At 67.7% G+C, this 57051-nt stretch carries 53 protein-coding genes (2 of these 53 running past the window's edge); 33 read left to right on the forward strand and 20 right to left on the reverse strand.

What is annotated here, in order from left to right; all coding sequences use genetic code 11:
• Positions 1-513: the 5' end (the start) of a murein transglycosylase A gene (mltA, locus tag ACP7A3_RS02930; protein WP_426254904.1), read on the reverse strand. 840 nt of this gene lie to the left of the window's left edge; the window shows 513 of its 1353 coding nt (coding positions 1-513); the start codon lies at positions 511-513; its stop codon lies beyond the left edge, outside the window.
• 139 nt (positions 514-652) lie between these two features.
• Positions 653-1306, reverse strand: coding sequence for a Tim44/TimA family putative adaptor protein (locus ACP7A3_RS02935; protein ID WP_426254905.1), 654 nt, complete (start codon positions 1304-1306; stop codon positions 653-655).
• A 209-nt stretch (positions 1307-1515) separates the two neighbouring features.
• On the opposite strand from ACP7A3_RS02935, the gene secB reads away from it, so the two are divergent.
• From secB to ACP7A3_RS02955, 4 genes are all read left to right on the forward strand, one after another.
• Positions 1516-2025, forward strand: coding sequence for a protein-export chaperone SecB (gene secB, locus ACP7A3_RS02940; RefSeq protein WP_426254906.1), 510 nt, complete (start codon positions 1516-1518; stop codon positions 2023-2025).
• A gap of 25 nt (positions 2026-2050) precedes the next feature.
• Positions 2051-3628: a murein biosynthesis integral membrane protein MurJ gene (gene murJ, locus ACP7A3_RS02945; protein WP_426254907.1), complete on the forward strand. Its 1578-nt coding sequence runs from the start codon at positions 2051-2053 to the stop codon at positions 3626-3628.
• A gap of 9 nt (positions 3629-3637) precedes the next feature.
• A complete protein-coding gene (gene trpS / locus ACP7A3_RS02950) occupies positions 3638-4669 on the forward strand; it encodes a tryptophan--tRNA ligase (protein WP_029720888.1) in 1032 nt (343 codons plus the stop codon).
• Between the two features lie 76 nt (positions 4670-4745).
• Positions 4746-5129, forward strand: a complete 384-nt coding sequence (locus ACP7A3_RS02955; protein WP_426254908.1) for an endonuclease domain-containing protein — start codon at positions 4746-4748, stop codon at positions 5127-5129.
• Here ACP7A3_RS02955 and dnaA read toward each other — a convergent pair.
• The 3 genes from dnaA to mutM form a co-directional block, all read right to left on the reverse strand.
• Complete coding sequence (gene dnaA / locus ACP7A3_RS02960; protein ID WP_426254909.1) at positions 5126-6550, reverse strand: chromosomal replication initiator protein DnaA; 1425 nt, start codon at positions 6548-6550, stop codon at positions 5126-5128. The two genes, ACP7A3_RS02955 and dnaA, sit on opposite strands and share 4 nt — an antisense overlap.
• Before the next feature lie 431 nt (positions 6551-6981).
• Positions 6982-7245, reverse strand: a complete 264-nt coding sequence (rpsT, locus tag ACP7A3_RS02965) for a 30S ribosomal protein S20 (protein WP_426254910.1) — start codon at positions 7243-7245, stop codon at positions 6982-6984.
• Positions 7246-7484: 239 nt separating this feature from the next.
• Positions 7485-8300, reverse strand: coding sequence for a bifunctional DNA-formamidopyrimidine glycosylase/DNA-(apurinic or apyrimidinic site) lyase (gene mutM / locus ACP7A3_RS02970; RefSeq protein ID WP_426254911.1), 816 nt, complete (start codon positions 8298-8300; stop codon positions 7485-7487).
• Between the two features lie 57 nt (positions 8301-8357).
• Here mutM and ACP7A3_RS02975 point away from each other — a divergent pair, with 57 nt between their 5' ends.
• The 8 genes from ACP7A3_RS02975 to ACP7A3_RS03010 are packed head-to-tail and all read left to right on the forward strand — an operon-like array spanning position 8358 to position 15081.
• Positions 8358-9104 carry a class I SAM-dependent methyltransferase gene (locus ACP7A3_RS02975; RefSeq protein ID WP_426254912.1) on the forward strand — a complete coding sequence of 249 codons (747 nt, stop codon included), beginning with the start codon at positions 8358-8360 and terminating at the stop codon, positions 9102-9104.
• A gap of 43 nt (positions 9105-9147) precedes the next feature.
• Positions 9148-10683: a 2-polyprenylphenol 6-hydroxylase gene (gene ubiB / locus ACP7A3_RS02980; RefSeq protein WP_017978389.1), complete on the forward strand. Its 1536-nt coding sequence runs from the start codon at positions 9148-9150 to the stop codon at positions 10681-10683.
• Positions 10665-11807, forward strand: coding sequence for a hypothetical protein (locus ACP7A3_RS02985; RefSeq protein ID WP_426254913.1), 1143 nt, complete (start codon positions 10665-10667; stop codon positions 11805-11807). The genes ubiB and ACP7A3_RS02985 overlap by 19 nt, the downstream gene beginning before the upstream one ends.
• On the forward strand, positions 11804-12985 hold the full coding sequence (coaBC, locus tag ACP7A3_RS02990) for a bifunctional phosphopantothenoylcysteine decarboxylase/phosphopantothenate--cysteine ligase CoaBC (protein WP_426254914.1): 1182 nt from the start codon (positions 11804-11806) through the stop codon (positions 12983-12985). The genes ACP7A3_RS02985 and coaBC overlap by 4 nt, the downstream gene beginning before the upstream one ends.
• Positions 12986-13038: 53 nt before the next feature.
• On the forward strand, positions 13039-13422 hold the full coding sequence (locus ACP7A3_RS02995) for a VOC family protein (RefSeq protein WP_426254915.1): 384 nt from the start codon (positions 13039-13041) through the stop codon (positions 13420-13422).
• Between the two features lie 48 nt (positions 13423-13470).
• On the forward strand, positions 13471-13914 hold the full coding sequence (gene dut / locus ACP7A3_RS03000) for a dUTP diphosphatase (RefSeq protein ID WP_294214820.1): 444 nt from the start codon (positions 13471-13473) through the stop codon (positions 13912-13914).
• Positions 13911-14306, forward strand: a complete 396-nt coding sequence (locus ACP7A3_RS03005; RefSeq protein WP_426254916.1) for a hypothetical protein — start codon at positions 13911-13913, stop codon at positions 14304-14306. The genes dut and ACP7A3_RS03005 overlap by 4 nt, the downstream gene beginning before the upstream one ends.
• 22 nt (positions 14307-14328) lie before the next feature.
• Positions 14329-15081, forward strand: coding sequence for a HesA/MoeB/ThiF family protein (locus ACP7A3_RS03010; protein WP_426254917.1), 753 nt, complete (start codon positions 14329-14331; stop codon positions 15079-15081).
• Between the two features lie 4 nt (positions 15082-15085).
• Here ACP7A3_RS03010 and galU read toward each other — a convergent pair whose 3' ends face one another.
• Positions 15086-15955: a UTP--glucose-1-phosphate uridylyltransferase GalU gene (galU, locus tag ACP7A3_RS03015; protein WP_017978382.1), complete on the reverse strand. Its 870-nt coding sequence runs from the start codon at positions 15953-15955 to the stop codon at positions 15086-15088.
• A gap of 87 nt (positions 15956-16042) precedes the next feature.
• On the opposite strand from galU, the gene wecB reads away from it, so the two are divergent.
• From wecB to ACP7A3_RS03045, 6 genes are all read left to right on the forward strand, one after another.
• Positions 16043-17179, forward strand: coding sequence for a non-hydrolyzing UDP-N-acetylglucosamine 2-epimerase (gene wecB / locus ACP7A3_RS03020; protein ID WP_426254918.1), 1137 nt, complete (start codon positions 16043-16045; stop codon positions 17177-17179).
• Complete coding sequence (gene wecC / locus ACP7A3_RS03025) at positions 17163-18461, forward strand: UDP-N-acetyl-D-mannosamine dehydrogenase (RefSeq protein ID WP_426254919.1); 1299 nt, start codon at positions 17163-17165, stop codon at positions 18459-18461. The genes wecB and wecC overlap by 17 nt, the downstream gene beginning before the upstream one ends.
• A gap of 85 nt (positions 18462-18546) precedes the next feature.
• Complete coding sequence (locus tag ACP7A3_RS03030; protein WP_426254920.1) at positions 18547-19308, forward strand: metallophosphoesterase family protein; 762 nt, start codon at positions 18547-18549, stop codon at positions 19306-19308.
• 212 nt (positions 19309-19520) lie between these two features.
• Positions 19521-19769, forward strand: a complete 249-nt coding sequence (locus ACP7A3_RS03035; protein ID WP_426254921.1) for a hypothetical protein — start codon at positions 19521-19523, stop codon at positions 19767-19769.
• A 379-nt stretch (positions 19770-20148) separates the two neighbouring features.
• Positions 20149-21132 (forward strand): aspartate carbamoyltransferase catalytic subunit, encoded by a 984-nt coding sequence (locus tag ACP7A3_RS03040; RefSeq protein ID WP_426254922.1) that lies wholly within the window; start codon positions 20149-20151, stop codon positions 21130-21132.
• Positions 21129-22349, forward strand: a complete 1221-nt coding sequence (locus ACP7A3_RS03045) for a dihydroorotase (RefSeq protein ID WP_426254923.1) — start codon at positions 21129-21131, stop codon at positions 22347-22349. The genes ACP7A3_RS03040 and ACP7A3_RS03045 overlap by 4 nt, the downstream gene beginning before the upstream one ends.
• Positions 22350-22374: 25 nt before the next feature.
• Here the strand turns inward: ACP7A3_RS03045 and ACP7A3_RS03050 are convergent, their stop codons facing one another.
• Genes ACP7A3_RS03050 through ACP7A3_RS03060 form a run of 3 tightly spaced genes read right to left on the reverse strand, consistent with a single transcriptional unit; the run spans position 22375 to position 24911 of the window.
• Positions 22375-23682, reverse strand: coding sequence for an SPOR domain-containing protein (locus tag ACP7A3_RS03050; RefSeq protein WP_426254924.1), 1308 nt, complete (start codon positions 23680-23682; stop codon positions 22375-22377).
• Positions 23683-23728: 46 nt separating this feature from the next.
• Complete coding sequence (locus tag ACP7A3_RS03055; protein ID WP_426254959.1) at positions 23729-24163, reverse strand: hypothetical protein; 435 nt, start codon at positions 24161-24163, stop codon at positions 23729-23731.
• A 25-nt stretch (positions 24164-24188) separates the two neighbouring features.
• The gene (locus ACP7A3_RS03060) at positions 24189-24911 is read right to left on the reverse strand and encodes a ParA family protein (RefSeq protein ID WP_043059038.1); all 723 of its coding nucleotides are present in this window, start codon (positions 24909-24911) and stop codon (positions 24189-24191) included.
• Between the two features lie 151 nt (positions 24912-25062).
• On the opposite strand from ACP7A3_RS03060, the gene ACP7A3_RS03065 reads away from it, so the two are divergent.
• Positions 25063-26076, forward strand: a complete 1014-nt coding sequence (locus ACP7A3_RS03065) for an SPOR domain-containing protein (RefSeq protein ID WP_426254925.1) — start codon at positions 25063-25065, stop codon at positions 26074-26076.
• A 78-nt stretch (positions 26077-26154) separates the two neighbouring features.
• On the opposite strand, the gene serB is transcribed toward ACP7A3_RS03065, so the two are convergent.
• On the reverse strand, positions 26155-27030 hold the full coding sequence (gene serB / locus ACP7A3_RS03070; protein WP_426254926.1) for a phosphoserine phosphatase SerB: 876 nt from the start codon (positions 27028-27030) through the stop codon (positions 26155-26157).
• Between serB and miaA the strand changes: the two genes are divergently transcribed.
• The 6 genes from miaA to leuA all read left to right on the forward strand — a co-directional run bounded on the left by miaA (position 27029) and on the right by leuA (position 34352).
• Positions 27029-27952, forward strand: coding sequence for a tRNA (adenosine(37)-N6)-dimethylallyltransferase MiaA (miaA, locus tag ACP7A3_RS03075; protein WP_426254960.1), 924 nt, complete (start codon positions 27029-27031; stop codon positions 27950-27952). The two genes, serB and miaA, sit on opposite strands and share 2 nt — an antisense overlap.
• A gap of 71 nt (positions 27953-28023) precedes the next feature.
• Positions 28024-29781, forward strand: coding sequence for a biosynthetic-type acetolactate synthase large subunit (gene ilvB / locus ACP7A3_RS03080; RefSeq protein WP_294315961.1), 1758 nt, complete (start codon positions 28024-28026; stop codon positions 29779-29781).
• Between the two features lie 145 nt (positions 29782-29926).
• Positions 29927-30442, forward strand: a complete 516-nt coding sequence (ilvN, locus tag ACP7A3_RS03085) for an acetolactate synthase small subunit (protein ID WP_017978368.1) — start codon at positions 29927-29929, stop codon at positions 30440-30442.
• A gap of 123 nt (positions 30443-30565) precedes the next feature.
• Positions 30566-31585, forward strand: coding sequence for a ketol-acid reductoisomerase (gene ilvC, locus ACP7A3_RS03090; RefSeq protein WP_017978367.1), 1020 nt, complete (start codon positions 30566-30568; stop codon positions 31583-31585).
• Between the two features lie 263 nt (positions 31586-31848).
• Entirely contained in the window at positions 31849-32457 is a 609-nt protein-coding gene (locus ACP7A3_RS03095; RefSeq protein ID WP_017978366.1) for a YceI family protein, read from the forward strand.
• Between the two features lie 236 nt (positions 32458-32693).
• Complete coding sequence (gene leuA, locus ACP7A3_RS03100; RefSeq protein ID WP_426254927.1) at positions 32694-34352, forward strand: 2-isopropylmalate synthase; 1659 nt, start codon at positions 32694-32696, stop codon at positions 34350-34352.
• A 105-nt stretch (positions 34353-34457) separates the two neighbouring features.
• Here the strand turns inward: leuA and ACP7A3_RS03105 are convergent, their stop codons facing one another.
• The 7 genes from ACP7A3_RS03105 to ACP7A3_RS03135 all read right to left on the reverse strand — a co-directional run bounded on the left by ACP7A3_RS03105 (position 34458) and on the right by ACP7A3_RS03135 (position 40823).
• Positions 34458-34811 (reverse strand): HesB/IscA family protein, encoded by a 354-nt coding sequence (locus tag ACP7A3_RS03105; protein ID WP_017978364.1) that lies wholly within the window; start codon positions 34809-34811, stop codon positions 34458-34460.
• Entirely contained in the window at positions 34811-35263 is a 453-nt protein-coding gene (locus ACP7A3_RS03110; protein WP_426254928.1) for an SUF system Fe-S cluster assembly protein, read from the reverse strand. Before ACP7A3_RS03110 ends, ACP7A3_RS03105 begins: the two co-directional genes overlap by 1 nt.
• A complete protein-coding gene (locus ACP7A3_RS03115) occupies positions 35260-36468 on the reverse strand; it encodes an aminotransferase class V-fold PLP-dependent enzyme (RefSeq protein WP_426254929.1) in 1209 nt (402 codons plus the stop codon). Before ACP7A3_RS03115 ends, ACP7A3_RS03110 begins: the two co-directional genes overlap by 4 nt.
• Positions 36469-36562: 94 nt before the next feature.
• A complete protein-coding gene (locus tag ACP7A3_RS03120) occupies positions 36563-37627 on the reverse strand; it encodes a SufB/SufD family protein (protein WP_426254930.1) in 1065 nt (354 codons plus the stop codon).
• 268 nt (positions 37628-37895) lie between these two features.
• Positions 37896-38639 (reverse strand): Fe-S cluster assembly ATPase SufC, encoded by a 744-nt coding sequence (gene sufC, locus ACP7A3_RS03125; RefSeq protein ID WP_426254931.1) that lies wholly within the window; start codon positions 38637-38639, stop codon positions 37896-37898.
• A gap of 258 nt (positions 38640-38897) precedes the next feature.
• On the reverse strand, positions 38898-40373 hold the full coding sequence (gene sufB / locus ACP7A3_RS03130; protein WP_426254932.1) for a Fe-S cluster assembly protein SufB: 1476 nt from the start codon (positions 40371-40373) through the stop codon (positions 38898-38900).
• 3 nt (positions 40374-40376) lie between these two features.
• Positions 40377-40823 (reverse strand): SUF system Fe-S cluster assembly regulator, encoded by a 447-nt coding sequence (locus tag ACP7A3_RS03135; RefSeq protein ID WP_426254933.1) that lies wholly within the window; start codon positions 40821-40823, stop codon positions 40377-40379.
• Positions 40824-41286: 463 nt separating this feature from the next.
• Here ACP7A3_RS03135 and ACP7A3_RS03140 point away from each other — a divergent pair, with 463 nt between their 5' ends.
• The 3 genes from ACP7A3_RS03140 to ACP7A3_RS03150 all read left to right on the forward strand — a co-directional run bounded on the left by ACP7A3_RS03140 (position 41287) and on the right by ACP7A3_RS03150 (position 45983).
• Complete coding sequence (locus ACP7A3_RS03140; protein ID WP_426254961.1) at positions 41287-42324, forward strand: quinone-dependent dihydroorotate dehydrogenase; 1038 nt, start codon at positions 41287-41289, stop codon at positions 42322-42324.
• Positions 42325-42364: 40 nt separating this feature from the next.
• Entirely contained in the window at positions 42365-44128 is a 1764-nt protein-coding gene (gene ggt / locus ACP7A3_RS03145) for a gamma-glutamyltransferase (protein ID WP_426254934.1), read from the forward strand.
• A 67-nt stretch (positions 44129-44195) separates the two neighbouring features.
• Positions 44196-45983 carry an AMP-dependent synthetase/ligase gene (locus tag ACP7A3_RS03150; RefSeq protein WP_426254935.1) on the forward strand — a complete coding sequence of 596 codons (1788 nt, stop codon included), beginning with the start codon at positions 44196-44198 and terminating at the stop codon, positions 45981-45983.
• Positions 45984-46254: 271 nt separating this feature from the next.
• Here the strand turns inward: ACP7A3_RS03150 and ACP7A3_RS03155 are convergent, their stop codons facing one another.
• A complete protein-coding gene (locus tag ACP7A3_RS03155) occupies positions 46255-46662 on the reverse strand; it encodes an endonuclease domain-containing protein (protein WP_426254936.1) in 408 nt (135 codons plus the stop codon).
• A gap of 58 nt (positions 46663-46720) precedes the next feature.
• Positions 46721-49594 carry a M16 family metallopeptidase gene (locus ACP7A3_RS03160; protein ID WP_426254937.1) on the reverse strand — a complete coding sequence of 958 codons (2874 nt, stop codon included), beginning with the start codon at positions 49592-49594 and terminating at the stop codon, positions 46721-46723.
• 182 nt (positions 49595-49776) lie between these two features.
• Here ACP7A3_RS03160 and ACP7A3_RS03165 point away from each other — a divergent pair, with 182 nt between their 5' ends.
• The 3 genes from ACP7A3_RS03165 to ACP7A3_RS03175 all read left to right on the forward strand — a co-directional run bounded on the left by ACP7A3_RS03165 (position 49777) and on the right by ACP7A3_RS03175 (position 54676).
• Positions 49777-50478, forward strand: coding sequence for an aspartyl/asparaginyl beta-hydroxylase domain-containing protein (locus ACP7A3_RS03165; RefSeq protein WP_426254938.1), 702 nt, complete (start codon positions 49777-49779; stop codon positions 50476-50478).
• Positions 50479-50862: 384 nt separating this feature from the next.
• Positions 50863-53091, forward strand: a complete 2229-nt coding sequence (gene katG / locus ACP7A3_RS03170; RefSeq protein WP_426254939.1) for a catalase/peroxidase HPI — start codon at positions 50863-50865, stop codon at positions 53089-53091.
• A 259-nt stretch (positions 53092-53350) separates the two neighbouring features.
• Positions 53351-54676 (forward strand): PQQ-dependent sugar dehydrogenase, encoded by a 1326-nt coding sequence (locus ACP7A3_RS03175; RefSeq protein WP_426254940.1) that lies wholly within the window; start codon positions 53351-53353, stop codon positions 54674-54676.
• Positions 54677-54917: 241 nt separating this feature from the next.
• Here ACP7A3_RS03175 and ACP7A3_RS03180 read toward each other — a convergent pair whose 3' ends face one another.
• Positions 54918-55265 carry a heavy metal-binding domain-containing protein gene (locus ACP7A3_RS03180; RefSeq protein ID WP_043060160.1) on the reverse strand — a complete coding sequence of 116 codons (348 nt, stop codon included), beginning with the start codon at positions 55263-55265 and terminating at the stop codon, positions 54918-54920.
• 229 nt (positions 55266-55494) lie between these two features.
• On the opposite strand from ACP7A3_RS03180, the gene ACP7A3_RS03185 reads away from it, so the two are divergent.
• Together ACP7A3_RS03185 and ACP7A3_RS03190 are read left to right on the forward strand one after the other, a co-directional pair.
• Positions 55495-56121 (forward strand): methyl-accepting chemotaxis protein, encoded by a 627-nt coding sequence (locus ACP7A3_RS03185; protein WP_426254941.1) that lies wholly within the window; start codon positions 55495-55497, stop codon positions 56119-56121.
• A 416-nt stretch (positions 56122-56537) separates the two neighbouring features.
• On the forward strand, positions 56538-57051 hold the 5' portion of the coding sequence (locus ACP7A3_RS03190) for a hypothetical protein (protein WP_426254942.1). Its footprint extends 737 nt past the window's final position; 514 of the gene's 1251 nt are visible here — the first part of the coding sequence; its start codon is at positions 56538-56540; its stop codon lies off the right edge, out of view.

The following is a 57051-nucleotide window of genomic DNA, read 5'->3' on the forward strand; positions in this document are numbered from 1 at the left end:
GCCGTCGCCGACCTGCACCGCCTCGAAATAGGTCGCGAAGAACTGTCGCGCCCCGCCGCGTGGCACGCTCGCCGCCGCGGCACAGGCCGGCTGCCAATCGGTGCCGCGCGTCAGGCCGGAGGCGTCGGTGCGGCGCATCAGGCCGGGGCAACTGGTCAGGAACGCCTGACGGGCCGACTCCGCCTGCGCCTCGGTGATCGGCAGCGTGTCGATCGCCGGTCCCGGCGTGACGCCCGCGGTTGCGGCCGTGGTAGCCGTGGGATCGACCGTCACCGGGGTCGCGAGCAATGGCGTCGACGGCTGGATGCGACCGTCGAAGCTGCGCCCGCTCGTAATGACGGTGGCCTGGCCTCCGCTGCCGCCCCGACGCGGCGGCGTGACCGACGGTTGCAGTGGCCGCTTCGTCGTCGGCGGCGGCGGGGCATAGCCGCCATCCACCGGCACGATGCGCCCGCCACACGCACTGAGGGCGAGAGCCAGCGTAACGCCGGCCAAGGCGCGATGCCCGTTCATACGAAAACCCCGATTGTCCGCCCGCCCTGCGCGAGGCAACGAGCTATGGCTGTGCCGAAGCGGCGCGTGTGGGACAAGGGCGATGCGGCTGTGCCGACGCCGTTCCGTCGCACAGCCGGCACCGTGTGGCGTACGGCGCTCACACCTCGTCGGTGTCGGCGAGCTTCCAATTGGGATCGCGGCTCTTCAGCGTCCGCGAGAAGGTCCACAGGTCGTGCGTCTCGACCGCATCGGTCAGCGACCCGGCGACCACCTGTCCCTCCGCATCGCGCGTCACCGCCGCGATATCGGCATCGAAGCGGACCGTGATGCGACCTTCGCGGCCGTCGAGCGCCGCATCGGTGATGACCGCCCGTTCGATCGAGATCAGGCGGTTCTCCAGCGTCTCGCCCGCCTCGCGCCGCGCCGCGATCGCCTCGCCAAAGGCATGCGCCACGTCGGGCTGCGCCAGTTCGGACAGGCTCGCTTCGTCACCGGACCAGAAGGCCTCGAGCGTCATGCGATACGCCGCCTGCGCACCGCCTAGGAATTGCTGCACGTCGAAACCGGGCTCCGCACCGATGATCGCGCGCAACCCCGCCTCGGCCTGCGGTTCGATATTGCGGCCAACCGGCTCACGCGTATCCGCCGCGGCGTCCACCGGGCGCGCGACCACCCGCACGGCCGTCGCTGCGCGATCGTCAGCGGCGCGAGGCAACGGCTGCTGTTCGTGGCCGGTGCGCTTGCCGAGCACGCTGTACAGGCGCAGCGCCAGAAACGCCGCCACCATTGCGAGAAGTACTACGTAGAACACCGTGCCTCCGATCTTGACCGATACATAGGCCGAAAGCCGTTACGTTTCAAACCACAGCATCGATCCGCCTCCGCGGCCTTTACCGCCGTTGAAACAGTCCACCGGCGCTGCTAGGCGCGGGCGCCATCGGCATCGAACGTGCGAGGGGCCGCTTCGGTCCCACGGCCTCGCTGCTTCTTCACCGCTTTTTCTCGCGAAGGATTGTCTCCATGGCCGACCAGGACAACGGCACCACGATCGACACGCAGCCGACCGGCAATGGCGAAGACACCGCACCCGCGGCGGGCCTGATCTCGCAATACGTCAAGGATCTCTCGTTCGAGAACCCGAACGCGCCGGCGATTTTCCAGAACCCGAACCCGCCCGCGATCGACGTGCAGTTCAACATCGGCACCGCACAGGTCGGCGAGGAAGTCCATGAAGTCCTGCTGAAGATCGACGTAAAGGCAGATGCCGAGGGCCAGACCGCGTTCATCGTCGACCTGACCTATGCCGGCCTGTTCGGCCTGCGCAACGTGCCGGCCGATGCGATCCAGCCGTTCCTGCTGGGCGAAGCGCCGCGCCTGCTGTTCCCCTTCGCGCGCCGCGTCCTGGCCGATTGCGTCCGCGACGGCGGCTTCCCGCCGCTGCTGCTCGAACCGATCGACTTCGGCCAGCTCTACCTCGCGCAGGCGGAGCAGAATGGCGCCTTCTCGGTCGGCGACGTCGGCCACGCCTGAATTCTGATCAACGGGGCCGGGCGCCATGAACCTTACCAAGGCGCTCGGCTCGGTCGGCGGGCTGACGCTGGCCAGCCGCGTGCTGGGGCTGGTCCGCGATTCGCTGTTCTTTCGCTTCGTGGGCGCAGGCTTCGCCTCGGACGCGTTCATGATCGCGTTCCGCCTGCCCAATTTGTTCCGCGCCCTCTTCGCAGAGGGCGCGTTTTCCGCCGCGTTCATCCCGATGTTCAACCGCAAGGTGGCCGAGGGTGACAAGGTGAAGGAAGGCAGCGGCCTGGCGCACGGCATCGCCTTTGCGGAGGATGCGCTGTCGATCCTGCTGCCGGTCCTGATCGTCATGACCGCGGTGATGGAAGTGGCGGCGTGGCCCGTCACCTACACGCTGTCGGGCGGGTTCAACGGCATTGATCCGAAGCAATTCGATTTCGCCGTCCAGCTCGCGCGCCTTACCTTCCCCTACCTGCTGTTCATCAGCTTGGTGTCGCTGCTCGGCGGTATCCTCAATTCGCTGCACCGCTTCTGGGTGAATGCGGCAGCGCCGATCCTGCTCAACGCGACGCTGATCGCGGCGCTGCTGTTCTTCCATGACGACCTGCCGCTGATGACCGCACGTAATCAGGCGATCGCGGTCACCGTCTCGGGCGCGCTGCAATTGCTGTGGCTATGGTATGCCTGCCGCCGGGCAGGCGTGACGCTACGCCTGAAGCTGCCCCGCCTGGGCCCCGATGTGAAACGGTTGATGACGCTGATCGGCCCCGCCGCCGCGGGCGCCGGCGCGGTACAGATCAACCTCGTCGTGTCGACCGCGCTTGCCGCGCGCCTGCTGCCGTCCGGTTCCGTGTCGTACATCTACGCCGCCGACCGGCTGAACCAATTGCCGCTCGGTCTCATCGGCATCGGCCTCGGCACCGTATTGCTACCGACCATCTCGCGCCTGCTCGGTCGCGGTGAGGATGCAGCCGCGATGGCGACGCAGAACCGGGGCATGGAGCTCGCGCTGCTGCTCACCCTGCCCGCCACGGTCGCGCTGGTCGTCTGCGGCGCGCCGATCGCCGCCGCGCTGTTCCAGCATGGGAAGTTCGATGCGACCGATACGCATTTCACCGCGCAGGCCCTCGCCGCCTTTTCGATCGGTCTGCCGTCCTACATCCTCGTGAAGGTGCTGACGCCGGGCTATTATGCGCGCTCCGACACGAAGACGCCGGTGCGCTACGCGACGATCTCAATGGGCGTGAACCTGGCGCTCAACCTCGCGCTGATCGTGCCGCTCCAGCATATGGGGCCGCCGCTCGCCACCGCGATCGCGAGCACGGTCAACGTCGCGCTGCTGTATCGCACGCTCGTCAAGCGCGGCCAGTTCGTGGTCGACGCGCAACTCAAGCGCCGCGCGCCGCGCCTGCTCGCCGCGGCCCTGGCGATGGGCGCGGTGATGTACTTCCTCAACGATCTGTTCCAGCCCTACACTACCGGCGCCAGCCTGACCCGCTGGGCGGCGATGGCGGTGCTGGTCGGCACCGGCGCACTCGTCTATGCCGCCGCGGTGTTCGCGACCGGCGCCCTCAAGCCGCGCGACATCCGCCAGCTTCTCCGTTCCCAGTCCTAAGGTCCGTCCATGTCCGCACAGCGCCCCCTCCCGAAAAGAGTGGTGTCCGGTATCAAGCCCACCGGCAATCTCCACCTCGGCAATTACCTTGGCGCGGTGAAGCAATGGGTCGCGATGCAGGATGCGATCCAGGCGGAGGGCGGCGAGACGATGTACTTCATCGCCGACCTGCACGGCCTGACCGAATTTATCGCGCCCGATCAGCTGCGCGCGAACACGATCGAAATGACCGCGACGATGATCGCCGCCGGCATCGATCCCGATCGCTCGATCCTGTTCAACCAGGCCCGAGTGCCTGCGCACAGCGAGCTCAGCTGGCTGCTCAACAACGTCGCGCGCGTCGGCTGGCTCAATCGCATGACGCAGTTCAAGGACAAGGCCGGCAAGAACCGCGAAGGCGCCAGCGTCGGCCTGTACGATTATCCGGTGCTGATGGCGGCGGACGTGCTGCTCTATAATGCGACGCATGTCCCCGTCGGCGAGGACCAGAAGCAGCATCTGGAGTTGGCGCGCGACATCGCGACCAAGTTCAACACCGATTACGGCGTCGAGCTGTTCACGCTGCCCGAACCCCTGGTCAGCGCCGCCGCGCCGCGGATCATGAGCCTGCGCGACGCGTCGGCCAAGATGTCCAAGTCGAACCCCTCGGAACAGTCGGTCGTCAAGCTGATCGACAGCGACGAGACGATCGCCGACAAGTTCCGCAAGGCGAAGACCGACCCCGACCTGCTCCCCGCCACCGTCGAGGAACTGGCAGAACGACCCGAAGCGCGCAACCTGCTGACGATCTTCGCCGCGCTCGCCGATCGCACGCCGCAGGACGTGCTCGGCGACTATGCGGGTAAGGGCTTCGGCGCGTTCAAGCCCGACCTCGCCGATCTCGCCGTCGCAAAGCTCGGACCCATTCGCAATGAGATGGTCCGCCTGCTCGACGACCGCGGCGCGATCGACGCGATTTTGACCAAGGGCGCAGAAAAGGCACGCGACCTCGCCGCCCCGGTGCTCCGTCAGGCACAAGAGGCGATGGGCCTGATGCTCTGAATAAGCCCCCTCCCTGGAAGGGAGGGGGTTGGGGGTGGGTAGCCGCTTGCACTGAGCGCGGGTAGGCTCCCCACCCATGCAGCGAACACCCCCGGAACTGCGTGCCATCGCCCGGCAATTGCGCCGCGACCCCACGCCGGCCGAGCGTCGCCTCTGGGGCTCCATCCGAGATCACCGGCCCCGCTTCACGCGCCAGCTGCTGGTCAGCCATTACGTCATCGACATCGCGTGCCGACAGCTCAAGATCGGTATCGAGCTCGACGGCGGTCACCACGGTGAACAGATCGAACGCGACGAAGCCCGCACCGCCTACCTCGCGGCGCACGGCTGGACGATCCTCCGCTTCTGGAACGGCGATGTGCTGGATAACCTCGACGGGGTCTATGCCGCGATCCTTGCGGCGGTAGCGCAAGCGGCCACCCACCCCCGGCCCCTCCCGTCCAGGGAGGGGAGGACCTAAGCTTCCAATTCCCGCATCAGCGTCCGCACCGCCGCATCGATATCGCGGTCCTGATCGCGCAATTCCTCGATCTTGCGCACCGCGTGGATGACGGTCGAATGGTCGCGCCCACCGAACTTGCGGCCGATCTCGGGCAGCGAGCGCGTCGTCAGGCGCTTGGCCAGGTACATGGCGATCTGACGCGGGCGAGCGACGGCGCGGCTGCGGCGCGCCGACACCAAGTCGAGCGGCTTCAGCTCGAAATGCTGGCTGACGAGCTTCTGGATCTCGTCGATCGTCACCCGCCGCTGCGCCCCGCGCAGCACGTCGCCCAGCGTCGTCAGCGCGAAATCCAGGTCGATACGGTCGCCGGTCAGCTGCGCATAGGCGATGACGCGGTTCAGCGCGCCTTCCAGCTCGCGGATGTTGGCGTGGATGCGCGCGGCCAGCAGGTCGAGCACCTCTGCGGGAACCTTTGCCTCGGGCAGGTCTGCGAGTTTCCTGTCCAGTATGGCACGGCGCAACGTGAGGTCGGGCGCCTTGATGTCGGCGACGAGGCCCACCGACATGCGGCTGATGATCCGCGCCTCGACGCCGTCCAACGCCTGTGGGCAGCGATCGGCGGAGATGACGAGGCGCCGGCCCGCCCCCATGATCTCGTTGATCGTGTGGAAGAACTCTTCCTGCGTCGAATCCTTGCCCGCGATGAACTGCAGGTCGTCGATCAGCAGCAGGTCGGCGCTGCGCAGACGCTGCTTGAAGGCGTGCGTGTCGCGCGCGCGCAGCGCGCTGACGAAATCGAACATGAAGCGTTCGGCCGACATGCACAGCACGGTCGCGTCCGGATGCTGCGCCAGAAACGCATGGCCGATCGCGTGCATCAGGTGCGTCTTGCCCTGCCCCGTCCCCGAATGGAGGAACAGTGGGCTGAACCGCGGCACGCCCGGTTCGGCCAGCGCACGCGCGGCATTGAAGGCGACGCGATTCGCCGCATCGACGACGAAGCGATCGAAGGTGAAGCGCGGATCGAGCGATGGTCGCTCGGCACGCAGTGCGTCGCCGGCGACGACGGCGGGGGCCGGCTGCACGAACGGCAGCACCGCGGCGGGCTGCGGCGCGGGGGGCGCAGGCGCCTCGGCAACCAGCTTCACCGCCGGGGCCGCCACGCGCGTCTCGATCGACACGCTGCGCACGCCCGGCAACAGCGTGCGGAATTCCAGCATCAGCCGGTCCGCATAATGGTTGCGGACCCAGTTGGTCATGAAGGCGGATGGCAGCGCGAGGCGGATCGCGTCGGGATCACCGTCCTCGATCAGCTCCATCGGCTTCAGCCACTGTTCGAACAACCGCGCACCGGCCGATTCGCGCAGGTTGCTGCGGACGCGCGCCCAGGCGCGTTGCGCCTCGCTCTCCGTCACCGCCGCTACCTGCCGATCGTTCAACGCACGCCCCTTCGTTACCGGAAGCGACGCGTGTCACCCCAGTGGCTGTAGTTCAGACAGACAGATCCCCCTTACGACCACCGGCCGTTCGGCATGCCCACGCTGTTCAAGTCCCCGCTGGCCCAGAACGGCGCCGCGGTGAAGGCGAGTTATGAAGCCTTGCCCGAGTCGATCAAGCCCCCCGCAGGTCACATTCCTGAAATAAAGAGGATTGACAGCCCTCCGCCCGCGGAAATGCGTTCGGAAATCTTATAAGCCGTTGATATTGCAGCATTAATGCACGCCGCCGGAGCCGCAGGGACGACGGACTCGAGGCACGAATCGCGGTGAGTCCTGCCTTTCACTTTTCGTTCCAAACCCATCCATTTCGGGCATCAAAAAAGCCCGCCGGGATGGTCCCGACGGGCTGATTTGCGGACGTGAAGGACGGCTCAGGCGAGCGCGGTCACGGCCTTGGTCAGACGCGCGAACTTGCGGCTCGCGGTGTTCTTGTGCAGCACGCCCTTGGCGACGCCACGGGCCAGCTCCGGCTGGACGGCCGACAGCGCCGTGGCCGCCGCAGCCTTGTCGCCCGAAGCAAGCGCCGACTCGACCTTCTTGACGAAGGTCCGGATGCGGCCGACGCGGTTGCCGTTGATTTCGGCGCGGCGTGCGTTGCGACGGATGCGCTTCTTGGCTTGCGGCGTATTCGCCATTCGGTACGTCCTTGCGAGTAATGTGGTCAGTGTGAAAGAGGCGCCGGGAACACCCTACGCCGTCTCGAAGGCAGCGCCCTTAGCGATTGCGGGAGGCGGGGTCAACCGTTTCACCCCTCTTTCGTCATCCCGGCGCACGCCGGGATCCATGGACTGAGCGCCGCCAACGATGCGCCCCCGCCTCATGGACATCGCCACCATGGATCCCGGCATCCGCCGGGATGACGAATAAAGTGGCGTCAGTGTTTCTGACACTTGGGACAATAAAAGGTCGACCGCCCGCTATCCACCCGGCGCTGCACCGTCCCGCCGCACGCGCACGGCTCACCCTCGCGGCCATAGACCAGGAATTGCTTGGAGAAATACCCCAGCTCGCCGTCCGGCCGGGCATAGTCGCGCAGCGTCGATCCGCCGGCCTCGATCGCCGCGAGCAACACGTCCCGCACCGCCACGGTCAGCGCCTCGAGTCGCTTCACAGAAATCTGCCCCGCCGGCCGCGTCGGCGATATCCGGGCGACGTGCAGCGCTTCGCACACATAAATGTTACCGAGGCCCGCCACGATCCGCTGGTCGAGCAGCATCGCCTTGATCGGCGCCGCGCGGCCCTGCAACACGTCGTGCAGATACGCGCCGGTAAAGCCCTCCCCCAGCGGCTCCGGCCCCATCGCCGCAAAGGGCGGATACGCGTCGATCGCCGCGGTCTCCCACAGATCGAGGAAACCGAATCGCCGCGCATCGTTGAGCGCCAGGCTGCGCCCCTCCCCCGTCTCGATCAGCAGATGGTCGTGCGCGAGTCGCTCGGCCGGATCGACGCGCCAGCGCCCCGACATGCCGAGGTGGAAGATCAGCGTATCGCCGCGATCGGTATCGACCAGCCCGTATTTGGCCCGCCGCCCCAGCGCCGTCACCATCGCGCCCGTCAGCCGCTGGCGCAGGTCGACGGGGATCGCCTTGCGCAGATCGGCACGGCGCGGCTCGACATGGGTCAGGCGCTGACCGGCGAGCACGGGGGTCAGCCCGCGAACGGTGGTTTCGACTTCGGGAAGCTCTGGCACGCCGCCAAAGCTAGGTAGCGTTTGCTCCCGCCACAAGCCACGGCTAGGGCGGGTGGCATGACCGATACCGCCCCCACCGGAACCGTCTCCTTCGGCTACGAAGATGTCGCGCCGGACGAAAAAACCGCCCGCGTCGGCGGCGTCTTCTCCAGCGTCGCCAAGAACTACGACCTGATGAACGACGCCATGTCAGGGGGCATGCACCGGCTGTGGAAGGACCGCTTCGTCCGCCGTCTGCAACCGCGCGAGGGCGAGCAGGTGCTCGACATGGCGGGCGGCACCGGCGACATCGCGTTCCGCATCGCGGAATCGGGCGCGTCGGTGACGGTCGCGGACATCAACCCCGATATGCTCGCGGTCGGCATGGAACGCGCGGCCAAGCGCGGGCTCGACAGCCTCGTGTGGACCGAGGCGAACGCCGAGACCCTGACCTTCCCGGACCGGTTCTTCGACGCCTACACCATCGCCTTCGGCATCCGGAACGTCACCGATATCCCTAAGGCGTTGCGCGAGGCGCATCGCGTGCTGCGCCGTGGCGGTCGCTTCTTCTGCCTCGAATTCTCGACCACGACCTGGCCGGGGTTCAAGGAAGTCTACGACGGCTATTCGCACAAATTGGTGCCCAAGCTCGGCCAGCTGCTGGCGCAGGATGCCGACAGCTATCGCTATCTGATCGAATCGATCCGCCGCTTCCCCGACATGCCGACGTTCAAGGGCATGATCGCCGACGCCGGCTTCGTGCGGACGAAGGTGGAGCCGATCATGGGCGGCCTCGTCGCGATCCATTCGGGCTGGAAGATTTGATGGCGTACCGGCCATGCTCCTCCCGAGCGGGAGGAGCGCTCGCGTGACGACCTCCGTCGTCCATATCTGGCGACTGCTGAAGTGGGGCCGCATCCTGGCGCGCCACGGCGCGCTGCGCGGGATCGAGCAGGACCGCAACACGCCTGCCCCCGTCCGCCGCCTCGCCCGCGTCGCCCGCTTCGGCGCGCGGGTGCCGGCGACGCCGCGCTACGCCGATGCCTTCCAGGCGATCGGCCCCGCCGCGATCAAGCTCGGCCAGACGCTCGCGACCCGACCGGACCTCGTCGGCGACGTCGCGGCCAACGACCTGCTGCGCCTGCAGGATCAGCTGCCCCCCGTCCCCTTCGACACGATCTGCGCCGCAATGGAGGCCAGTCTCGGCCGCCCGCCGAGCGCCGTCTTCGCCCAGATCGACGAAACCCCCGTCGGTGCCGCGTCGATCGCACAGGTCCATCGCGCGATCACAACCGATGGACGGCAGGTCGCGGTGAAGGTGCTGCGCCCGGGCGTCGAGGCGGATTTCACCCGCGCCATCGACACCTATCAATGGGCCGCCGCACAGCTCGAAGGGCTCGGCGGCGAGGCCAAGCGCCTGCGCCCGCGCCTGACGGTCGAGAATTTCCGCCGCTGGACGCTGCGCGAGCTCAACTTCCAGCGCGAAGCCGCCTCCGCCTCCGAACTCGCCGAGGCGATGACCGCGGAACCCGATTTCGTCGTCCCCGCGATCGACTGGCAGCGCTCCTCGACGCGCGTGCTGACGATGGAATGGATCGACGGCATCAAGCTGTCGAACCGACAGGCGCTGATCGACGCCGGCTATGACGTCAAGAAGCTCGCCAACACCTTGGTACAGGCATTCCTGCGCCAGGCGATCGCCGAGGGCTTCTTCCACGCCGACATGCACCAGGGCAATCTGTTCGCCCTGCCCGGCGACAAGATCGCCGCGATCGATTTCGGCATCATGGGCCGGATCGACCGGCGGGCGCGGGTGTGGCTGGCCGAAATCCTCTACGGCCTGATCACCGGCAATTATAAGCGCGTCGCCGAAATCCATTTCGAGGCGGGCTATGTTCCCGCACACCACAATGTCGCCGAGTTCGCGACCGCGCTGCGCGCCGTGGGCGAACCGATGCGCGGACTGCCGGTGAAGGACATGTCGATCGGCATGATGCTCGACGGCCTGTTCAGCATCACCCGCGATTTCGACATGGTGACGCAGCCGCACCTGCTGCTGCTCCAGAAGACGATGGTGATGGTGGAGGGCGTGGCGACCAGCCTCGACCCCGATATCAATTTGTGGGAATCGGCCGCGCCGTTCGTGCGCGAATGGATCCGCACCGAACTCGGCCCCGAAGCCGCGATCGCGGATCGCCTGATCCAGGACGTGCGCACCATCGCCGGCCTGCCAGAACTGATCCGCCGGATCGAGGCGCGCTACCCCGCCCCCGGCGGCGAGCCCCCCGCCCCCCCGCTGCGCGAGATCGAGGTCGTGCGCATCGGCGGCGGCTGGCGCTATGCCGCGGTCGCCGTGCTGACCGCCTGCGCCAGTGTGGCGGCGACATGGCTGGTGCTGCACTGACGCCGATGCTGCGCCGGCCGCTCGTCCCGCTCTGGATCGCGCGCCCGTCGCGCTTTGCCGGGCTGAACGTGCGCGATGCCTGGTTGGTGGTGGTCGCGCTCGTCGGCCTGCTCCTCGCGACGCTGCTGGTCTTCGCAACGCCCGTTCCGGCCGCGGCGACCGACGGCGCGCGGGCCACCGACGGTCAGACCGACATCGCCTTGTACGATGGCATCGTCGAGACGGTGCGCCACGGCGCATCTTATTATCCTGCCGCGATAGACGCGATGCGTGCGGGCGACTACCCGCTGCGGCCCTTCGTCACCGTGCGACTGCCGACGCTCGCCGTGGTGGAAGCAGCCCTGCCCGGACCTCTTGTACTGGTGCTGCTCGATCTGCTGGCGGCGACCGTCGTCGTCGCCTGGTGGGTGCGGCTGCGCGGCGTATTCACGCGCCTTCCGCCGCGGATCGTCGCGATGATGCTGCTCGCCGCGGGGCTGATCCCCTTCGTTCAGCCGAGCCTGTCCGCCTTCCACGAAATCTGGGCCGGCCTTCTCCTGGCGCTGTCGCTCGCGCTCTACCGCAGCCGCGATCCGCTGCCCGCCATCGCCATCGGGCTTGCCGCCGCGGTGATCCGCGAGACGGCGGGGCTGTACCTCATCGTCATGCTGGCGATGGCGCTGGTCGAGGGACGCGGGCGTGAGGCGATCGGCTGGGCCATCGCCTGCGTGCTGCTCGCCGCGGTCCTGGCCCTCCATGCGCATGCCGTCGCCGCCTTCATCCGCCCGCTCGATCCCGTGTCGCAGGGATGGTCGGGACAACTCGGCTTCGGCTTCTTCGTGCGGACGATGACGCTGTCGACGGGGCTGGCGCTGTTGCCGATGTGGCTGGCGGCCCCTCTCGTCGGCCTGTCGCTGTTCGGCTGGGCGGCGTGGCATACGGGGCTGGGCCTGCGGATCGTCGTCCTGCTCAGCGGCTATGCGTTGGTGCTGAGCGTCTTCGGGCGGCTCGACACCTTCTATTGGGGCCTGCTGATCGCGCCGCTACTGCTCGTCGGCCTCATCTTCGTGCCCGATGCGCTGCGAGACCTGTCGAGCGCCGTGTTCGACCGGCGGCGGATCACGGTGAAAAGGATCGTGCGATGAAACGTGTCCTCCTGATCGTCGGCGGCGGCATCGCCGCGTACAAGGCGTGCGAGCTGATCCGCCTGCTCAGGAAGCGCGGCCATGCGGTGCGCTGCGTGATGACGGAGGGCGCGAGCCATTTCGTCACGCCGATGACGCTGGCGGCGCTCAGCGAGGATCAGGTCTACACCAGCCTGTGGGACCTGAAGGACGAGGCGGAGATGGGCCATATCCAGCTCAGCCGCCAGGCCGACCTGATCGTCGTCGCCCCCGCGACCGCCGACCTGATCGCGCGCATGGCGGCGGGGATCGCCGACGATCTCGCGACCACGCTGCTTCTGGCAACCGATACCCACGTTCTCGCCGCGCCCGCCATGAACGTGAGGATGTGGCAGCATCCCGCCACGTCGCGCAACGTCGCGCAGTTGCGCCGCGACGGCATCACGGTGCTTGAACCCGACGAAGGCGCGATGGCCTGCGGCGAATATGGCCCCGGTCGCCTGCCCGAACCCGAAGCGATCGCCGCCGCCATCGACCGCGCGCTCGCCCCGGCCGATACGCGCCTTTCCGGGCGCCATATCCTCGTCACCGCGGGACCGACGCATGAGGCGATCGATCCGGTACGCTACATCGCCAATCGCTCGTCCGGGAAGCAAGGCTTCGCCATCGCCGGTGCGCTTGCGGCACTGGGGGCCGAAGTGACGCTGGTGGCGGGCCCGGTTGAACTCGCCACGCCGGAGGGCGTCAGCCGCGTCGACGTGGTGTCGGCACAGGATATGGCGGACGCGGTGATGGCCGCACTCCCCGCCGATGCCGCGGTGATGGTCGCCGCGGTCGCCGACTGGCGCGTCGAAGCCGCGCCGCAGAAGGTCAAGAAGGGCAACGCCCCGCCTGCGCTCACCCTGACCGAGAATGTCGATATTCTCGCCACGGTGGCGCAAGGGCCGAACCGCCCCCGTCTCGTCGTCGGCTTCGCGGCAGAGACCGAACAGGTCATCGACCACGCCCGCGCCAAGCGCGATCGCAAGGGGGCCGACTGGATCGTCGCCAACGACGTGTCGGGCGATGTCTTCGGTGGTGATGCCAATACCGTGCATCTGGTGACGGCCCAGGGCGTCGAGTCGTGGGAACGGATGGGCAAGGACGCGGTCGCGCTCCGGATCGCAGACCGCATCGCCGATGCGCTTATCCGTTCTTGATACGTTCCGATTCGTTTGATAGCCTCTCCCCCTGACACAACGGGAGACGACGCATGAACCCGTACGTGACGCTGGGTGCCGCCGATACCGACGTGGCGCATGCTTTCTACGATGCCGTGCTGGCGACGATCGGCTGGTCGGCGCATGCCAGCTTTCCCGATTGGCGCGGCTATTCGGCGGGTGGCAGCGGCGACGGCCTGACGCTGTGGATCTGCAAGCCCTTCGACGGAGCGCCGGCAACCGCGGGCAACGGCACGATGATGGCGTTCGGCGCACGGACGCGCGACGAGGTCGACGCCTTTCACGCGGTGGCGATGGCGCATGGCGCGCAGGATGAGGGCGCGCCCGGCCATCGCGAGCATTACGGTCCCGATTGGTATGCGGCCTATCTGCGCGATCCGACGGGCAACAAGCTGGCCATCGTCCACAACGGCTGATCGTGCCACATTCGACAAGCCCCGCGCCGGGGCGCTAAGAGCGACGCCATGACCGCCATGACCATCCGCATCCAACGCCTACCCCATGGCGAAGGCCTTCCCCTGCCCGCTTATGCCACCGATGGCGCCGCGGGCATGGACGTCGTGGCGGCCGAGGCATTGACCCTGGCGCCCGGCGCAAGGGCGGCGGTCGCGACCGGCTTCGCGTTCGCGATTCCCGAAGGCTTCGAGGTGCAGGTGCGCCCGCGATCGGGGCTCGCGCTGAAACACGGCATCACCTGTCTCAACACGCCGGGCACGATCGACAGCGATTATCGCGGCGAAGTGAAGGTGATCCTGATCAATCTGGGCGACGCCCCGTTCCCGATCGCACGCGGCGACCGGATCGCGCAGATCGTGCCCGCCCCCGTCCAGCGCGCGGCACTGGAAAGTGTTGAAATTTTGGAGGATACTGCGCGGGGCAGCGGAGGATTCGGGTCCACCGGACGATGATGATCGCATGGTTCCTTGCAGCGCAGCTTGCCGTGGCATCGCCCGCACCGATGCCGCCGCAGGATTGGAGCACCTTGCGACCGCTGCCCTTCGCCCGGGCTGTCGATGATGGCATGACCCTGTCCGCGTTCGTGCGGAGCGAAGTGCAGGCCGGCCGATGCACCGCCGCGATCCAGACAGCCGCGGGCTGGACGCTCAAGGTCGATCTCGCGGTCTTGTTCTCCGCGGCGTCCCAGCCGCGACGCATCGTCCCCCGCGCCATCGGTTGCCCATCGGTCGAGCAATATTCCGCCGGCCTCGTGTCGAGCATGATGCGCAACGGCACGCCCGTCGGCACGGTCGATCCCGGCAACTGGTATCGCACCAGCCTGACCTTCTCATGGCCGCAATGACGCGCCGGTCGAGCCGCTCCGCGTGATCCTGTCGGACGCCGAACTCACCCGCTACGCCCGCCATATCATCCTGAAGGACGTGGGGGGCGCGGGTCAGCAGCGCTGGAAACAAGCGCACGTGCTGGTGATCGGCGCGGGGGGGATCGGCTCGCCTGCGATCCAATATCTCGCCGCCGCCGGGATCGGCACGCTGACGATCGTCGACGACGATTCGGTCGATCTGTCCAACCTGCAACGCCAGACGATCTACACGACCGGGGACATCGGCCATCGGAAGGCCGAGACCGCCGTCGCCGCCGCCCGGCGGCTCAACCCGCATGTCGAGGCGCATGCGGTGTGCCAGCGGATCGATGCCACCTCAATCGCACCCCTGGTCGCGGACGCGCACGTCGTTCTGGACGGCTGCGACAATTTCGCGACGCGGCTGGCCGTAGCGGACGCCGCTTACGCCGCACGCGTGCCGCTGGTGTCGGCGGCAATCGGCCAGTTCGACGGACAGCTCGGCGTGTTCCGTGGCTGGGAAGCGGACAAGCCCTGTTATCGCTGCTTCGTCGGCGACGATCCCGAACGCGCGGGCGTCAGTTGCTCCGAAGACGGCGTGTTGGGGCCGATGGCCGGCATGATCGGCAGCTTGGCCGCGCTCGAGGTATTGCGCGCCCTACACCCCTTTGGCACGGACGCGGCCGGCAAGCTGCTGCTCGCCGACACGCTCGACCTGCGCTTCCGTACCCTGTCGCTCCCCAAGGACCCCGGTTGCCGCACCTGCGGCGGCTGACGGATCAGCCGAGCAGCATCTGCGCGAAACTGCGCACCGCCGGGCCGATGTCCGGCCGCGCCAGCGCGAGCGCGAGGTTCGCCTGGATATAACCCGCCTTGTCCCCGCAATCGTAACGCGCGCCATCGAAGGTGAAGCCGTGGAACGGCTGCTGCCCGATCAGCTGCGCCATCGCGTCGGTCAGCTGGATCTCGCCACCTGCGCCCTTTTCCTGCCGCTCCAGGATGCGCATCACTTCCGGCTGCAGGATATAGCGGCCGGGAATCATCAGGTTGGAAGGGGCGGTGCCCTTCGCCGGCTTTTCGACCAGCGCCGTGACCTCGGTCAGCCGCCCATCGACCTTGCCCGGCGAAATGATTCCATACTTGTCCGTCTCACTGTCCGCCACTTCCAACGCACCGACGATATTGCCGCCGACCTTGTCATAGGCCGCGACCATCTGGGCGACGAAGCCCGGCGTGCCGACCATCAATTCGTCGGGCAGCAAAACCGCGAACGGCTCGTTGCCGACGATCTCGCGCGCGCACCAGACAGCGTGGCCGAGACCTAGAGGCTCCTGCTGGCGGATATAGACCGGGCTGCCCGGCTTCATGCGCGTGCCATCGACGATCTCGAGGCTCTTGCCCCGCGCGCGCATCGTGTCTTCCAGTTCGTAGGCGATGTCGAAATGGTCTTCGAGCGCGTGCTTGCCGCGGCCCGTGACGAAGATGATCTGCTCGATCCCCGCCTCGAGCGCCTCGTCCACCGCATATTGAATCAGTGGCTTGTCGACGACCGTCAGCATCTCCTTCGGCATCGCCTTGGTCGCCGGCAGGAACCGGGTGCCGAGGCCTGCGACCGGGAAAATCGCCTTGCGTACGCGCTTGATCGTCATCAGTGCCCCTAAATCCGGCATGACGCCGCAGAAAAACGGCGCCAACGTTTACTCGCTTGTTAACGGGCGCCGCACTAACCTTCGGCAATGACTACGACAAGCCGCCCCCGAACTTTGGTCATCTTCGGCACCCGCCCGGAAGCGATCAAATTGTTCCCGGTCGTCCAGGCGCTGCAACAGGTCGATGGCATGGACGTCGTCACCTGCGTGACCGCGCAGCATCGGGGCTTGCTCGATCAGGTGCTGGCGATCGCAGGCCTCACCCCGGATGTCGACCTCGACCTCATGGAGCCGGGCCAGTCGCTCGACCGGCTGACCGCGCGCCTCCTGACCGCGCTGGGCGAGGTAATGGATCGCGTCGCCCCCAACCGCGTCATCGTCCAGGGCGATACCGCGACCGCCATGGTGGGAGCGCTGGCAGCCTATTATCGCAAGATTCCCGTCGCGCACGTCGAGGCCGGGCTACGCTCCGGCAATATCTATCATCCCTGGCCCGAAGAGGTGAACCGTCGCATCGTCGCGCCGATCGCCGACCTGCACTTCGCGCCGACCGAGACGGCGGCGGCAGCGTTGGCGCGCGAGAATGTGACGGAGGGCGTCCATGTCACGGGCAACACCGTGATCGACGCGCTGCACTGGACGCGCGCGCGCATCACCAAACAGCCGGACCTCGCCAGCGATCTTGCCACCCTGCTCGCGCGCTTCGCCGGCAAGCGGATCGTATTGGTCACGACGCATCGCCGCGAGAATTTCGGCGATGGCATGGCGGCGATCGGGCGGGCGATCGCGCGGATTGCGGAACGGCCGGATGTCGCCGTGCTTTTTCCGATGCACCCCAATCCCAATGTCGCGGCCGTCATGGACGCCATTTTGCCCGCCGCCCCGAACGTCGCGCGGATCGCGCCGCTCGATTATCCGCATTTCATCCGCGCGCTCGACGCCTGCACGATCGCACTGACCGACTCGGGCGGCGTGCAGGAGGAAGCACCCGCACTCGGCAAACCCGCGCTGGTGATGCGCGACACGACCGAGCGGCCGGAAGGGGTTGCGGCGGGCACCGCGCGCCTCGTCGGCACCGACGAAGCGCGCATCGTTTCCGAAGTGTTCACCCTTCTCGACGACAAGGCGGCCTATACCGCCATGGCCCGCGCCCACAATCCGTTCGGCGACGGTCATGCCAGCAGCCGGATCGCAAGGATCATCGCCGATGGTTTCGGACTCTGAATTGAAGGTCGTCGTCCTGGGGCTGGGCTATATTGGCTTGCCCACCGCCGCCGTGATCGCGCGCACCGGCGCGCGCGTGCTGGGCGTCGACGTCACGCCATCGGTGGTCGAGACGGTCAATTCGGGCCGCGTGCATATCGAGGAGGTTGACTTGGACGGCCTCGTCTCCGGCGTGGTCGCCCGCGGATCGCTGCGCGCCTCGCTGACGATCGAGCCGGCGGACGTCTTCGTCATCGCGGTGCCGACGCCCTTCGCGGACGATCACGCGCCCGACATCCGCTTCGTGCTCGACGCGGCGACGACGATCGCCGCCGTGCTGAAAGCGGGCGATACGGTAATCCTCGAATCGACGTCGCCGGTCGGGACGACCGAGCGAGTCCGCGACCTGCTCGCCCAATTGCGCCCCGACCTGCGCGTGCCCGGCCGCGCCGGCGAAGCCGCCGACGTCGCCATCGCCTATTGCCCGGAACGCGTGCTGCCCGGCCGCATTCTCGTCGAACTCATCGACAACGATCGCGTGATCGGCGGCATCACCCCGCGCTGCGCCCGCAAGGCGCTGACCTTCTACCGCCGCTTCGTCCGCGGTGCGTGCGTCACCACCAATGCCCGCGCGGCGGAGATGACGAAGCTCACCGAAAACGCCTTCCGCGACGTCAATATCGCCTTCGCCAACGAACTGAGCCTCGTCGCCGATACGATGGGCGTCGACGTGTGGGAGGTGATCCGCCTCGCCAACCGCCATCCGCGCGTCAATATCCTGCAACCCGGCCCCGGCGTGGGCGGCCATTGCATCGCGGTCGATCCCTGGTTCCTGGTCCATGCCGATCCCGCCAACACGCCGCTGATCCGCACCGCGCGGCTGGTCAACGACGGCAAGACCGATCACGTCATCGCCCAGGCCGCGGCGCTGATCGAGGCGCATCCCGGCGCGCCGGTGGCGTGCCTGGGCCTCGCGTTCAAGGCGAATATCGACGACTTCCGCGAGAGCCCGGCGCTCCGCGTCGCGCAGGCGCTCAGCGAACGGTTCGGTGCGCGCGTGAGGATCGTCGAACCCTATGCCGACCGCCTGCCCCCCGCGCTGGAAGCCCATGGCGCGACGCTGATCGACATCGACGCGGCCATCGATGCCTGCCCGATCATGATCGTGCTGGTCGATCATGACGTGTTCCGATCAGTGCCGCTGGAGGAGCGCGCCGACAAGCTGGTGCTCGATACACGCGGCATCTGGCCGGACCAGCCCGCCCCCCGATCGGCGCGCGACGCGCTCCGCCTCGCCGGGTAGGCACCGCCCGTCAGGCGCGGTTCAGGGTGTTGCCGCCACCGATGCGGCGCCCTATCTGCCCTGCCTGCTCGACTGACGGGATTTCATGCTCAAAAAGTTGCTTCAGGGGCGCCGCGCGGCGGCCGCTCCCACTCCTGCGATCCCGGATGGCGAACGCGTCTATGCGGTGGGCGATATCCATGGCTGCGACGACCAGCTGAGCCGCCTGCTCACCGCGATCGACGCGGACGACGCGGCGCGCGGGCGCACGCGAACGACGTTGATCTTCCTCGGCGACTTGGTCGATCGCGGCCCGGCCTCGGCGGGTGTCATCGAGCGGCTGTACCGCCTGGCCGCAGACCGCCCCGCCACCCGGTTCCTGCTCGGCAATCACGAAGAGGTGTTCCTCGACGCGCTGAAGGGCGACCCCAAGGCGCTGCGCATGTTCTGCCGCATCGGCGGGCGCGAGACGATCCTGAGCTACGGCGTCGATTCCACCGAATACGACCGAATGGACTATGACGAGCTGCATCAGGCGATGCAGCGCCATGTGCCGGCCGAGCATCAGGCGTTCTTCGAGCGATTCGAAGACCTGATCGTCATCGGCGACTATGCCTTCGTCCACGCCGGCGTCCGCCCCGATACCGATCTGTCGGCCCAGCGCAGTGCCGACCTGCGCTGGATTCGCAAGCCGTTCCTCGATCACAACGGCCCGCTGGAAAAGGTGATCGTCCACGGCCACACGATCAGCGAAGACTTGGACGTGCAGGGCTATCGCATCGGCGTCGATACGGGCGCCTACCAGACCGGCCGACTGACCGCGCTGGGACTGGAGGGCACCGAGCGCTGGACCGTGCAGGTCGGCTGACGGGCTGAAGGGATACTCTGGCCCGGTCAGGCGTTGTTGGCGCGGCATATGGGGGGGGTCATGCCGGACCGACCCCTGCTATGACCGCGGAGACGGCATCATCCGGTGTCGTATGAAATGCTGTCCGCGAGCGTAAACGGCCGGCGTGAGTGGTTGTCTTGTTTACCTGTTTATGGCAGGGCGACCGTGACGAACATGAAGAGGGAGTTTTTATGCGTCTTGGGAAGTATCTGATGGCCGCTGCGGCCGCGACGATGGCTGTTGCTCCGGCGGTTGCCGCTCCGGCGAACCCGGCGGCGAGCCTGTCGGTCGCCAAGTCGATCCGCACCGGTTCGGTGTCGGGCAAGAAGAACGAGCTGGCCGGTGGCGGCATCCTGATCGCCGTTCTGGCGGTCGCTGCCGTGGCTGCTGGCATCGTCGTCGTCGCTGACGACAACAGCGGCAAGGCCGACAGCAACTAAGTTGCTGTGACAACTTCGGTTGGGAAATAGCGGTCTTCGGGCCGCTATTTTTTTGCCCGCCGTCTGCCGCCCGGTTCGCGGCTAGTGCGTGATGACATGGCGTTCATCCCCCTTCTCCGTTCGCCCTGAGCCTGTTGAAAGGCAGGGCGCCACAGGCGAGGTCGGCGCTTGCGGGCACCTGTGCTTCGACAGTGAGCCAGGTGAAATCATCCCCCGGATGGTTTCAGCCGAGCCTGGGGGGCTCGGCGGCCTGCTCACCAGCACGACCGGTTCTATATGTCATCCGGCTCTAGCCCATGGCGGCGGGTTATCGTGATGATGTGAGTACGCGCCCTTCCCGGTTGCTCCTGCCCCGCGCGCCCGCTAACCGGGCGACTTGATGCAAGCCTCCGATCACAGCCCCGCCGCCCAGCTTCCGGGCGGCGCCGTTTTTCCGCACCGGCACCTGACCGGCATCGACGGCCTTCAGCCGCATGAGATCGCCTTTCTGCTCGACGAAGCGGAAACCTGGATCGCGGCGAACCGCAACCATGCGGCGCCCGACAAGCGCCTCGACGGCCTGACGCAGATCAACGCCTTCTTTGAAAACAGCACGCGCACGCTGCTCAGCTTCGAAATCGCGGGCAAGCGCCTGGGTGCGGACGTCGTCAACATGCACGCCGCGCAATCAAGCGTGAAGAAGGGCGAAACGCTGATCGACACCGCGCAGACGCTGAACGCCATGCGCGCCGACGTGATCGTCATCCGCCACATGGCGAGCGGCGCGGTGCGGCTGATCGCGGATAAGGTCGACTGCCCGGTGCTCAACGCCGGCGACGGTCGCCACGAACATCCGACGCAGGCGCTGCTCGACGCGCTGACCATCCGCCGCCGCCGCGGCAGCATCGCCGGCCAGCGCGTGGTGATCTGCGGCGATGTGCTGCACAGCCGCGTCGCGCGATCGAACATCCTCGCGCTCACCGCGCTCGCCGCAGAGGTCCGCGTCTGCGCACCCTCGACGCTGATGCCCAGGGCGATCGAGCGGATGGGCGTCACCCCCTTCACCGATTTCGACAAGGCGCTGGTCGGCGCCGACGTCGTCATGATGCTGCGCGTCCAGAACGAGCGGATGGCAGGCGATTATATTCCGTCGAGCCGCGAATATCGGCTCCGCTACGGCCTGACGCCGGAGCGAATCGCACAGCTGCCCGACGCGTTGGTCATGCACCCCGGCCCCATGAACCGCGGTGTCGAGATCGATTCGAGCGTCGCGGACGGGCCGCAATCGGCGATTACCGAACAGGTGGAGATGGGGGTGGCGGTGCGCATGGCCTGCCTCGACGTCCTCACCCGCCGCGCGCGCAAGGTGGAGGGCTGGGCATGAGCGTGATCGGCTTCATCAACGCCCGCCTCGCCTGCCCCACCGGCGGCGTCCGCGACGGCAGCCTGCTGGTCCGCGACGGCGCGATCGTCGCCAGCGGTACGATCGACGTGCCCGCCGATGCGACGATCGTCGATTGCGGCGGCAAGACGCTCAGCCCCGGTATCGTCGACCTCGGCGTATTCCGCATCGATCGCGCCGCCTTCCGGGCGGGCGGCATCGTCCGCGTCGCGCTGATGCCGGATGGCAATCCGGTGCTGGACGATCCCGGCATCGTCCAGCGCGCCGCACTGATCGGCAAGCCCGACCTGTGGATTCACCCCATCGCCGCGGCAACGCGCGGTCTGGCCGGGGCCGAGATGGCGGAAATGGCGATCTGCGCCTCCGCGGGCGCGCGTGCGGTCGGCACGGGTCGCGGCTGGATCGCCGATTCGGGCGTCATGCTGCGCGTTCTCGCCTACGCGCGTGACCTCGACATCGCCGTCGTCGCCCATGCCGAGGATGGCGCATTGACCGCGGGCGCCGTCGCGACCGATGGCGAGACGGCGACGCGGCACGGCCTGCCCGCCGCCCCCGCGATCGCCGAAGCCTTGGCCGTCGCGCGTGACCTGATGCTGGCGGAGGAAACCGGCGCCCGGCTGCACATCCGGCAGGCGACCACCGCTGCGGCCTTCGACCTGATCCGCGCCGCCAAGCGCCGCGGGGTCCGCGTCACCTGCGGCATCACGCCCGCCCATCTGCATCTGTCGGATATCGCGATGAGCGATTTCCGTACCTACGCCCATGTCTCCCCGCCGCTGCGCAGCGAGAGCGACCGGCAGGCCGCCCGCGCCGCGATCGCGGACGGGACGATCGACGTGCTGTGCTCGGGCCACGATCCGCACGGCCCGGAGGCCAAGCGCCTTCCCTTCGTCGATTCGGCGGCCGGCATGGCGGGCGCGGAGACGTTGCTGCCGCTGGGGCTCATGCTGGTACGCGACGGGCTGCTGCCGCTCGAACGGCTGCTGGCGATGCTGTCGGTCAACCCTGCGCGCGTGCTGGGACTGGAGACGGGCACGCTAGCCGCCGGGCAGCCGGCGGACCTGATGCTGTTCGATCCGGAAACGCCGTGGCAGGTCGATGGCACCGCCTTCGCCTCCGAAGGCAACACACCCTTCGACGGCCTGCCCGTACAGGGCCGCGTGCTCCGCGTGTGGAAGGGCGGACGCGAGATCGCCTAGGCGACCCGCGCGCTCCGCTTGCCCGTCAGCGCGACGCCAATTGCACCGGCGTGCGCAGCCATTGCGCGATGCGATCCCCCGCCTCGCGGCGGACGAAGCAGGCGCCGCCCTTGGCGCGATAGGCGCGGCACATCTGCACCGCCGCATCGCGGGTAAAGCCACCCACCGACAGACGGTACAGCGACCCCTGTTCGGCGGCGAAGCGCGCGCCCGTCGGCTGATGACCGGACAGCGAGGCGAAACGGCGCGTCGCATTGGCCCAGCCAGACCGGGCCACCGCCGGGTTGCTGAACGCACCCAATTGGACGAACCAGTCGCCCGCCGGCGCGGAGCGGACGAGCGGCGTCGCCGCAGGCACGTCCTGCACCACATGGCGCTGACCGCTGGCGGCAAGTGCCAGCTTGGCGGGGGTGGCATCGGCGCGGATCAGCATCGTCGGCGCTGGCTGCACCGCATCGTGCTGCGGTGGGAGGTCGACCTTTGCGAATTGGACCACCGGTGCGGGCGCCTCAGCGGCAACCGGCGTGGGCGTCTCGACCGCGGCCGTCTGCACCGGCGCATCCGGGATCGGCGTCACCGGCGTCGGCGCGTTGAGCGCCAGCGCCACCGGCCGGCCCGTATCGGCAACCGGCCGCACGCCGAGCAGGCTCGCGACCTGATCGGGCGCGCCCTTCGGCTGGGTGAAGGCGGCCCATTGCTCCATGCGCGCGTCGAGATCGGCGGACGACATATCCGCCGCCGCGGCGATCCGGGCCATGTCCCAGCGCCCGGCGAGCGCATAGCTCAACGCGAGGTTCTGGCGGATCTTCGCGGTCGCGCCCGGCGCGCGCGCCGCAGCGTCGAGGATCGTGATCGCGCCCGCCGGATTGCCGGCCAGCGCCGTGGCGAGGCCCAGGTCGGCCGCGGGGATATCCTTGGCATGGGCATCCAGCGTCGCGCGCGCCGCAGACCAGTCGCCCGTCGCGATCTGCGCGAGCGCGAGGTTGAGCGCGGCCTTGCCGTTGCCCGGCATCAGGTCGACGACATCGGCAAAGGTGTCGCGTGCCGAAGCGAAGCGCCCAGCCTGCAGATAGCCCTGGCCGAGCAGCATGCGATAGCCCGCGTCGCGCGGTGCCTGCGATACCGCGCTCTCAGCATAGGCAACTGCAGACGGGTCCCGCGTCGCCAGCGCGCGCGCGGCCTTTTCGGCGTCGCGATGCGCCGCCTTGGCGGTACGCGCCGCCGCGCGGTCGCTCGCCTTGGCAAGGTGATTGCCCGTCGCGGTGCAGCCGACCATCGTGCCGCCGAGCACGAGCGCGGACAGGCCGAGCGACAGGATGAGACGCGGTGTCATCGGATAAACCCCCAGTGTTTCGCGACCCTGGTGCGGTGCGGCCGGGTCATGGCCGAGTCCTTGCGCGCGACAATTGCGCGACGAGCGTATCGACCTCGGGCACCGCGACGAGCAGCGCGTCGAGGGCGTCGGTCAGCAGATCCTGTGCGGATCGATCGGTGATGGCGCTCGCCAGCCGCAGCCGCAGATGCCGATCGGCATCGATGCGCAACGCCAGGGCCGCCTGCCCTTCGGTTGGCGTCTCGCGCCGGATGCGCTGGGCTGCGGCAAGGGATACCTCGGCAACGGCGGCGGGTCGGCCGATTTGCGCCTCGAGCAGGTCGCGCTGGACGAGCACGGGTGGAACGCTGTCTGCCGCCCCCATGTCGTTCCAGCCGAGGTCATCGCTCTGGCTGGGGGGAAAGCTCATCAGCGCGCCGCTGCGCATCGCCGGCCGCGCCTGTCCCTTGCGGGCGAGCAGGCCGGACGACAAGGCCGCCATCGGCTTGGGCGAAGCGGTCACGCGATCAGCCCCCGATCACCCGGCGACCGAAGCCACCACCCGCCGGACGCGCGCCGAAACCGGCATGGCCCGACGCATTCGGCACGCTGAACACGGTCCGGCGGAAATTCTTTTCCAGCCGGTCGGCGACAAACGTCCACAATTCCGTGATCTCTGCCGCGGATCGTCCGTCCGGGTCGACCTCCATCACGGTTCGGCCATCGATCATCGATGCCGCGAAATCGGTGCGCTGGTGAATGGTGGTGGGGGCGACGGTGCCGTGCTGCGACAGCGCGATCGCGGCCTCGCTGGTGATCCGGGCATGCGGCGTCGCGCCGTTGATGACGAACACCACCGGCTTCCCCGCCCGCTCGCACAGATCGACGGTGGCACCCACGGCGCGCAGATCGTGCGGGCTGGGCCGCGTCGGCACGACGACGAGCTCGACGACGGCGATGACGCTCTGGATCGCCATGGTGATCGCCGGCGGCGTATCGATCAGCGCCAGCTTGAATCCCTGCTGCCGCAAGACTTCCAGGTCGGCCTGCAACCGCGCGACCGTGGTCTGCGCGAAGGCGGGAAAGTCGGCGGTCCGCTCGTTCCACCATTCGGACAGGCTGCCCTGCGGGTCGATGTCGATCAGCACGACGGGACCATTGCCGGCCATCTGCGCCTGCACGGCGAGATGCCCCGACAAGGTCGTCTTGCCCGACCCACCCTTTTGCGATGCCACCGCGAGGACGCGCATAGCTTCCCTTCGAACCGTCCAAATCTGTCGCGATACCTGTCAGATCGAGGCTAAGAACCGGTTAATGGGACGATGTGCGGCGATCCCACTTTGCCTTGCGCGGTCTGGCGGGGCATGGTGGCGGCAACACGGGATCAAAAAGGGCAGCGGAATGCGGAACTTCGGTGGACTCGCACGCGCGGCGCTGGCGGCGGGCATGGCGCTCGCCACGCCGGCGGGCGCGCAGAGCGTCAAGGCGGGCGTCGACGCCTGGGGTCGCGGCGATTACGACGGTGCGGTGGCCCAATGGCGCGGGCCTGCGGTGGCGGGCGACGCCGATGCGCAGTTCAACCTCGGCCAGGCGTATAAACTCGGCCGCGGCGTGCCGGTCGATCCGGCGCTCGCGGAAAGCTGGTTCCGCAAGGCGGCGCTCCAGGGCCATTTTCAGGCGCAGGACAATTATGGGCTCGCGCTATTTCAGTCGGGCCGCAAGGCCGAGGCTGCGCCGTGGCTGGAAAAATCGGTCGCCCGCGGCGAGCCGCGCGGGCAGCTGGTGCTCGGCACGATGCTGTTCAACGGCGACGGCGTGCCGCGCGATTATCCCCGCGCGTATGCGCTGATGACGCTGGCCTCACAGGCCGGTCTGAAGGCCGCGTCGGAAACGCTGGCGCAGATGGACCAGTACATCACCCCGGCCGACCGCGAGCGCGGCACGGCGCTGGCCCAGCGATATCGCGACGAGCTGCGCAATGCGCCGCCTGCCGCCCAGCGCAACACCGCCGTGGCGACGACCAGCGTGCCGCCGTCCCGCACGGTCGAAACGCCCCGGCCCGCCAAGACGCCGCCGCGCAAGCCGGAAGACGTCATCCCGCCGCACCAGCGCTCGCCCGATCGCCCGGTCAACGACCGGATCGCACCGCATGAGCCGATCCGCAAAACGCCGGCCGCCGCCGCTACCCCCGCCGCCATGGGCGGATCGTGGAAAATCCAGCTCGGCGCGTTCAGCACACAGGCGAATGCCAGCACGCAATGGGCACGCGTCCGCGGCAAGCTGGGCGGCGCGCAGCCCGTCTACGCGAAGGCGGGCAACGTGATCCGGCTGCAGGCCAGCGGCTTCGCCAACAAGGCCGCGGCGCAAAAGGCATGCGCGGCATCGAGCGTGTCCTGCGTGGTGGTGGCGCCCTAACCTCGGCGAGGTTCGAGGCATCCCCCTCCCCGTCACCCCGGACTCGTTCCGGGTGACGGGGTGGATGCGGATCGTCGCCTACGCCGCCCAATCCTTCCGCGCATAGCCCTGTGCGTAGAGCAACGCGCTCAAATCCCCATGATCCACCCGTGCCGCGGCCGCGGCGGCGACGATCGGCTTGGCATGATAGGCCACGCCCAGCCCCGCCGCGCCGATCATCGCAAGATCGTTCGCGCCGTCCCCCACCGCCAGGCTCAGCGCGGGGTCGATCCCCCGCTCCGCAATCGCGGCACGCAGCGTCTCCTCCTTGGTCGCCGACCCCACGATCGGCTTGGCAACCGTGCCCGTCAGCCGGCCGTTCTCGATCAACAGCACGTTGGCAATCGCGCGATCGAAGCCGATGTCCGCCGCCACCGGCTCGGCGAACCGCGTGAAGCCGCCCGACACCAGCACCGCATGCCCGCCCTGCGCGCGCATCGTCCGCACCAGTGCCTTGGCACCCGGCATGATCGTCACCCGCTCGGCAAGGCATTGCGCGATCACGTCTTCGCTCAGCCCTTTTAGCAGCGCGACGCGGGCGTCCAGTGCCCCTTCGAAGTCGAGCTCGCCGCGCATCGCCGCCTCGGTGACGGCGGACACCTCCGCCTTGATCCCGGCATAGTCCGCGAGTTCATCGATGCATTCGACGGTAATCATCGTCGAATCCATGTCGGCGACGAGCAGCGCTTTCCGCCGCGAGGCGGTCGGTTGAACGATAACGTCGGTGGCGGCAAACGCGCCCTCCAGCGCCCCGCGCCCCGCTGCCGCATCACGGGCGAACGGGACATCCGCCGCGACGCCCTCGTCGAGCCACGCCGCCGCGCCGGGCGCACATCCCGCCGCCGCCAGCCGGTCGACTGCGGCCGACAGGTCGCCTCGCGTCAGCGCTTCGCCTATGAGCGTCGCCGTGAACATGTCCGTCTCCCACCCCAAACCGAGCGTCGCGCTCATCGCAGGGCCGACCGCCAGCGGCAAGTCCGCTGCGGCGATCCGGATCGCCGAGCGCCACGACGGCGTCGTCATCAATGCCGACGCGAGCCAGGTCTACGCCGACCTCCGAATCCTCACCGCCCGCCCCGATGCCGCGGAAGAGGCGCGCGTGCCACATCGCCTGTTCGGTCATGTCGATGGTGCCGACGCGCGTTATTCCGCCGCGCGCTGGGCGGACGAGGCGCGCGCCGCGATCGACGCGGTCCACGCCGAGGGCCGTCTGCCCATCCTGGTCGGCGGCACCGGCCTGTACATGCGCACCTTGCTCGACGGCATCGCGCCCGTGCCGCCGATCGACCCCGCCATCCGCGCCGACGTGCGCGGCCTACCGGTGGCCGAGGCGCATCGTCTGCTCGCGCAGGAAGACCCCGCCGCCGCCGCCCGCCTTGCCCCCGCCGACACGACGCGGGTGGCGCGCGCGCTGGAAGTGAAGCGCGCGACCGGCCGGCCGCTCGCACATTGGCAGGCGCAGCGGGTCGGCGGCATCGGCGACCGCATCCGGCTCGCCGCCGGGATCCTGCTCCCCGACCGTTCGTCGCTGTTCGACCGGATCGACGCCCGCTGCGCGACGATGTTCGCCAACGGCGCCATCGAAGAAGTCGCCACGCTGCTCGCACGTAAAGACCTGCCCGCCGACGCGCCGATCCGTCGCGCGATCGGGGTGCCGCCGATCGGCGAATATCTGCGCGATGCCACCTCGCGCGATGCTGCACTGGCGCAGGTTCAGCTCGACACACGGCGCTACGCGAAGCGGCAATATACGTGGTTTCGCCATCAACCGCCCGACGATTGGCGCATCGCGACAGAATCGAATGAAATCGATGTCGCCATAGCAAGTTTATTATAGAAAAGGGTTGACCCCCCCGGCCCGTCCGGCTACCCGCGCCGCACCAAACGCAATTCTGGTGGAGACGAACCGTGGGCGAAAAGAGCGGAGCAGACATCCTGGTCGAGGCGCTGTGCGATCTCGGCGTGGAGGTCGTGTTCGGCTACCCCGGCGGGGCGGTCTTGCCGATCTACGACGCGATGTTCCGGGCGAACGCCAATGGCACGCGGATCAAGCACATCCTCGTCCGCCACGAACAGGCGGCGACGCATGCGGCGGAAGGCTATGCCCGCTCGACCGGCAAGCCCGGCGTCGTCCTCGTCACCTCCGGCCCCGGCGCGACCAATGCGGTCACCGGCATCACCGACGCTTTGCTCGATTCGATCCCGATGGTCGTCATCACCGGCCAGGTTCCGACCGGGCTGATCGGCACTGATGCGTTCCAAGAAGCGGACACGGTCGGCATCACGCGTCACTGCACCAAGCACAATTATCTGGTGAAGGACCCGGCAAAGCTGGGCCCGACGATCCACGAGGCGTTCCATATCGCGACCAGCGGCCGTCCCGGCCCCGTTGTCGTCGACATTCCCAAGGACGTCCAGGTCGCGACCGCGCGCTACACCAAGCCCGGCCCGATCCAGCACAAGACTTATCGTCCGCGCGTCAAGGCACCGCAGAGCGAGATCGAGCAGGTCGTCGACATGCTCGCCGCGGCGGAACGCCCGATCCTCTACACCGGTGGCGGCGTCATCAATTCGGGTCCGGCGGCGTCGCAGCTGCTGATCGAGCTCGCCCGCATCTCGGGGGCACCCGTCACCTCGACGCTGATGGGCCTCGGCGCCTTCCCCGCTTCGTCGCAGCAGTTCCTCGGCATGCTCGGCATGCACGGGACCTATGAGGCGAATATGGCGATGAACCAGGCCGATCTGGTGATCGCGATCGGCAGCCGCTTCGACGATCGCGTCACCGGCCGCCTCGACGCGTTCAGCCCGAACAGCCGCAAGGTTCATATCGACATCGACCGGTCGAGCGTGAACAAGAACGTCCGCGTCGACCTCGCCGTCATCGCCGACGCCGGCCATGCGATGGAGGACATGGTCCGCATCTGGAAGGCGCGCCAGCACCCCAAGCCCGACACCACCGATTGGTGGCGCCGCATCGCCGGCTGGCGCGCGGTCGGTTGCCTCGACTTCCCGGAAACCGCCAGCGACATCATGCCGCAGCGCGCGATCCGCGCCTTGTGGGAGGCGACGCACGCCCGCAATCCGATCATCACGACCGAGGTCGGCCAGCATCAGATGTGGGCGGCACAGCACTTCGGCTTCGAAAAGCCGAACAAGTGGCTGACCAGCGGCGGCCTCGGTACGATGGGCTATGGCCTGCCCGCCGCGATCGGCGCGCAGCTCGGCAACCCCAATGCCCTGGTCATCGACATCGCCGGTGAAGCCAGCATCCAGATGAACATCCAGGAACTGGCGACGGCGACGCAATATCGCCTGCCGGTCAAGATCTTCATCCTCAACAACGAATATATGGGCATGGTCCGCCAGTGGCAGGAACTGACCTATGAAAGCCGCTATGCCGAAAGCTATTCGGACAGCCTGCCCGACTTCGTGAAGCTCGGCGAAGCCTATGGCTGGAAGGGCATCTTGATCGACCGCCGCGACCAGCTGGAGGACGGCATCCAGGCGATGCTCGACCATGACGGCCCGGTGATCGTCGACTGCCGCGTCGCGAAGCTCGCCAATTGCTTCCCGATGATCCCGAGCGGCGCCGCGCACACCGACATGATCCTGCAGGCCAATGAGGTCAGCGGCACGATGGACGACGAGGCGAAAGCGCTGGTTTGACCCTTTATTCCTCCCCGGCACGGGGAGGGGGACCATGCGGAGCATGGTGGAGGGGGAGTGCGGCAAGCGATGGCGCTGGTGGAGGGCCCCCTCCACCACTCGCTACGCGAGCGGTCCCCCTCCCCGTTCCGGGGAGGAATTTGACTTGCACATCAAGACCGAAGCCACCGAACGCCACACCCTGGCGGTCATCGTCGACAATGAACCCGGCATCCTCGCGCGGATCGCGGGCCTGTTCACCGCACGCGGCTATAACATCGAAAGCCTGACGGTCAGCGAGATCACCGCCGACAAGACGGTCAGCCGCATCACCATCGTCACCAGCGCCTCGCCGGCGACGATGGAACAGATCATCGCCCAGCTCGATCGGCTGGTGCCCGTCCACAAGGTGACCGACCTCACCGCGCAGGGCGCGCACGTCGAACGCGAGCTCGCGCTGGTGAAGGTCGCGGGCAGCGGCGATCACCGGATCGAGGCGCTGCGCCTCGCCGACGTGTACCGCGCCCGCGTGGTCGATGCGACGACGACCAGCTTCGTGTTCGAAGTGACGGGTTCGATCGAGAAGATCGACAAGTTCGTCGAGCTGATGGGCGAAGTCGGCCTGATCGAGGTCGCCCGCACCGGTATCGTCGCCATCGCCCGCGGCAAAGAGGCGGCGTAAGTTTCACCACCCGTTCCCCACAACCCTCCCGTCACCCCGGACGTGATCCGGGGTCCCGCTTCTCCAACTGGCGGGACAACAGCGGGACCCCGGCTGAGGGCCGGGGCGACGAAAGGAAGTACTATGAAGGTCTATTACGATCGCGACGCCGATCTGAACCTGATCACCGACAAGAAGATCGCCATCGTCGGCTATGGGTCGCAGGGCCACGCGCATGCGCAGAACCTGCGCGACAGCGGCGTCAAGGACGTGGCGATCGCGCTGCGCGAAGGGTCGGCGACCGCCAAGAAGGCGATCGACGCCGGCTTCAAGGTGCTGTCGAACAAGGAAGCGGCGGCGTGGGCCGACATCGTCATGATCCTGGCGCCCGACGAGCATCAGGCGGCGATCTGGGACGCGGACCTCAAGGGCAATATGAAGCCCGGCGCGGCGCTCGCCTTCGCGCACGGCCTCAACGTGCATTTCGGCCTGATCGAGCCGCCCGCGGACATCGACGTCATCATGATCGCGCCCAAGGGCCCCGGCCACACCGTGCGCAGCGAATACGTCCGCGGCGGCGGCGTGCCCTGCCTGATCGCGATCCATCAGGACGCCAGCGGCAATGCGCATGACGTCGCGCTCGCCTATGCCTCGGGCGTCGGCGGCGGCCGGTCGGGCATCATCGAAACCAACTTCCGCGAGGAATGCGAAACCGACCTGTTCGGCGAGCAGGCCGTGCTGTGCGGCGGCATCACCCACCTGATCCAGGCGGGTTTCGAAACGCTGACCGAGGCGGGCTACGCCCCCGAAATGGCCTATTTCGAATGCCTCCACGAAACCAAGCTGATCGTCGACCTGCTGTATGAGGGCGGCATCGCCAACATGCGCTATTCGATCAGCAACACCGCCGAATATGGCGATATCGTCACCGGCCCGCGGATCATCACCGAAGAGACGAAGAAGGAAATGAAGCGCGTGCTCGCCGACATCCAGTCGGGCCGCTTCGTCAAGAACTTCGTCCTCGACAACCGCGCCGGCCAGCCCGAGCTGAAGGCCAGCCGCAAGCAGGCCGCCGCGCATCCGATCGAAAAGGTCGGCACGGAACTGCGCGCGATGATGCCCTGGATCGGAGCCAACAAGCTGGTCGACAAGGCGAAGAACTAAGCGATCCTGTAAATCCTCCCCCGCAAGGGGGAGGGGGACCGTTCGGCGCCAGCCGAATGGTGGAGGGGGAGGACGGCGACGCCCGTCCAGCCGAGGCGTGTCGCTTCCCTCCCCCTCCGTCACGGCATCGCCGTGCCACCTCCCCCTGGCGGGGGAGGACTAGGACCGCCAAGCGCGCAACCAACCGTTTCCGAACCGGCACTTTCCCACTGCGCAGCGTTATGGTCAAACCTGGAACGATTGTTCCAAGGGAGACCCACCACATGCGCCTGATCCTCGCTGCCGTCCTGGCCGCTGCCGCCGTGCCCGCCATCGCGCAGGCCCCCGCCGGCCTGCCCGGCTCGCCGAACGCCGCCGCCGTGACCGCCGGCACCTATGCCGTCGATCCCGCACACACGCAGGTGACGTGGACGCTCAACCACATGGGCTTCAGCATGCTGTCCGGCCAGTTCGGCGCCGAAGGCGGCTCGCTGACCATCGATCCCAAGCGCCCCGCCGCGGCGAAGCTCGACGTCACCTTCGCGATCAACAAGCTGTCGACCACGTCGGAACAGTTCAAGCATCATCTGGAATCGAAGGACTTCTTCGACGCCGCCACCTACCCGACCGCGCGCTTCGTCTCGACCTCGGTCGTCGCCAACGGCAATCGCGCCAAGATCACCGGCAACCTGACGATCAAGAACGTCACCAAGCCGGTGACGATCGATGCGACCTTCGTCGGTGCGGGCACGAACCCGATGAGCAAGAAGCTGAACTTTGGCTTCCGCGGCACCGCGATGATCAAGCGCAGCGATTTCGGCCTCGGCTATGCGCTCCCCGTCGTCGCCGACGACGTGAAGCTCGACATCAACGCCGCGTTTACCGCGCAATAAAATGGCCGTGCGTGCGGGATGGCCTGAAACTTTTCCGCACGCACCGCCCGTTTGGCGGGTGGACAAAGCCGCCGCGCTCCGTCATGACGCAGCCGTGATGATGAGCGCCGCCGCCACCCTGCGACTTACCCGCCCTTAGGGGCGGCCACTGCTCATGCATGCTCCCCTAAGGGCCGGATAACGCTTCAGCGCCACCTTGCCGCGCCAGCAGCGCGCGGCCGACGACGGGACTCCCCATGCTTCGCGATCCTTCGACCAAGTACCGCCCCTTCCCCACCATCGACCTCCCCGACCGGCGATGGCCGTCGCGGGTGATCACCCAGGCCCCGCGCTGGCTGTCGACCGACCTGCGCGACGGCAACCAGGCGCTGATCGACCCGATGGACGCGGAAAAGAAGACGCGCTTCTTCGACCTGCTGGTGAAGGTCGGCCTCAAGGAAATCGAGGTCGGCTTCCCGAGCGCGGGCGCCACCGAGTTCGACTTCATCAGCGGCCTGGTGAAGACCGATCGTATCCCCGACGACGTGTTCGTGCAGGTGCTCACGCAGTCGCGCCGCGACCTGATCGAAACGAGCTTCGCCAGCCTCGACGGCGCGAAGCAGGCGATCGTCCACCTCTACAACGCCGTCTCGCCAGCGTGGCGCAAGATCGTGTTCGGCATGACCCGCGCCGAGGTGAAGCGGATCGCGATCGAGGGCGCGAAGGTGTTGCGCGACGAGGCGGCCAAGCGCCCCGACACCGATTGGCGGTTCGAATACAGCCCCGAAACCTTCTCGACCGCCGAACTCGATTTCTCGGTCGAGGTGTGCGCCGCGGTGATGGACGTGCTGCAACCCACCGCCGACAAGCAGATCATCTTCAACCTGCCCGCGACGGTCGAGTGCGCGACGCCCAACGTCTATGCCGACCAGATCGAATGGTTCGGCCGCAACATCCCGAACCGCGACGCGGTGGTGATCTCGCTCCACACCCACAACGATCGCGGCACCGGCGTCGCCGCGGCGGAGCTGGGGCTGATGGCCGGCGCCGATCGCGTCGAAGGCTGCCTGCTCGGCAATGGCGAGCGCACCGGCAATTGCGACCTCGTCACCGTCGCGCTCAATATGTACACGCAAGGGGTCGATCCGCGGCTCGACCTGTCGGACATCGATGCCATCGTGAAGACGGTGGAATATGCGACGCGCATCCCCGTCCATCCCCGCACTCCCTATGCCGGCGAGCTGGTGTTCACCGCCTTTTCGGGCAGCCATCAGGACGCGATCAAGAAGGGCTTTGCGGCCCGCGAACAGCAGAACGACGAGGCGTGGGAAGTCCCCTATCTGCCCATCGACCCCGCCGATCTCGGCCGCAGCTACGAAGCGGTGATCCGCGTCAATTCGCAATCCGGCAAGGGCGGCGTCGCCTGGGTGATCGAGCAGGACAAGGGCCTGAAGCTGCCCAAGCGCCTGCAGGCCGATTTCAGCCGCCACGTTCAGGCGCTCGCCGACGAAACCAGCCGCGAACTCGGCGCCGCCGACATCTGGGGCCGGTTCGAGGCGACCTACCTGCCCCGCGAAGGCGACCGGTTCGTACTCCGCGACTATGAGGAACGCGGCACCGCCGGGGATCGGCTATTCGTCGGCCGCGTCGCGGTGGATGGCGAGGAGCGCTCGATCTCCGGCCGCGGCAACGGCCTGATTTCCGGCGTCATCGCGGCGCTTGGCGAGACGACGGGGCCGGACCTCGACGTGGTCGACTATAGCGAACACGCCATCGGCCATGGCGCCGATGCGCAAGCCGCGGCCTATGTCGAATGCCGCACCGCCGACGGGCGGACCGTGTTCGGCGTCGGCCTCGATACCGACATCGCCACCGCCTCGGTCCGCGCGGTGCTCAGCGCCGCCAACCGCGCCTGATCCTCCATTCGTTCGCCCTGAGCCTGTCGAAGGGCGCCTCGCCAGATGCGGAGCGCTCGCGGATGGCGGCCCTTCGACAGGCTCAGGGCGAACGGCGATACTGTGTCAGACGGTGAAGCTCTCGCCGCAGCCGCAGGCGCCCTTGGCGTTGGGGTTGTTGAAGACGAAGCCGGCGGTGAAATCGTCTTCCACCCAATCCATCGTCGATCCGACGAGGTACAGGATCGACCCGCCGTCGACGAACAGGGTGCCGCCGGGCGTCTCGATCCGCTCGTCGAACGGCTTCGCTTCAGTGACATAGTCAACCGAATAGGCGAGACCCGAGCAGCCGCGGCGCGGCGTCGACAGCTTGACGCCGATCGCGCCGTCAGGCGCGCGCGCCATCAAGTCCGCGATGCGCGCATCCGCCGATGGGGTGAGGATCAGCGGCGCCGGGCGCTGACGGAGCGTGGTGGCCATCACAGCATCCCCAATTCGAGTTTCGCCTCGTCGGACATCTTCTGCGGGTCCCAGGGCGGATCCCAGACGAGGTTGACGTCGGCGAAGGCGATACCCGGCACCGCGGCGACGCGCATCTCCACCTCGGCCGGCATCGATTCCGCCACCGGACAATGCGGCGTGGTCAGCGTCATCGTCACCACCGCCTGCCCTTCGGCAGTCACCTCGACGCCGTAGATGAGGCCGAGGTCGTAGATGTTGACCGGAATTTCGGGGTCGTAGATTTCCTTCAGCGCCTCGATCACGCCCTCGTACAGCGCGCCGCCGGGCTCGCCGGGCGCATCGCCCTGCGGCTTCTGCTGGAGGAAGCCCGACAGGTAATCGCGCTGGCGCGGCTCGACAGCGTCTTCGACGCGCGCGCGCGGCGGCGTCTCCACCGCGTCCACCTCTTCGATACGGATCGTATCGCTCATCCGAATATCCTCGTTACGCGTTCGACGCCCTTCACCAGCGCCTCGATATCCTGCGGGCCGTTATAGACCGCGAAGCTCGCCCGCGCGGTCGCGTCGACGCCCAGCGCCTCCATCAGCGGCTGCGCACAATGGTGGCCGGCACGGATCGCGACGCGGCCTTCGTCCAAGATGGTGCCGACATCGTGCGGATGCACCCCCTCGACCGCAAAACTGACGATGCCGGCGCTGTCCTCCGGTCCGAACAGCCTGACGGAATTGAGCGACGACAGCGCCGCGCGCGCGTCGCGGACCAGTGCGGTTTCGTGCGCGTGGATTGCGGCGAGGCCGATGCCCTCGACGTAATCGATCGCAGCGGCGAGGCCGAGCGCGCCGACGATATGCGGGGTCCCCGCCTCGAACCGGCCCGGCGGGGGCGCATAGGTCGTCTTGGCGAAGGTAACGCGATCGATCATCGATCCGCCGCCCTCATAGGGCGGCATCGCGGCGAGCAAATCACCCCTGCCCCACAGCACGCCGATCCCGGTCGGGCCGTAAAGCTTGTGGCCGGAGAAGACGTAGAACTCGCAGCCGATCGCAGCGACATCGACCGCAACGCGCGGCACCGCCTGGCAGCCGTCGAGCAGGATCTTGGCGCCGACGCCGTGCGCGAGGTCGGTCGCGCGCTTGGCGTCGAGCACCGAGCCGAGGACGTTGGAGACATGCGCCAGCGCGACGAGCTTGTGCTGCGGCGTCAGCATGCGCTCCATTGCGTCGAGGTCGATTCGATGGTCGTCCGTCAGCGGCAGCACGTCGATCGCGGCGCCGACCCGTTCGGCGACCATCTGCCACGGCACGATGTTGCTGTGATGCTCCAGCATCGACAGCAGGATGCGGTCACCGGCCTTCAGCTGCGTCGCAGCCCAGCATTGCGCGACGAGGTTGATCCCTTCGGTCGCGCCGCGGACGAAGACGATCTCGTCGGGGGTGGCCGCGCCGATGAAGCGCGCGACCTTTTGCCGCGCGGCCTCATAGGCCAGCGTCATGTCGGCGGAGCGTTGGTACACGCCGCGGTGGACCGTCGCATAGGTCTCGCCATAGGCGCGTGCGATCGCGTCGAGCACGGGCTGCGGCTTCTGCGCGGTGGCGGCGGTGTCGAGATACGCCCAGCCGGCGGGGATCGCGGGGAAGTCGGCGAGCCGGTCGAGCGGGGCTTCAGTGGCGGTCATGCGACGGCTCCGCACGCGCGGAAGTGGACGAAGTGGAGGGTACGTCCTGTTCTCAATTCCTCCCCGGCACGGGGAGGATTTGGGGTCGACACCCTCACAACGCGCGCTCCAGCCAGACATCGGCGTCGGCCGCGAACACTTCGCGCACCTGCTCATCCGCGATCCGGTCGAGCGCGTCTGCCACGAACGCCCGCGTCAGCAACGCCTTCGCGCGCGCCGCGGGGATACCGCGGCTCTGCATGTAGAAGAGCGCGCGCGCGTCGAGTTCGCCGACTGTGGCGCCGTGCGCACACTTCACGTCGTCGGCGAAGATTTCGAGCTCGGGCTTCAGGTTCACCGTCGCGGTGCGCTGCAGCAGCAGGCCGCGCAGCGACTGTTCGCCGTCGGTCTTCTGCGCATCGCGTGCGACCTCGACCGCGGCGGCGAGGCTGACGGTCGAGCGGTCGGCGGCGACCGCGCGCCAGAGTTGGTGCGACTGGCCGTTGGGGTGGGCGTGGCGGACGCGGACCGCGCATTCCTGGCGCTGCTCGTCACGGGTCAGCAGCGCGCCGCCGAGTTCGGCATAGGCGCCGTCGCCGTTCAGCGTCAGCGCGGCGTCGAGGCGGGTGCCGGCAGCGGTGGCGCCCAGCGCGACGCTGACGAAGCTGGCGGCTTCGGCGATGGCCACCTCGTCGCGCGTCGAGACGAAGCCTGCATCCTGCACGATCCGCACCGCGCGCATGACGCGGGCGCCCTTGCCCAGATCGAAGCGGGTCAGCGTGTTGGTCCAACCGGCGCCGGTATAGGTTTCGACCAGCGTGAGGACGGCGTCTTCGCCGAGCGTGATACTGAGCGGGGCGTGGCCGTCACCGCCCGCATTGGCGCGGACGATCTCGAGGCGGGTGACGCTCTGGGGCGCGAGCGTCACGCCAAGCCCCTGCCCTGCCGCGTGGCGGGCGAGCGGGTGATCGCTGGCAAGCGTCGTGGGCGCGATGTCGAGCCCGGCAGGCTGGTCGACCAGATCGCCGTCCACGAACACCAGCCGGATGGCATCGGCCAGGATCGGCTGCGGGATCGCTGCCGTGGTCGCGGACAGCGCGCGCGCGGCCTGCAGCGCGGGCATGTCGGCCCAGCGGAACGCCTCGTCGCGGGTGGTGGGGAGGTCGAGGACGTCGGTCATGCGGCGAGGCTCTTTTGATCGCGCGAAGACGCGAAGACGCGAAGAGACGAGGTTTCACGCGGAGACGCGGAGACTCGGGAAGGAAGAATGGTGCCTGCGGCGCTTGACTTCCAGTCCTCCCCCGCCAGGGGGAGGTGGCGCGGCGCAGCCATGACGGAGGGGGAGGATACGGCGAGGCTCAGGTATGCGGAGACGCCCCCTCCACCCCTCGCCTGCGGCGAGCGGTCCCCCTCCCCCGCTAAAGCGAGGGAGGACTTTTGGGAAAACGTCACGCGACCACCCCCGCATAGCCTTCCTTCTCCAGCTCCAACGCCAGCTCGGGCCCGCCCGAACGGACGATGCGACCGTCGGCCAGCACATGGACGTGATCGGGCTGCACGTAATCGAGCAGGCGCTGATAGTGGGTGATCAGCAGCACCGCCTTGTCGGCCTTGCGCATGATGCGGTTGATGCCGTCGCCGACGATGCGCAGCGCATCGATGTCGAGGCCCGAGTCCGTTTCGTCGAGGATTGCGAACTTGGGGTCGACGATGCCCATCTGCACCATCTCGTTGCGCTTCTTCTCGCCACCCGAAAAGCCGACGTTGACCGGGCGCTTGAGCATTTCGGCATCCATTTCGAGGGATGCGGCCTGCGCGCGGGCGAGCTTCAGGAATTCGGCGCCCGACAGCGGCTTTTCGTCGCGCGTCGCGCGCTGGGCGTTCAAGGCCTCGCGCAGGAACTGGACGTTGCTGACGCCGGGGATTTCGACCGGATATTGGAAGCCGAGGAACAGGCCGGCGGCGGCGCGTTCGTTGGGTTCGAGCTCGAGCAGGTCCTTGCCATCGAAGGTGATCGACCCTTCGGTCACCTCGTAGCCGGGGCGACCGCCGAGCACGTAGCCCAGCGTCGACTTGCCCGCGCCGTTCGGACCCATGATCGCATGGATCTCGCCCGCGTTGACGGTGAGGCTGAGGCCCTTGAGGATCGGCTTACCGTCGATCTCGGCGTGGAGGTTTTCAATCTTGAGCATCAGCGGGAACGCTTCTTCTTTGAAAGATGGATAACGAAAAATAAGAACGAGAAAACGATAGCCAGCGTGCTCGCCAAGCTAACCGCAATTACCACCGCCAAGCCTGACCAGCCGGCGATCGTCACTTGCTAAGTCCGCCGCAGCACAACACGCCACCGTCACCCCGGACTTGTTCCGGGGTCCACTCCTCCACTCGGGCAGCGCCCCCTTGTGGCACGGTGGATGCCGGCACAAGTCCGGCATGACGGGGTGCTTGGGTCATCCGACGGAGCCTTCCAACGAAATTCCCAACAGCTTCTGCGCCTCGACTGCAAACTCCATCGGCAGCTGTTGCAGCACTTCGCGGGCGAAGCCGTTGACGATCAGCGCGACCGCCGCTTCCTGGTCCAACCCGCGCGACATCGCGTAGAACAATTGGTCCTCGCTGATCTTCGACGTCGTCGCTTCGTGCTCGATCTGCGCGCTAGGGTTCTTGACCTCGATGTACGGCACGGTGTGCGCGCCGCACTGGTCGCCAAGCAACAGGCTGTCGCACTGGGTGAAGTTGCGGACGTTCTCCGCCGTCGGCGCGACGCGGACCAGGCCGCGGTAGGTGTTGTCACTGCGACCCGCGCTGATCCCCTTCGACACGATGGTCGACTTGGTGTTCTTGCCGAGGTGGATCATCTTGGTGCCGGTGTCGGCCTGCTGGCGGTTGTTGGTCACCGCGACCGAGTAGAATTCGCCGACCGAGCCGTCGCCTGCGAGCACGCAGCTTGGGTACTTCCAGGTGATGGCGCTGCCGGTTTCGACCTGCGTCCACGACACCTTGCTGTTCTTGCCCTGGCACAACGCGCGCTTGGTGACGAAATTGTAGATGCCGCCCTTGCCGTCCTCGTCGCCCGGATACCAGTTCTGGACGGTCGAATATTTGATCTCGGCATCGTCCATCGCGACCAATTCGACGACCGCGGCGTGAAGCTGGTTCTCGTCGCGCATCGGCGCGGTGCAGCCTTCGAGGTAGCTGACGTACGAGCCCTTGTCGGCCACGATCAAAGTGCGTTCGAACTGGCCGGTGTTTTCGGCGTTGATGCGGAAATAGGTCGACAGCTCCATCGGGCAGCGCACGCCCTCGGGGATGTAGACGAAGGTGCCGTCGCTGAAGACCGCGCTGTTGAGCGTGGCGAAATAATTGTCGCGCTGCGGCACAACCTTGCCGAGCCACTTCTTCACCAGCTCGGGATATTCGCGGATCGCTTCGCTGATCGAGCGGAAGATGACGCCGGCGGCTTCCAGTTCCTTGCGGAACGTCGTCGCCACCGACACGCTGTCGAACACCGCATCCACCGCGACGCGGCGCTTGGGCTCGCTGCCATCCTTGACACCAGCGAGCATCTTCTGCTCCTCCAGCGGAATGCCGAGCTTTTCGTAGACGCGCAGGATCTCGGGATCGACCTCGTCGAGGCTGCCGAGCTTCGGCTTCGCCTTGGGTTCGGCGTAATAATAAGCGTCCTGGTAATCGATCGGGGGGACGTTGAGCTTGGCCCAGTCCGGCGCCTCCAGCGTCTGCCACAGGCGGAAGGCCTTCAGGCGCCAGTCGAGCATCCATTCGGGCTCGCCCTTCTTGGCGCTGATGTAGCGGACGGTGTCTTCGCTTAGCCCCTTGGGCGCGAAGTCCTGTTCGATATCGGAGGTGAAGCCCCATTCGTAGGTCTTGGAGACGGCCGCATAGGCTTCGGCGTTCTTGGTGGCCATGGGTTACACCTGTACAGGAATGCGAGGCGCGGCGGCGGCGGCCGGCGCGCGGGAAAGATGGGCGAGGCTGACACCGGCGAGCGCGCCGCGGACGGCTTCGTTGACGACGCCCCAATGCGGGCGGACCTGGCACGCGCCTTCGATCGCGCAATCGTGGCGACTGCCCTCGACGCAGGAGGTCAGCTGGATCGGGCCTTCCACCGCTTCGACGATGTCGGCGAGGCTGATCGCGGAGGGCGGGCGCGACAGGCGAAAGCCGCCGCCGGTGCCGCGCGTGCTTTCGATCAGGCCGGCGGAGGACAGGCGGCTGACGAGCTTCTGAGCAGTCGGCAGCGGCACGCCGGTTTCCTCGGCGAGCAGCGTCGCGTTGAGGCGGCCGGCCGCACCGCAATGGCGCGCGGCGGCGGACATCATCACGACCGCATAATCGGCGAGGCTGGAAAGGCGCATGGCTCCGAACTGCTTGTTGCACGCCGGTTGTTGAGAACGGCTCGCAAATCGGATCAATTCGATCCGATTGCCAGATAGGGGTTTGTCTGGCGGGGTCAAGCGGGGTGTGGCGTTTGAGTTGCGGGCGGGTCGATATGGTGCGGAAGGGGCGCCCGCCCCCTTCGTCATTCCCACGGAGGCGGGAATCCAGACGCGCAGGTCTGCGATGGGGCCGCAGCGGTAGCGATTATGGATTCCCGCCTTCGCGGGAATGACGGATTTGGTTGGTCGCCACGCGCCCCCCCTCGTCATCCCGGCGGACGCCGGGATCCGTGGATGCGGGACGCTGGTGTTGGGCACGAACCGCGAGAGGCATCGTATCCATGGATCCCGGCCTTCGCCGGGATGACGAAGGTTAGCACTGAAATGACGAAAGGAGGGCGTGACGCCGCGCGCAGCTTTGACCTTCGCCCTTCCCAATGCGATGGGCGCCACCATGTATCAGACCCTGCGCCCGCTGCTGTTCACCCTCGACGCCGAGCGCGCGCATGGGTTGACGTTGAAGGCCTTGGCGGCGCGCGGAAAGCTGCCCGTCGTGGCTCCCACTTCAAACCCGCGACTCGCGACCCAGATCGGCGCCCTCCGCTTCTCCAACCCGCTCGGCGTCGCGGCGGGCCTCGACAAGGATGGCGTCGCGGTCGACGGGCTGTTCGCGATGGGCTTCGGCGCGGTGGAGATGGGGACGCTGACCCCCCTGCCCCAAGCGGGCAACCCCAAGCCGCGGCTGTTCCGGCTGGTCGCGGATCGCGCGGTCATCAACCGGATGGGGTTCAACAACGGCGGCCTGGAAGCGGGCCTCGCCAACGCCCGTGCCGCAAAACGGCGCTCCGGCCGGCTCGGCATCAATGTCGGCGCCAACAAGGACGCGACCGATCGCATCGCCGATTACGTCACCGGCGTCACCGCCGCGGCCCCCCTCGCCGATTATGTCACGATCAACATCTCCTCGCCCAACACGCCGGGCCTGCGCGACCTGCAGCACGGCGCAGCGCTGGACGAGCTGCTCGCCGCCTGTACCGAGGCGCGGGGCAGCACGCCGCTGTTCCTGAAGGTCGCGCCCGATCTCGATGCGGCCGCGATCGACGGCATCGTCCGCGCGGCGATCGACCGGCGGATCGACGCGATCATCATGGGCAACACCACCGTGTCACGCCCACCGCTGCGCAGCCCGCATGCCGGCGAAACCGGCGGCCTGTCGGGCGCGCCGCTTGCCACGCTCGCCCGCCAGCGCCTCGCCGATGTGCGCGCAGCGAGCGGCGGCGGCATCGCGCTGATCGCGGCAGGCGGCATTGATAGCGGCGCGGAAGCCTATGCGCGCATCCGGGCAGGCGCATCGTTCGTGCAGCTCTATTCGGCGCTGGTCTTCGAGGGCCCCGGCCTCGCCCGCCGCATCCTGACCGATCTCGACGCATGCCTCGCCCGCGACGGCTTCGCCAGCGTGACGGATGCCGTAGGGGCGTAACGGCTTGCCCTGACGCGGCGAGGCGTTAGGTTTCGCCGCGATGACCAGACTTGCCCTGACGCTCGCCCTCCTATCGCTGCCGCTGCCCGCCCTTGCGGCACCGGCGAAGACCCCGGCCGGGCCCAGGGCGCCCGGAGCGACGGCGCCCGGGCCCAAAGTGCCCGGCATGGTCAGCGCCGCCGATCCGCGCGCCGCGGCGGCGGGCGTCGAGATGCTGAAGGCCGGCGGCAGCGCCACCGATGCGGCGATCGCGACGATGCTGGCGCTGAACGTCGTCGAGCCGCAAAGCTCCGGCCTGGGCGGTGGCAGTTTCTGGGTGCGCCACGCCGCGCGCACCGGCCAGATCGACACGATCGACGCGCGCGAAACCGCACCGCACGCCGCCACCCCGCGCTGGTTCTACGCCGCCGACGGCACGCCGCTGTCGCATGCCGATGCCGTCCCCGGCGGCCGCAGCGTCGGCGTTCCGGGTGCGCTGCGCGGTATGGCGTTGGCGCATCGCAACGGCGGCAAGCTGCCATGGGCGCGGCTGTTCGCGCCCGCGATCCGGCTGGCCAAGCAGGGATTCCAGCCCTCGCCGCGGTTCAACAATGCGGTCCGCTCGTTCGGCGGCGACCTGACGCCGCAGGGCAGCGCCACCTTCACGCCCGGTACCGACGGCCTGATCCGCAATCCGGCGCAGGCGGCGCTGCTCGAACGGATCGCGAGGCTTGGCCCCGACAGCTTCTACGTCGGTCCGCAGGCGCAAAAGCTCGTCGCCACGGTCAACGGCGCCGCCCGCAACCCGTCGCAGATGACCACCGGCGACATCGCCAGTTACGAAGCGAAGCCGCGCCCGAACCTGTGCGTGCCCTATCGCACCTACAAGATCTGCGGCATGGGCCCGCCCTCGTCGGGCGGAATCACCGTGCTGATGATCCTGAAGCAGCTGGAACGGTTCGACATGGGCAAACTCGGCCCGGCCAGCCCGGTCGCCTGGCACCTGTTCGCCGAAAGCTCGCGCCTCGCCTATGCCGACCGCAATATGTACGTCGGCGATCCCGATTTCGTGCGCGTGCCGATCAAGGGCATGCTCGACCCCGCCTATATCGCACAGCGGTCTGCGCTGATCTCGCCCAGCACGACGATGGCGACGGTCAGCGCCGGAACGCCGCCGGGCGCGCCGCCGCGCACCGCCGCGCCGGTCAGCGAGGTGCCCGGCACCACCGACCTCGCCGTTGCCGATCGTGACGGCAATGTCGTCGAGGTGACGACCACGATCGAAGGGCCGTTCGGATCGGGGCTGATGGTCGACGGCACGATGCTGAACAACGAACTGACCGATTTCGACATCGTGCCCGTGGATGCAGGCTATCTGGTCGCCAACCGGGTCGAGGGGGGCAAGCGCCCGCGTAGCTCGATGGCGCCGACGATCGTCTATGACGCGCAGGGCAAGGTGCGCCTCGCGCTCGGTGCGGCGGGCGGATCGACGATCATCGCGCAGATCGCCAAGGCGCTGATCGGCGTGCTCGACTGGAATCTGTCTGCGGAGGACGCCATCCGCCTCGGCCTCGTCTACGCGCCCGGCCCCGTCGCGACGCTGGAAAAGGGCACGCCGGCCGAAGCGCTCCAGCCCGCGCTCGCCAAGCTCGGCGAACGGACGCAGATCGCGCCGCTGGGCCTCAAGGCCAATGCGATCGAATGGAAGGGCAACCGCTGGGTCGGGGCCGCCGATCCGCGCAGCGAGGGCGCCGCGATCGACGAAACGGGCCGCGTCACCAAACCGCTGCCCATGGCTCCCGTCGCCAATCGCCCCTCGGAATAAAAAGCGCGTCACGGACGTTACGGCAGGCGCGGGATCCACACGCGCCGCCGGCATGCAGGAGAGAGCCATGCGCACCCTCGAACACTTCCCCAACCTCGTCACCATGTTCTTCACCCGCGCGGCGGAGAAGGGTGACGCCCCCTTCCTTTGGGCGAAGCGCGACGGCCAATGGGTCGCCACGAGCTGGGCAGAGGCGGCGCGGCAGGTGTCGAGCCTTGCCGCGGGCCTGAAGGCGATCGGCATGAAGCGCGGCGACCGGGTGATGCTGGTCGCCGAGAACCGGCCGGAATGGTGCATCAGCGACCTTGCCATCATGGCGGCGGGCTGCGTCACCGTGCCGACCTATACGACCAACACCGAGCGCGACCATGCGCACATCATCGAAAATTCGGGCGCCTGCGCGATCATCGTATCGACCGAAAAGCTCGCCCGGACGCTGATGCCCGCGGTGCTGCGATCGAACCAGGGGCAGACGGTGATCGGCATCGACCCGATGCGCGCGCCGTCGACCAGCATCGATTTCCACGACTGGCACCGGCTGATCGCCGATCATCCCGCCGATCCCGCGCGCGTCGCGGCGGAGGCGGATTTCCAGCGCAATGATCTGGCCTGCATCATCTACACCAGCGGCACCGGCGGTGCGCCGCGCGGCGTGATGCAGCATCACGGCGCGCTGCTGCACAATGTGAACGGCTGCGCCGCACTGATCTCCGAGGATTTCGGCTGGGACGACGAGGTGTTCCTGTCGTTCCTGCCGCTTTCCCACGCCTATGAGCATACCGGCGGGCAGCATTTCCCGATCGGGCTGGGCGGACAGATCTATTACGCCGAGGGCCTCGACAAGCTCGCCGCCAATATCGAGGAAGTGCGCCCGACGATCATGTTCGTCGTGCCGCGCCTGTTCGAAGTGCTGCGCACCCGGATCAGCAAGGCGATCGAGAAGAAGGGCGGCATGTCCGCCTGGCTGCTCGACAAGGCGCTGGAGATCGGCGCGAAGCAGAGCGCGGGGCGGCTGTCCCTCACCGATCGGCCGACCAAGCTGTTGGTCGATACGCTGTTCAAGCCGAAGATCGCCAAGCGCTTCGGGGGGCGGATGAAGGCGATGGTGTCGGGCGGCGCGCCGCTGACGCCGGAGGTCGGGCTGTTCTTCCAGAGCCTCGGCCTCACCTTCCTGCAGGGCTATGGCCAGACCGAGGCGGCGCCGGTCATCTCGTGCAACCGGCCGCGCGTGGGCGTGAAGGTCGACACGGTCGGCCCGCCGCTCGAGGCGACCGAGGTGGTGATCGCGCCCGATGGCGAAATCCTCGTCCGCGGCGAGCTCGTCATGCACGGCTATTGGCGCAACGAGGCAGAAACCGCGCGCGTGCTGCGCGACGGCTGGCTGCACACCGGCGACATCGGCGACATCGACGCGGCCGGCCGCATCAAGATCACTGACCGCAAGAAAGACCTGATCATCAACGACAAGGGCGAAAACGTCGCGCCGCAGAAGGTCGAAGGCATGCTGACGCTGCAGCCCGAGATCGTCCAGGCGATGATCGCCGGTGACCGCCGCCCCTATATGGTGGCGGTGATCGTGCCCGACCCCGAATGGACACAGGAATGGTGCGCGGCGAACGGCACCGCGTGCAAGGCAGCGCGCCTTGCGGAAAACAGCGAATATCGCACCGCGATCGGCCATGCCGTGGAACGCGTGAACAAGGACCTGTCCGTCACCGAACGCATCCGCCGCTTCATCCTGGCGGACGAACCCTTCGCAATCGAAAACGAACAGCTGACCCCGAGCCTGAAGATCCGCCGCCACGTGATCCGCGGCGTGTACGGCGAACGGCTGGATGCGTTGTACAAGGGGTGAGACGAGGCAAAGGGCAGCGCATGGTGGGAGTGATATCGCCGCCCTCCCCCTCCGTCAGCTGCGCTGCCACCTCCCCCTGGCGGGGGAGGAATTGCAGCTGAATCCTCCCCCGCCAGGGGGAGTTAACACGCCGCAGGCGTGACGGAGGGGGAGGACGGGGTGAAGCTCAGCGGCTCCAAACGAAACCTCGCCGACGCAAAGGCCTCACGCCGCCACCAAGCTGCGACAGCCATTCCTCCCTCGCTTTAGCGGGGGAGGGGGACCGCCCGCGCTAGCGGGTGGTGGAGGGGGCGCTTCCGCGAGCGTCAAGTTCGTCGATGATGAGCCGCATCGCCGCGTCAAGATCGCGAAGGACGTCACTGGCACCCAGCCTCAGGGTCGCGATGCCTTGCTCGGCTAGCCACGCATCGCGCCCGGCGTCACGTTCGGGGCGATCGCCGCGGGCATGGGCTTCTCCATCGACCTCGATGACGAGACGGGCCTTCGCACAGTAAAAGTCGAGGACGTACGGGTCGGCGGGCACCTGCTTCCGGATCCGGAGCGGCAGTTTGCGAAGCTCTCGCCAGAGCAGGATTTCGGGGAGTGTCAGGTTTCGTCGCAGCGCCTTTGCATCGGCAAGGTTCTTCTTGGAACCGCTGAGCTTCACCCTGCCCTCCACCTCCGTCAGCTTCGCTGCCACCTCCCCCTGGCGGGGGAGGAATAGCTTACGACCCGTCGAGGCGCAGTTCGCCGCCCCGTCACTTCTTCCGCGGCAGCACCGCGAGCGTCCAGTCCTTCTCCGGCACCAGATATTTTGCCGCCGTCGCCTGCAACACCTGCGGCGTCACTTCGCCGAAGTCGCGGCCCAGGCGGCGGACCGCGTCGATGCGGCGTTCGTCGAACGTGCCGCCCGACATTTCGCGCAGCCAGAACAGGCTGCTCGTCGCGGCGCGGGCGTAGCTTTGCTGCAGCGGCCCCTTCACGCGCTCCAGCTCGTCGGCGGTGACCGGCGTCTTGGCGAGGTCCGCGGCGATCTTGCGGGCGAGGCTGAAGAACAGCGGCACGTTGGCGGGTGCGACCTGGCTCACCGCCATCAGGCGGCCGCCGCCGGGCAGGCCCTTGGGCCAGCTGCTCGCAACACCGGGGCTGTAGCTCGCGCCCTCCGCCTGGCGCATCTGTTCGAACAGGCGGTCGCTGAACACCTGCGCCAGCACGTCCAGTCGCCGCGCTTCGGCGATGTCGGTCAGGCCCGCGCCGGTCGGCCAGGCGATCACCGCGCTCGCCTGATTGTCCGGACCGTTGTGATAGCGCAGCACGGGGCTCGCGACATGCGCGGGGAAGCGCACCGGCGGCGGCGCGGTCGAGGTGTCCACGCGCGGCGGCAGTGCGCCGAAGCTCTTGGCCACCGCGGCGATCGCCTCGTCCGGGTTGATCTGTCCGAACACATCGACCTCGATCGGGCCGCTGGCGAGCAGCGGTGCCCAGAACGCCTTGAACTGCTCCGGCGTCAGCGACGACACCGTCTTGGCACTCGGCGTCAGCCAGCGCTGGTCGCCATCGTGCAGCAGCCCTTCCAGATCGCGCGACAGCACGCCATCCGCCGACGAATCATAGCCGGGGATCGCGGTGAGCGCCGACGACTTCGCCCGCGCGACCGGTGCCGCATCCCAGCGCGGATAGGCAAGCTTCGCCGCCGCCAGTGTCAGCTCGTCGGCATAGTCCTTCGGACTGCTCAGCGTCGCGATCGAGAAGGCATCGTCGTCGATCCCGAAGTCGAGGCCGAGTTGCCGCCCCGCGGTCAACTGGTCGAGGTCGTCCTGGCTGAGGGTGCCGATGCCGCTTTCCATCAGCGCAAGGTCGCCCGCCCAGGCGGGGCTCGGCTTGCTCGCCGGCAAGGCGTTATAGCCGCGCCCGAAGCGCACGCGCACGAAGACGCGGCCGGTATCGTCGGGATTGGCGAAGGTCAGCAGCCGCACGCCGTTCGAAAACACCACCTTTTCCGACGGCAGCCCGGCGATCTGCGTCCGCGACACGACCGTACCCGGCTTGCCCAACGCGGGCAGCTTGCTGAAATCGACCGCCGCCTGCGCCGCACGCTTGATCGTCAGCGTCGACACGTCGGCCTTCAGCGCCGCCGCCAGCTTTTCCGCCGCGCCCTTTTCGGCGGTGCGCGTGTTGACCAGCGCGCGCGTCGCGACGCCGGCGAAGATCTTCTTCGTCGAGGCAAGGACGTCGGCGGGGTTGAACATGCCCTTCGCCTTGGCGTCGGTCAGGATCGCATAGCTGTTGGCGGGTGCGGTCACGGTTTCGCGGATGTCGAGCGCGCCGGCCATGTCGTCGGCCTGCTTGGCGCTCGCCTCGACCTGCGCGGTCTCCACGCCGTTGCGGATTGCGACTTCGTAATCGGCATATTCGCGGTCGATCTCGGCCTGTGTCGGCGGCGTCTTCTGTGCATCGGCGATCACCGCGCGCACGTCCTTCAGCGCCTGTTCCCACTGGTCACCGACCGGCAGGATCATGACGGTCGTCATGTTCGCCGAGCGCGACCGGTCGTCGAGGTCGACGCCCGCCTGCACGAAGCTGGCGCCCGCGCGCGCCCGCCGTTCGAGGCGGCGGCTGATCACCCGTGCCGCGATCGTGTCGACCATCCGCTTCTGGTTGAAGATCTTGGTGTCGTCATTGTACTGCCACGGCCGCACGACGCCCATCATGACCAGCGGCGGCAGGCCCGGTTCGACCATCACCGCAGAGGTCGGCTCGTTGGGCGACGGCTTGCCGAAATCGGGTGCGGGCGTCGCCGGGCCATTGCCCGTCCAGCCGGCGAAATGCTGCGTCACCATCCGGCCGAGCGTCGCCGGGTCCATATCCCCCGAGATGATAACGACCGCGTTTTCGGGCCGATACCAGCGATCGTGAAACGCCTTTACGCTTGCCCCCGTCGCCGCCTCCAGCGTCTGGAGCGTGCCGATCGGCGACCGTTCGGCGAGCGGCTGGCCGGCGAAGAACAATTTGCTCATCGCCTCCTGCAACTTCACCTGCGGCCCCGGCTGTTCGCGGCGCTCGGCCAGCACGATCGGCCGTTCGGCGGAGACCGCCGCATCGGTTAGCGTCGGCTGTTCCATCATGCCCGACAGGATCTTCAGGCTTTCATCGACCGTCTGCTCGGTCGCGGATGGCAGGTCGAGCTTGTAGAGCGTCTGCGTCGGCGTGGTCGAGGCGTTGCTGTCCGACCCGAAGGTTGCGCCGAACCGCTGCCACACGCGCTTCGCCTCGCCATCGGGCACATATTCCGATCCGCGGAACGACAGGTGCTCGATGAAATGGGCGTAGCCGCGCTCGCTATCCTTTTCGTTGAGCGAGCCTGCGTCGATACGCACGCGGATCGACACCTGACCCGGCGGCACGCCGTTCTTGCGCACCGCATAGCGCAGCCCGTTGGGCAGGGTGCCGAACACCCAGGCCGGATCGTGCGGCAGGTCGCTGCCCTTGTAGAGCCAGGCGGTCGGATCGACCTTGACCGCGGGGGTCGCCTGAGCCGCTACCGCGGAGCGGGGCGCCTTGACCTGGGCGATGCCGCCGGTGGCCAGAGCGAGGACGAGTACGGGCGCGAATGCGCGGGAGAGATACGCCATGGCCCCTGCTGTAGCGTGGCACGACGGGCGCCGCCAGCGAGGACACCATCTGTGCCGACGCTCCATGTTTCGGTCATGATTTGGCCCCGGTATGCCGATACCCAAGCCCTACAGAACAATCAGGATAAGCGACGCTCGCGCCTCTCGGCCGCGGCGAACGCCAGGATGACGACGGCAGGGGCATGACGATCGCGACGACCAGGACGGCATCGGCAATGTGGCGGGATTCGGGCGCCCCGGCCCCGACTCCCCCGACGCAGCCACAGCCGCAGGGCCTGCTGCGTGGGCTCGACCTGCCTGCGGGCCTGCGCCGCCGCATCGATCGCGTGATCGCCGCCTCGTCGCTGGTCGCCACCGATCCGGTGCTCGACATGCGCCAGTTCGCCTGGACCGCCTTGCTCCGCGATCACTGGCGCACGATCCGCGACGAAGCGATGAGCGCGCTGTCTGCCGACACCGCCCCCGCCGACCGCACCGTGACGCTGTGGAGCCGCGACGGCGACACCCCCGCCCCCTGCCCGCAGACGCATCGCATCGTTTCGACCATCCCCGGCCTCGACAGCGCCGCGCTCGCCATCCTGCCGCCGGGCGCGCATCATGCGATCCGGCGCGGCGCCACCAAGGGGCTGATCACCTGCCACCTCGGCCTCGTCGTGCCGCGCGACGGCGACGTCCGCATGCGCGTCGGCGATCGCGTCGTGCGCTGGTCGGAGGGCGAGACCTTGGTGTTCGACGACACCTACGACCACGAAGTTTGGAACGAGGCGAGCGGCACCCGCATCGTCCTGCGCATCCGCTTCGACCGCCCGCTGCGCAACCCCGGCAAATGGGTCGCCGACCGCGTCCGCCGCCTGCCGGGTTTGCGGGCAGCGGACGAGGCGTAACGTCTGATAGACGAACCTCAGTCCTCCCCCGCCAGGGGGAGGTGGCATGCCGCAGGCATGACGGAGGGGGAGGTAAGGGTGGAGCTTCGTTACTAGGGACGTTCCCGTCCGCCCCCTCCGTCACCGCCTTGCGGCGGCGCCACCTCCCCCTGGCGGGGGAGGACTTAATCCTGCGCCGAACGCCAGTCCGTCCCACACTCCCGTCACCCCGGACTTGATCCGGGGTGACGATGGGATGAGGCCCCACTGATCGCCCTACCCGATCACAGCCTTCGCGATTAAGCGTTATCCCGATCAGACGGACTGCGGTATCCCCTGGCAACAGCATCGTTGCGGCGGCGTTCATGCCCGCAGCGGACGTAGCGTTTTGAGGGAGAGCAGGACATGGACGCGATCACCGAAGGCAGCCCACTCAGCGACCCGAACAAGAAGCCCGCCGCGCTGCGCAGCCTGCTGGGCCGCACATCGCGCGACTGGTGGCCGGAGGCGCTGTCGGTCGACATCCTTCATCAGAAGGGCGTCAGCGGCAATCCGATGGGCGACGACTTCGACTATCGCTCCGAATTCCTGACGCTCGATTACGACCAGCTCAAGCGCGACCTCACCGCGCTGATGACCGACAGCCAGCCCTGGTGGCCGGCCGATTACGGTCACTACGGCCCCTTCTTCATCCGCATGGCCTGGCACTCCGCCGGCACCTATCGCACCGGCGACGGCCGCGGCGGCTCGTCGGCGGGCCAGCAGCGCTTTGCCCCGCTCAACTCGTGGCCCGATAACGGCAACCTCGACAAGGCGCGCCGCCTGCTGTGGCCGATCAAGCAGAAGTACGGCCGCAAATTGAGCTGGGCCGACCTGTTCATCCTGGCGGGCAATGTCGCGATCGAATCGATGGGTGGTCCGACCTTCGGCTTCTCCGGCGGCCGCGAGGACGTGTTCGAGCCCGAGAAGGATGTCTATTGGGGCACCGAGGAGGAGTGGCTCGGCCAGACCCGGATCGAAGAGCAGGAGGGGCGCGCGCTCGAAAATCCGCTCGCTGCGATCCAGATGGGCCTCATCTACGTCAATCCCGAAGGCCCCGGCGGCTGCCCGATGCCGCAGGGTTCGGCACGCGACATGCGTGAGACGTTCGCCCGCATGGGCATGAACGACGAGGAAACCGTCGCGCTCACCGCCGGTGGTCACACGTTCGGCAAGGCGCATGGCGCGGGCGATCCGAAGCTGGTCGGCGTCGAGCCGGAAGGCGCCGACATCGCCTCGCAGGGCCTTGGCTGGGCGTCGACTCACGAAAGCGGCATGGGCGATCACACGATCACCAGCGGCATCGAAGGCGCGTGGACGCCGACGCCGACGACGTGGGACATGAGCTATTTCGACATGCTCTTCGACCACGAATATGAGCTGACCAAGAGCCCCGCCGGTGCGCACCAGTGGCATCCCGTCGGCGATCCCGACGAGACGCTGGCGCCGGCCGCGCACTCTGCGGGCAAGCGCGTGCCGACCATGATGACCACCGCCGACATGGCGCTGAAGGTCGATCCGTCGTACAATGCGATCTGCCAGAAATTCCGTGCGGACCCGGCCTATTTCGCCGACGTCTGGGCGCGCGCCTGGTACAAGCTGACGCACCGCGACATGGGCCCGAAGATCCGCCTGATCGGCCCGGAAGTGCCGCAGGAAGAGCTGATCTGGCAGGATCCGATCCCGATCGCGGACTATCCGCAGATCGACGACGGCGACGTCGCCGACCTCAAGACCGCGATCGCCAATTCCGGCCTGTCGACCGCGGAGCTGGTCACGACCGCCTGGGCGTCGGCATCGACGTGGCGCGGGTCGGATCATCGCGGCGGCGCCAATGGTGGCCGCATCCGCTTGGCGCCCCAGAAGGACTGGGAGGTCAACAACCCCGAACAGCTCTCCAAGGTGCTCGGCGTCTATGAGGGCATCAAGGCCGACTTCGACGGCAAGGGCGACAAGAAGGTCTCGATCGCCGACCTGATCGTGCTCGGCGGTTCGGTGGGAATCGAGGCGGCGGCCAAGGCCGCGGGCCACGCGATCGCGGTGCCCTTCGCGCCCGGCCGCACCGACGCTTCGGCCCAGCAGACCGACGCCGAAAGCTTCGACGTGCTGGAGCCGAAGGCCGACGCCTTCCGCAACTATCTGCAGGTCAAGTATAACGTGCCGACCGAGGAGCTGATGATCGACCGGGCGCAGCTGCTCGGCCTGTCGGCGCCCGAGATGGCGGTGCTGGTTGCGGGCCTCCGCGTCCTCGGCACCAACCATCCCAAGGCGGGCCAGCACGGCGTCTTCACCGATCGGCCGGGGCAGCTGACCAACGACTTCTTCGTCAACCTGCTCGACATGGGCACCGCGTGGAAGCAGGTCAGCGATGACAGCGACGAGGAATTCGTCGGCACCGATCGCCACACGCACGAACAGAAGTGGACCGCCTCGCGCACCGACTTGGTGTTCGGCTCCAATTCGCAGCTGCGCGCGATCGCCGAAGTCTATGCGTGCAGCGATGCCGCGCCGATGTTCGCCGATCACTTCGTGAAGGCGTGGACGAAGGTGATGAACGCCGACCGCTACGACCTGCTGGTCGGTTCGCCGGCCTGAGACATACGGTTCGTCCCGGTCACCGGGAAGGAGCGACCCTTCCGGCCGGGATGACGGACCGCCGGTGCGATCCCCTCTCGCACCGGCGGTCTTTTTTCGTAGGTGTCTAAGATTTAGGCACGTCCTCGCCCCGTTCGTGTTGAGCCTGTCGAAGCACGGTGGCCGCGGGCGACCGCCGCGCGTGTGGAAACACGCCCTTCGACAGGCAACGCGGCGCAGCCCCCTTCCCCGCCAGCCCCACTCCTCTTATCGTAGTGCCATGCTGAAGCACGTCCTGCGCGTCGCCGCGCTCATCGCCGTCATCGCCGTGGCGGTCGTCGTCTATCTCGCCTGGCCGGATACGGCGAAGCTGTCGGTCGATCAGGTCGCCGGCAAGCGCCCCGCCATCACCGAACCCCGCGACCAGACGCTGCCCACCGTCAAGGTCGCTGACGTCGTCGGCTGGCAGGGCAATGAAACGCCCACCCCCGCCGCGGGCCTGACGGTGAAGGCGTTCGCCCGCGGCCTCGAGCATCCGCGCTGGCTGTATCGCCTGCCCAACGGCGACGTGCTGGTCGCCGAAACCAACTCGCCGCCCCGCGACGGCGGCGGGATCGAAGCCTGGGTCATGGGCCGGCTGCTCAACAAGGCGGGCGCGGGCGTGCCCTCTGCCAACCGCATCACCTTGCTGCGCGACGCGAACGGCGATGGCGTTGCCGAGGAACGCCATGTCTTCATGACCGGGCTGAACTCGCCGACTGGCATGGCGCTGCTCAATGGCCAGCTCTACATCGCCAACACCGACGCGCTCGTCCGTGTGCCTTATGCCGACGGCGCGACGCAGATCACCACCAAGCCCGAGCTGGTCGTCAAGCTGAACGGCGGCGGCAACCATTGGGCGCGTACGCTGATCGCGGCGCCGGACGGCAAGACGCTGTTCGTTGGCGTCGGTTCGGCCTCGAACATCGCCGAAAAGGGGCTGGAGGCGGAGAAATTCCGCGCCAACATCCTGCAGGTCTATCCCGACCAGAAGACGTTCCGCATCTACGCCAGCGGCCTGCGCAACCCGCAGGGCATGGCGATCAGCCCCTACAATCAGCAGCTGTGGACCGTCGTCAACGAACGCGACATGCTCGGCTCCGACCTCGCGCCCGATTACCTGACGCAGGTCGAGCTCGGCGATCAGTTCGGCTGGCCGTGGTTCTATTGGGGCGGCTATCCCGACAATCGCGTCGATCCGCAGCGCCCCGACCTGCAGCAATATTCGAAGCGCCCCGATTACGCGCTCGGGCCGCACGTCGCCGCCCTCGGCCTCGCCTTCGCCAACGGCATGAAGCTCGGCGACCGCTACGCCCAGGGCGCGCTGATCGGCGAGCATGGCTCGTGGAACCGCAAGCCGGTGTCGGGCTATAAGGTCGTCTTCGTGCCCTTCGCGGCGCGCGGCTTCCCCGTCGATGGCGTCAAGCCGCAGGACGTGCTGACCGGCTTCCTCAATGCCGACGGCAAGGCGCGCGGCCGCCCGGTGGGCCTGGAATCCGATCGTACCGGCGCGCTGCTGGTCGCCGACGACGTCGGCAACACGATCTGGCGCGTCGCGGCGAAGTAACGCTCGCCCGCCCCCACTCCCCCGTCACCCCGGACTCGTTCCGGGGTCCACTCTTCAGCACGGGGACGGCCAGCGTCTCCAGCCGCACCACGCCAGCCTCATCCGCCCTTACGCACGCAGCGAAGCCATCCAGGGCGTCCTGGTCCGGCCCTGGATGGCTTCGCTACGCTCGCAATGACGAGACCGGTTCAACCCGCGAGTATCCCTGCCGGACAACCGCCGCGCCGAACCGTGCGCGCCCCTATTTCCCCGCGTCGGTAAACTTCACCGCCGTACCCGTGGCATTCGTCTTGCCCCAACTGATCGCCGTCACGTGCGCCTCGCCATATTTGGCGTTGATGACCGCATCGGCGCCCATCTTCTTCGCCCGCTCCCACAGCTCGCGATAGATTTTCGCTTCGGACGACGCCTTGCTGAACACCGTCGCCTTGCGCACCCCGGCCTTGACCTCGCCGATCACCTGATAGGGCCGATCCGTAATGTCGCCGGCAAAGACGGGCACGCCCGCCTCCGGATTGACGAGCGGCGCTTTCGCCTCCTGCGCAGCGGCGACCCCGGCACACCCTAACAGCGCAGCGCACAGCGCCATGCGAACGATCGTCATGAAAACCCCTCCTGCTTCACCGGACGCCTGATCCGCGCGGCCGTCCGAATGTGCCCAAGGTCGCGCCGCGAATCCAGCGCCACCGGATCGCCCCGATGCGCATCGCCCGCCGGCAAAGATCGTCCTCGCGATACCGCTCCCAACCGCCTACATATCGGACGATATGGCTCCGCTCGATTCCGTCCCTGCCCATCCGTCTCAACCGGACGCCAGCGTGACGCCCACCGGCGATGCCGCGAAGCAGCTCGCCACCGTCATGGCGCATATGCGCCATGGCATGGTCGTGTACGGCGCCGACGAGCGTATCCGCCTCATCAACCCTCAGGTCAGCGCGATCTTCGGTCTGGACCCGGCCAATCTTCCCGTCGGCACGATGCTGGGCGACTATCTTGCGCAGATCGGCCGGGCCGTCGGCTGGTCGACCGATCGCGTCGCCCGCGTCCTCGACAACCACCGTATCTGGCTCAAACGGGGCGAGCGCCAGACGCTGGACCATCATTTCGACGATGGGCAGGTTTTCGAAATCATCTTCACGCCCGGATGTGGGGGCGGCGCGGTGCTGACCTATGTCGACGTCACCTACGAACGCTCGATGCAGCGCGTCGTCGACGAGCGCGCAGCCCTGACGCGCCGCGCGCATGCCATGCTGGCCACGGTGACGAAGATCGCCGCCGACACCCGCGTCCTCGCCTTCAATGCCCGGATCGAAGCCGCCCGTCTCGGCGACCATGGCCGCGGCTTTGCCGTCCTGGCCGATGAAGTGCGCGAATTGTCGCGCCAGACGTCCGCCGTCCTGCTCGAAATCGCCCAGATCAACGAAGCCTCGCTCAACCTCGCTTAGGCTCAGGCAAGGACGCGACAGCCCACGTCCTGCTACGATCGTAACAGTCGCTCGGGGCGCAAGACTATCGGGACAATTTGATTAGGCTTGTCAGCCTCTTCGGAACGGATGGTGGAGCCGAGGGGGGACGAAGAGCCATCACCCAACGCGCAACAATTCAATTACTTAGCTTGCTGTTCCGCACCGATGTGTAACAGCCCTTGTGTATCATTCAAGAGGCGTCGATGAGCAACGCGGATGTCAGTTTGCCCATAAAGCACAATCTGTGTGACAGGCTCAGTCCGTGGCTCGCTTAGCGGAGGATGCTTCATGCTCCGCCCTCTGCCCCTCATGACCTAGGAAATGTGGGATCGTCGCGCATAAGGATTGTTTCTGAAGAGGTAGCGTCGCGTCAAGGCGGTCAGTAAAGATGCGGCATGAGCACGAATCTACCGGTCATCCTTTCAGGCCCGCAGATGCTGGCCGTTCCTCCGTCGTCACATGAATTGTCGCTGCTGACGGAGGCGCGGAGCCTTTTCGACTCCGGCTTCCATCCCTACGCTCTCCTCGCTCTTTGGAATGCCGCGGTCCATAATCTGAGGCGACGCGTCGAGGCGTACGGCACAGACCTCTGGCTGTCGGTCGTCAAAGACGAGAGCGGCCGAAAGAAGTTCGACAAGGACGGTGAAACGATCGCCGAGCGCTGGTCGGGCGTCGACGATCTGGTTCTGATCGCCGGTGCTTCGCGGCTAGGTCTGATCGACAAGAAGGGCGGCAAGGCCCTTGAAATGATCAACTGGAACCGCAATCACGCTTCGCCCGCTCATGATTCTGACAGCGTCGTCAGCGACGTAGACGTAATGGCACTGGCGATGCTCCTCCAGGCCAATCTATTCGACAAGTCCATGCCAGACCCGGGGCACTCGATCGCGGGGCTGTTCGAGCCCGTCA

This window comes from Sphingomonas sp. DC5200-1, from assembly GCF_049897245.1.
Taxonomy (GTDB): Bacteria; Pseudomonadota; Alphaproteobacteria; order Sphingomonadales; family Sphingomonadaceae; genus Sphingomonas; species Sphingomonas aquatilis.

Coding starts and splice junctions, on each gene's coding strand:
- secB (WP_426254906.1), top strand. CDS start 1,516: ATGGCCGACCAGGACAACGGCACCACGATCGACACGCAGCCGACCGGC.
- murJ (WP_426254907.1), top strand. CDS start 2,051: ATGAACCTTACCAAGGCGCTCGGCTCGGTCGGCGGGCTGACGCTGGCC.
- trpS (WP_029720888.1), top strand. CDS start 3,638: ATGTCCGCACAGCGCCCCCTCCCGAAAAGAGTGGTGTCCGGTATCAAG.
- ACP7A3_RS02955 (WP_426254908.1), top strand. CDS start 4,746: ATGCAGCGAACACCCCCGGAACTGCGTGCCATCGCCCGGCAATTGCGC.
- rpsT (WP_426254910.1), bottom strand. CDS start 7,245: ATGGCGAATACGCCGCAAGCCAAGAAGCGCATCCGTCGCAACGCACGC.
- ACP7A3_RS02975 (WP_426254912.1), top strand. CDS start 8,358: ATGACCGATACCGCCCCCACCGGAACCGTCTCCTTCGGCTACGAAGAT.
- ACP7A3_RS02985 (WP_426254913.1), top strand. CDS start 10,665: ATGGCTGGTGCTGCACTGACGCCGATGCTGCGCCGGCCGCTCGTCCCG.
- coaBC (WP_426254914.1), top strand. CDS start 11,804: ATGAAACGTGTCCTCCTGATCGTCGGCGGCGGCATCGCCGCGTACAAG.
- ACP7A3_RS02995 (WP_426254915.1), top strand. CDS start 13,039: ATGAACCCGTACGTGACGCTGGGTGCCGCCGATACCGACGTGGCGCAT.
- dut (WP_294214820.1), top strand. CDS start 13,471: ATGACCGCCATGACCATCCGCATCCAACGCCTACCCCATGGCGAAGGC.
- ACP7A3_RS03005 (WP_426254916.1), top strand. CDS start 13,911: ATGATGATCGCATGGTTCCTTGCAGCGCAGCTTGCCGTGGCATCGCCC.
- galU (WP_017978382.1), bottom strand. CDS start 15,955: ATGACGATCAAGCGCGTACGCAAGGCGATTTTCCCGGTCGCAGGCCTC.
- wecB (WP_426254918.1), top strand. CDS start 16,043: ATGACTACGACAAGCCGCCCCCGAACTTTGGTCATCTTCGGCACCCGC.
- wecC (WP_426254919.1), top strand. CDS start 17,163: ATGGTTTCGGACTCTGAATTGAAGGTCGTCGTCCTGGGGCTGGGCTAT.
- ACP7A3_RS03030 (WP_426254920.1), top strand. CDS start 18,547: ATGCTCAAAAAGTTGCTTCAGGGGCGCCGCGCGGCGGCCGCTCCCACT.
- ACP7A3_RS03035 (WP_426254921.1), top strand. CDS start 19,521: ATGCGTCTTGGGAAGTATCTGATGGCCGCTGCGGCCGCGACGATGGCT.
- ACP7A3_RS03040 (WP_426254922.1), top strand. CDS start 20,149: ATGCAAGCCTCCGATCACAGCCCCGCCGCCCAGCTTCCGGGCGGCGCC.
- ACP7A3_RS03045 (WP_426254923.1), top strand. CDS start 21,129: ATGAGCGTGATCGGCTTCATCAACGCCCGCCTCGCCTGCCCCACCGGC.
- ACP7A3_RS03050 (WP_426254924.1), bottom strand. CDS start 23,682: ATGACACCGCGTCTCATCCTGTCGCTCGGCCTGTCCGCGCTCGTGCTC.
- ACP7A3_RS03055 (WP_426254959.1), bottom strand. CDS start 24,163: ATGGCGGCCTTGTCGTCCGGCCTGCTCGCCCGCAAGGGACAGGCGCGG.
- ACP7A3_RS03060 (WP_043059038.1), bottom strand. CDS start 24,911: ATGCGCGTCCTCGCGGTGGCATCGCAAAAGGGTGGGTCGGGCAAGACG.
- ACP7A3_RS03065 (WP_426254925.1), top strand. CDS start 25,063: ATGCGGAACTTCGGTGGACTCGCACGCGCGGCGCTGGCGGCGGGCATG.
- miaA (WP_426254960.1), top strand. CDS start 27,029: ATGTCCGTCTCCCACCCCAAACCGAGCGTCGCGCTCATCGCAGGGCCG.
- serB (WP_426254926.1), bottom strand. CDS start 27,030: ATGTTCACGGCGACGCTCATAGGCGAAGCGCTGACGCGAGGCGACCTG.
- ilvC (WP_017978367.1), top strand. CDS start 30,566: ATGAAGGTCTATTACGATCGCGACGCCGATCTGAACCTGATCACCGAC.
- ACP7A3_RS03095 (WP_017978366.1), top strand. CDS start 31,849: ATGCGCCTGATCCTCGCTGCCGTCCTGGCCGCTGCCGCCGTGCCCGCC.
- leuA (WP_426254927.1), top strand. CDS start 32,694: ATGCTTCGCGATCCTTCGACCAAGTACCGCCCCTTCCCCACCATCGAC.
- ACP7A3_RS03105 (WP_017978364.1), bottom strand. CDS start 34,811: ATGGCCACCACGCTCCGTCAGCGCCCGGCGCCGCTGATCCTCACCCCA.
- ACP7A3_RS03110 (WP_426254928.1), bottom strand. CDS start 35,263: ATGAGCGATACGATCCGTATCGAAGAGGTGGACGCGGTGGAGACGCCG.
- ACP7A3_RS03115 (WP_426254929.1), bottom strand. CDS start 36,468: ATGACCGCCACTGAAGCCCCGCTCGACCGGCTCGCCGACTTCCCCGCG.
- ACP7A3_RS03120 (WP_426254930.1), bottom strand. CDS start 37,627: ATGACCGACGTCCTCGACCTCCCCACCACCCGCGACGAGGCGTTCCGC.
- sufC (WP_426254931.1), bottom strand. CDS start 38,639: ATGCTCAAGATTGAAAACCTCCACGCCGAGATCGACGGTAAGCCGATC.
- sufB (WP_426254932.1), bottom strand. CDS start 40,373: ATGGCCACCAAGAACGCCGAAGCCTATGCGGCCGTCTCCAAGACCTAC.
- ACP7A3_RS03135 (WP_426254933.1), bottom strand. CDS start 40,823: ATGCGCCTTTCCAGCCTCGCCGATTATGCGGTCGTGATGATGTCCGCC.
- ACP7A3_RS03140 (WP_426254961.1), top strand. CDS start 41,287: ATGGGCGCCACCATGTATCAGACCCTGCGCCCGCTGCTGTTCACCCTC.
- ggt (WP_426254934.1), top strand. CDS start 42,365: ATGACCAGACTTGCCCTGACGCTCGCCCTCCTATCGCTGCCGCTGCCC.
- ACP7A3_RS03150 (WP_426254935.1), top strand. CDS start 44,196: ATGCGCACCCTCGAACACTTCCCCAACCTCGTCACCATGTTCTTCACC.
- ACP7A3_RS03160 (WP_426254937.1), bottom strand. CDS start 49,594: ATGGCGTATCTCTCCCGCGCATTCGCGCCCGTACTCGTCCTCGCTCTG.
- ACP7A3_RS03165 (WP_426254938.1), top strand. CDS start 49,777: ATGACGATCGCGACGACCAGGACGGCATCGGCAATGTGGCGGGATTCG.
- katG (WP_426254939.1), top strand. CDS start 50,863: ATGGACGCGATCACCGAAGGCAGCCCACTCAGCGACCCGAACAAGAAG.
- ACP7A3_RS03175 (WP_426254940.1), top strand. CDS start 53,351: ATGCTGAAGCACGTCCTGCGCGTCGCCGCGCTCATCGCCGTCATCGCC.
- ACP7A3_RS03180 (WP_043060160.1), bottom strand. CDS start 55,265: ATGGCGCTGTGCGCTGCGCTGTTAGGGTGTGCCGGGGTCGCCGCTGCG.